Below are 42,194 nucleotides of genomic sequence, written 5' to 3'. Positions count from 1 at the left end.
GCGCGCGCCGCGGGCGCGCTCCGGGGGGTGGGGCGCGGCGCCGCGCACCCGCGCCGCGTCGCCCTGGACGACGCGCTCGTGCAGCAGGGGCACGGCGGCGTCGGTGGACAGGACGGCGGCCTCGGCCCGTATGACGGCCTGGCGCCGCGCGTCCCCGGTCGCGGTCGTCGTGGCCGTGGTCAGGGCGCGGTCGACGGCGGGGTCGGCGAGCTGGGAGATGTTGAAGGAGCCGTCGCCCGCGAAGTCGCTGTACAGGTAGGCGGCCGGATCGCCGGAGTCGAGGACGGTGGCCCGGGACAGGATGAAGGCGTCGAACTTCCCGGCCAGGGCGTCGGCCTCGATGTTGGCGTACTCGCGAACGTCGAGCGTGACCTGGAACCCGGCGGCCTGGAGCTGCTGTTGCAGGACCTGGGCGACCTCGGGCAGCTCGGCCCGGTCGGTGAACGTGCCGATGGTGATGCGGGCGCCCTTCGGGGCGACGGCCCGCTGGTGCGGGACGGTGCCGCGCAGCTGCGCGGCCCAGGGCAGGGCGGGACCGAGGAGGCCGTCGGCGACATCGGCCCGGCCCTCGTACACGCTCGTCACGATCTTCCGTGCGTCGATCGCCTCGCGCGCCGCCGCCCGCAGCCGGGCGTTCTTGAACGGGCCGGAGGCGGTGTTGAGGTACAGGGTGTTGGTGCGCGGCATCGGCACCTCGGTGATGAGTTTCCGGTCGAGCAGCCGGGCCTGTGAGACCGGCACGGCCTCGACGATGTCGGCCTCGCCGCTGCGCAGCGCCGCGGCGCGCGCGGTGCCGTCGGGGACGAAGGTCACGTCGATGCCGGAGGCCTTGGCGCGGCCGCCCCAGTAGCCGTCGTAACGGTTCAGCGCGGCCGACGCGGTGCCCCGTACGGTGACGAGCTCGAAGGGTCCGGTGCCCGTACCGACCGGGCTGACCGTCTTCCCCCGGTAGGCCTTGGCGGCCAGGATCGACAGCTGCGGCGAGCTGAGCCGCTGCGGTACGAGGGGGTCCGGCGCGGCCGTGGAGACGGCGACCGTGTGCGGGCCGGTGGCCCGGACGGTGAGGTCGACGCCGTCGAGGATGCGCGGCTTCGGCGCGGCGCCGGCGGCCACGGTCAGGGACTTCACGACGGAGGCGGCGGTGAGGGCCGTGCCGTCGTGGAAGGTGACGCCCTGGCGGAGGGTGAACGTCCAGGTCCGGCCGGTCTGCTTCCACGCGGTGGCGAGGGCGGGGGTGGCGTTGCCGTCCTTGTCGAGGGAGACGAGGGTCTCGGCGGTGGACCAGCGGGAGAGCTTGAAGGCGTCGTCGGAGAGCGGGGAGAGGCCGGAGCGCGGCGGCTGCATCATCGCCACGCGGACCCGTCCGTCGCCGGAGCCGCCGGACGCGGCCGATCCGGTCTGGCCGGCGAAGCAGCCGCTGAGCAGGGCGGACGCGGTGGTCAGCGCCAGGGCGGAGAGCAGTCCGCGGCGGCGTATGGGGGAAGACGAGGGCAGGGGCAAGGGAGGTCACCTGGGTGTGCGCATGAGTGGGTGGAGCACCGAACCCTAGCATTATGACAATCGTTTTCATCGGGGAGGTCGGGCTCGCCCTTCGGCGTGCGCGGGCGGCACGCAAGGCGGAGCATGAATCGTGAAAGGGAGCGGTAAGCGGCGGAGGTGACCCTGGAGGGTGCCATGCCCGTCCTTGTGAGCGACGACGCGCTCGTCGTGCTGCGGAACGTCGACAAGCACTTCGGCGCGCTCCATGTGCTCCAGTCCATCGACATGACGGTCGGACGCGGCGAGGTCGTCGTCGTCATCGGCCCCTCCGGCGGCGGGAAGTCGACGCTCTGCCGGGCCATCAACCGGCTGGAGACCATCGACTCCGGCGAGATCTTCATCGACGGCAAGCCCCTGCCCGACGAGGGCCGTGAGCTCGCCGCCCTGCGCGCCGACGTCGGCATGGTGTTCCAGTCGTTCAACCTCTTCGCCCACAAGACCGTTCTCGAGAACGTCACCCTGGGGCAGATCAAGGTCCGCAAGAAGGACAAGAAGGAGGCCGAACGACGGGCCCGGCAACTCCTGGACCGGGTGGGCGTCGGCTCGCAGGCCGACAAGTACCCCGCCCAGCTCTCCGGCGGCCAGCAGCAGCGCGTCGCGATCGCGCGGGCACTGGCCATGGAACCGAAGGTGATGCTCTTCGACGAGCCCACCTCGGCTCTCGACCCCGAGATGATCAACGAGGTGCTGGAGGTCATGCAGCAGCTCGCCCGTGACGGAATGACCATGGTCGTCGTCACCCACGAGATGGGATTCGCCCGCTCCGCCGCCAACCGCGTCGTGTTCATGGCCGACGGCCGGATCGTGGAGGAGACGACGCCGGACCAGTTCTTCAGCAACCCGCGCAGCGACCGTGCCAAGGACTTCCTGTCGAAGATCCTGCACCACTGAGCCACGACCGACGCGCGCACAGAAGTCCCCAGGGGTGAAGACATGAACCCGCGCAAGCTCACCAAGGCCGGCGTCGCCGCGGCCGCGGCGGTCGCCCTCTCCCTCACCGCGGCAGGCTGCGGCGGCGACGGAGGGAACGGCGGAGCCGGCGCCGACGGCAACAAGATCACGGTCGGCATCAAGTACGACCAGCCCGGCCTCGGGCTGAAGACCCCGGACGGCACCTTCACCGGCTTCGACGTCGACGTGGCCACCTATGTCGCCAAGGAACTCGGCCACGATCCCGGCGACATCGAGTGGAAGGAGGCCAAGAGCGCCGACCGCGAGACGCTGCTCCAGCGCGGCGACGTGGACTTCATCGCGGCCACGTACTCGATCAACGACGAGCGTGCCGAGAAGGTCGACTTCGCGGGACCGTACCTCCTGGCCCACCAGGACGTCCTGATCCGCGCGGACGACACCTCCATCACCAAGCCCTCGGACCTGAACAACAAGAAGCTCTGCTCGGTCACCGGCTCCACCTCCGCGCAGAACGTCAAGACGCGACTCGCCCCGCAGGCCCAACTCCAGGAGTACGGCGGTTACTCGGAGTGCCTGACCGGTCTCGAGAACGGCGTCGTCGACGCACTCACCACCGACGACTCGATCCTCGCCGGCTACGCCGCACAGGACGAGTTCAAGGGCAAGTTCAAGCTCGCCGGCTTCAAGCTGAGCAACGAGAACTACGGCATCGGCGTACAGAAGGGCAGCGAACTCAAGGCACGGATCAACACCGCCCTGGAGAAGATGGTCGCCGACGGTTCCTGGGACGCGGCCGTGAAGAAGAACTTCGGACCGGCCGACTACAAGAACGAGCCCGCGCCGAAGATCGGCACCATCGTCAAGTGAGCAGGCCGACGTGTTCGACTTCCTCGAAGGTTACGACCTGCTGGGCGCCTTCTGGGTGACGGTGCAGCTCACCGTCTACTCGGCGATCGGCTCCCTGGTCTGGGGGACGCTGCTGGCCGCCATGCGCGTCAGCCCCGTCCCCCTGATGCGGGGCTTCGGCGCCGCCTACGTCAACATCGTCCGCAACATCCCCCTCACGGTGATCATCGTCTTCACCTCGCTCGGCCTTTTCCAGACGCTCGGCGTCAGCATGGGCGCCAAGGACTTCACCACCATCAACTTCCGGCTCGCTGTGGTCGGACTGATCGGCTACACCGCCGCCTTCGTCTGCGAGGCGCTCCGGTCGGGCATCAACACCGTGCCCGTCGGGCAGGTCGAGGCGGCCCGCGCCATCGGACTCAACTTCCCGCAGGTGCTGCGGCTCATCGTGCTGCCCCAGGCCTTCCGCTCGGTGGTCGGCCCGCTCGCCAACGTGCTGATCGCCCTCACCAAGAACACCACCGTCGCCGCCGCCATCGGCGTCGCCGAAGCCGCCCTGCTGATGCGGGAGATGATCGAGAACGAGGCCCAGCTGATCCTCATCTCCGCGATCTTCGCCGTCGGCTTCATCTGCCTCACCCTCCCCACCGGCCTCTTCCTCGGCTGGCTGAGCAAGAAGGTGGCGGTGAAGCGATGAAAGAGCGGCCCACTGTTCTGTACGACGTCCCCGGCCCTCGCGCCCGCCGGCGCAACCTCCTGTACACCGTGCTCTTCCTGGTGGCTCTCGCCGCGCTGATCTGGTGGGTGGTGCTGAGCCTCGCCGAGAAGAACCAGCTCGACTGGTCGAAGTGGGCGCCGTTCTTCACGGACTCCCGCACCTGGACGACGTACCTCCTCCCGGGCCTGGAGAACACGCTGATCGCCGCGGCGCTCGCCATGGTCATCGCCCTGCCCCTGGGCGCGCTGTTCGGCATCGGACGGCTCTCCGACCACCGGTGGGTGCGCGCCTCGGCCGGTACGGTCGTGGAGTTCTTCCGCGCCATCCCGGTCCTGATCCTGATGCTCTTCGCCAACGCGGCCTACTCCGAGTTCACCGACATCAGCCCGGAGACGCGCCCGCTGTACGCGGTGGTCACCGGACTCGTCCTCTACAACGCCTCGGTCCTCGCCGAGGTCGTCCGGGCCGGCATCCTCGCCCTGCCCACCGGCCAGACCGACGCGGCCAAGGCGATCGGCATGCGCAAGGGCCAGACCATGACGTACGTCCTGCTGCCGCAGTCGGTCACCGCCATGCTCCCGGCGCTCGTCAGCCAGCTCGTCGTCATCGTCAAGGACACCGCGCTGGGCGGCGCGATGCTCGGCTTCGCCGAGCTCCTCGCCTCCGTCCGGCCGATGAGCGCGAACTACGGCGCCAACACCATCGCCAGCTTCACGGTCGTCGCCGTTCTCTTCGTCGCCCTCAACTTCGCGCTCACCACCTTCGCCGGGCGGCTCGAACGCAGGCTGCGGCGCGCCAAGAAGTCGACGGGTGCGGTGGTCGGCGCCGACGCGGTGGAGGATCTGGCCAGGCCCGGCGAGCACATCGGACCGGCCGACGACACGAAGTGATCGCGGACGGCGCGCGCACACTTCCCCGGCGCGCACCCCCTTCCCCGGACGGCACCCCCTTCCCCGGACGCTCGGCCTCATGGGTGAATCGGCCCATCCACGATGGCCCCGGTGCCGAAGGGAGGACCATGACGACTTCCCCGTCCCCGTCCTCGCGCGAGCCCACGCGCACCGATCGTCTCCTGGCGGCTCTCGGCGGACTCCTCGCCGCGTACGTCTCCCTCGCCGTCGCCGAACTCGTCACCGCCGCGGTCCGGCCCGAAGCGGGCCCCGTCACGGCGGTCGGCGGAGCCGTCGTCGACGTGGCCCCGGCGGCCGTCAAGAACTGGGCGATCCGCACCTTCGGCGCGAGCGACAAGATCGTTCTCGAGCTGGGCATCCTCGTCGTTCTCGCGGTCCTGGCCGTCGGCATCGGCCGCCTCGCGCTGCGCCATCGCCCGAGCGGTGCGGCCGGCGTCCTGGCCTTCGGGGTGGTCGGTGCCCTCGCGGCGATCAGCCGGCCCGATTCGGGCTCCGCCGAGGACGCGCTGCCCTCACTGGCCGGAGCCGTGGCCGGCGCCGTGCTGCTGTACGTCCTGATCGGCCGCCTGCTCGCTCCCCGGCCTTCGGCCGAGCCGCACCAGGCCGCCGGCGCGGGCCGCCGGAGCTTTCTCCTGGTCGCCGCCTCCACCGCCGTCGCCGCGACGGCCGCGGCGGCGCTCGGCAGGGCGCTCGGCGGCACCCGCGCCCAGGACGCCGTGGCCTCCCGCGGGGCCCTGCGGCTGCCGCGCCCCGCGTCGCCCGCGCCCGCCGTGCCCCCTGGAGCGCGGCTCCGGATCGCCGGGATCAGCCCCTTCTTCACCCCGAACAAGGACTTCTACCGCGTCGACACCGCGCTCGTCGTGCCCCGGATCGACGCCGACGGCTGGCGGCTGCGCGTGCACGGGCAGGGGGTGACCGGGGAACTGAACCTCTCCCTCGCCGACCTGCTGGCCCGGGAGGTGGTCGAGCGTGACCTCACCCTCGCGTGCGTCTCCAACGAGGTCGGCGGACCGTACGTCGGAAACGCCCGCTGGCTCGGCGTCCGGCTGGCCGATCTCCTGCGCGAGGCCGGAGTGCGGCCGCCCTCCGCCGGAGGCCCGGCCGACCAGCTCGTCGCCCGGTCCGTGGACGGAATGACGATCGGTACCCCGGTCGAGGAGGTGATGGACGGCCGCGACGCCCTCCTCGCCTTCGGCATGAACGGCGAACCGCTGCCCTTCGACCACGGCTTCCCGGTCCGTATGCTCGTGCCCGGCCTGTACGGCTACGTCTCCGCCTGCAAGTGGATCGAGGACATCGAGCTCACCACGTTCGACGCCTACGACGCCTACTGGGTGCCGCGCGGCTGGGCGGCGCGGGCGCCGGTAAAGACCCAGTCCCGGATCGACACACCACGGCCGGACACCCGCCCGAAGGCGGGCACCGTCATGATCGCCGGAGTTGCCTGGGCCCAGCACCGGGGCATCGCACGGGTCGAGGTGCGGATCGACGACGGCCCGTGGCGGGACGCCCGGCTCGCGGCCGAGGACAGCCGGGACACGTGGCGCCAGTGGGTGTACGCCTGGCAGGCCGTCCCCGGCCGCCACTCCCTGACGGTCCGCGCCACCGACGGCGCGGGAGCCGTCCAGACGGAGCGCCGCACGGACACCATGCCGGACGGCGCGAGCGGGTGGCATTCGGTGGTCGTGACGGTCGAATGAGCGGGCGGCGGGAACAGGACGGGCGCGTCAAGGCTTCGCGCGCTGAGCGTTGTCGGATGCGTGGCAGGCGCGTCCCGTGCCCCACGAGGCCGACCGCTGCGCGCGGTGCCCGAGGGCGGCGCGCCGCGGGCCGGGCGTGCCGCATAGAGTCGACCCCGGTCCGGGCTCCGCAGCCCGGGCTCCCCTCGTACCGCCGACCCACCCCGAGGAGCATCCCGTGACCGACCCGGCAGCCACCGCCGTGCAGCAGCAGATCGCCCGGGAACTGGAGGTTTCCGAGACGTTCGACCCGAGCGCCGAGATCGAGCGCCGGGTGGCCTTCCTCGCCGAGCGCCTCACCTCCACGGGACTGCGCGCGCTCGTTCTCGGGATCAGCGGCGGTGTGGACTCCACGACCGCGGGCCGGCTCTGCCAGCTGGCCGTGGAGCGGGCCAGGGCCGCCGGTCACGATGCGACCTTCTACGCCATGCGGCTGCCCTACGGCGTCCAGGCCGACGAGAAGGACGCGCAGCTCGCCCTCGGGTTCATCGCCGCCGACCGGGTCCTGACCGTGGACGTCAAGCCCGCGAGCGACGCCGCGCTGGCGGCCTGCCTCGCCGGGGGAGTGACCTTCCGGGACGCCCACCACCAGGACTTCGTGCAGGGCAACATCAAGGCCCGGCAGCGGATGATCGCGCAGTACGCCGTCGCCGGAGCCCATGACGGCCTGGTCGTCGGCACCGACCACGCCGCCGAGGCGGTCTCCGGGTTCTTCACCAAGTACGGCGACGGCGCCGCCGACGTCGTCCCGCTGACCGGGCTCACCAAGCGTCGCGTCCGGGCCGTCGCGGAGACCCTCGGCGCCCCGGCCGAGCTGGTGTGGAAGACCCCGACCGCCGACCTGGAGACCCTGGACCCGGGCAAGCCCGACGAGGACGCGCTCGGTGTGACCTACGACGACATCGACGACTTCCTGGAGGGCAAGCCGGTGACCGAGTCCGCCTTCGCGTCGATCGTCCGCCGCTACGAGCTCACCGACCACAAGCGCCGGCTGCCCATCGCCCCCTGAGGCGGCGACCGCCGACGAGCGCGTGGTCGGGTGACGTGAGTCGCGTGACGTGGTCGGGTGATGTGGTCGGGTGATGTGGCGCGACCATCCGGACGCCTCCGCGTGGCGGGGGCGCGGTTGGCGCGCCGCGTGGTGTGCCCTGGAGGACGTCCACCGTCACACGACCGGAAGGAAAGACCTCCATGCTCGGACAGTCGGCCGCGTTCAGCGGCTTCTCCGTGAACGACCTCGACGAGGCCCGGCGCTTCTACGCCGACACGCTCGGCCTCCCGGTCGAGGAGAGCGGCGAGGGGGACATGCGGATGCTCACCCTCACCCTCGGCACCGGGGCCAAGGTGCTCGTCTACCCCAAGGACTCGCACACCCCGGCGACCTTCACGATCCTCAACTTCCCCGTCGACGACATCGACACGGCGGTGGAGGAACTCGGCCGACGCGGGGTGACCTTCGAGCGCTACCCCGACTTCGACGCGGACGAGAAGGGCATCGTGCGGGGCGACGGCGGTCCCACCGTCGCCTGGTTCACCGACCCCGCCGGGAACGTCCTCTCCGTACTCCAGGAGCGGTGACGACACCTCAGAGAGATGACGACTGCTACCCTCATGCGCACCTAGTCAAATAGTTGCCTATGGGGGAGTCGCGCATGCATCCTTTCCGCAAGGCCGTCGAGGCCGACGACCACGCCGCCATCGAGGGCATGCTCGCGGAGGACGTCGTCTTCACCAGCCCCGTGGCCTTCAAGCCGTACGAGGGCAGGGCGATCACCGCGTCGATCATCCGCGGGGTCGCCCGGGTCTTCACGGACTTCCGCTACGTCCGCGAGATCGCCGGGGCCGACGGCCGCGATCACGCACTCGTCTTCACGGCGAAGGTCGGCGACAAGGAGATCAACGGCTGCGACTTCCTGCACATGGACGGAGAGGGAAAGATCGACGACTTCGTCGTCATGGTCCGGCCGCTCTCGGCGGCCGTGGCCCTGGCGGAAGCGATGGGCGCGCAGTTCGACCGGATCGCGGCGGAGGCGGCGGAGGCGGCCCGGGCGGGGTGACGGCCCGGTCGGCGAGCACCCCCGGGCGCGCCACGCGCCACGGGGGTGTCGGCCGTGTCGTCGGGGACGCGGACCTCAGAGCGCGGAGCGCAGCGCCGGGAGAAGCTCCCGCTTCGCCCACTCGAGGTAGGGCATCTGGTGCTCGCCGCCGATCTGGACCAGAGCGATCTCGGTGAATCCGGCGTCGGCGTACGGCCGGACCGCCTCGACGAAGGCATCCACGTCCGAGCCGCAGGGGATCGACTCGGCCACGTCCTCGGGACGTACGAAGCGGGTGGCGTCCGCGAAGCCCTCGGGGCCGGGCAGCTCGGAGTTCACCTTCCACCCGCCGCCGAACCACCGGAACTGGTCGTGGGCCCGTTTGACCGCCGCGTCCCGGTCCGTGTCGTAGCAGACCGGCAGCTGGCCGACCCGCGGCTTGCCCGCTCCGCCATGCCGGTCGAAGGCCTCGATGAGCTCGCTCTTCGGCTCCACGGCGATGACGAGGTCGGCGAGGCGCCCGGCGATCTCGCAGGAGCGCTCCCCGGAGACCGCGACCCCGATCGGCGGCGGCTCCTCGGGCAGGTCCCAGAGCCGGGCGTTCTCCACGTCGAAGTGGGTGCCGTGATGGTTCACGTTGCCGCCCTCGAACAGCGAGCGGATGATGTCGACGGCCTCCTCCAGCATCTCCAACCGGACGTGGGCGGCGGGCCAGCCCACGCCCACCACGTGCTCGTTGAGGTTCTCGCCCGAGCCCAGCCCCAGCCGGAACCGCCCCTCGCTCAGCAGCTGCATGGTGGCGGCCTTCTGTGCGACGACCGCCGGGTGGTAGCGGACGGTCGGACAGGTCACGTACGTCATGAGCGGGATCCGCGAGGTGGCCTGCGCGGCGGCGCCGAGCACACTCCAGGCGTACGGGGCGTGCCCCTGCGACTCCAGCCAGGGAAAGTAGTGGTCCGAGGTCACGGAGAAGTCGAAGCCCGCCTCCTCGGCCCGCACCACATGCTCCACCAGGTCACGGGGGCCGGCCTGCTCGGTCATCATTGTGTATCCGATGTTCACCATGCCCCGCGCGTTGCCGGTGCCGACGAGGCGAAACATCGCGGCGGCACGCGGTGGTTTCTCGGCGTACGGCAGGGGAAGCCGCCGGTCGAGGAGGCGCACCGTGCCCCGACCGCGGAGAACCGCTCCACCGGGCACGACGGAGCACCGACCCCTACCTCCGGCCAGGGAGTGTGGCGCGATGAGTGACACCGCTGTCGGCACCGGACAGGAGTACGACGCGGCTCCCTATCTGCCCGCGCGGGGCGGACTGGCGGCCTACCGCCGCGCCGCGGCCGGGTGCCGGGGCTGCCCGCTCTTCGAGAACGCCACCACGACCGTCTTCGGGCGCGGCGACTCCCATGCCCGCGTCCTGCTCGTCGGGGAACAGCCCGGCGACCAGGAGGACCGCAAGGGCGAGGCCTTCGTGGGTCCCGCGGGCCGCCTGCTCGCCAAGGCGCTGCGGGACGCGGGGATCGACGAGGAGAGTGCGTATCTCACCAACGCGGTCAAGCACTTCAAGTTCACCCAGTCCGGTCCGGGCAAGCGACGGATCCACAAGGCGCCGAGCCTGCGCGAGATGACCGCCTGCCGCCCCTGGCTGGAGGCCGAACTGCGGCTCGTCGACCCGAAGGTGGTGGTCGTGCTCGGTGCGACGGCGGGCAAGGCCGTCCTCGGGCGCTCCTTCCGCGTGGGCGCCGACCGCGGTGCGCTGCTTCCCCTGCCCGGTGTGGACGGCGGCCCCCAAGTGGTGGCGACGCTGCACCCCTCGGCCGTCCTGCGCGCCGACGACCGCGAGGCCGCGTACGCGGGGCTGGTCGCCGACCTGAGGGTGGCGGCCGGCGCGCTGTGAGGCCGGTCCGTCTCGTGGCGCTGTACCGCGCCTGCCGGTCGCCGCCCGGAGCGGGCCGCCGCCCGCGAACGGGTGAACGCGCCGCACGTGAACGGGTGAACGCCCGGTGGTCCGGCGCTCTGGCGGGCCGTGCCCGCCTGGCGTAGCTCCAGCGAGGCCGCCGCCCGCGAACGGGTGAAAGAGGGATGGCCCGCGGGTGGTCCGGCGCTCCGCACGACTGTTTCCCGGCGGAGAGGGCACCCGGCGGACATGGCCCCCATGACACTCGACAGCACCGCCGCCCTGCTCCTCAAGGGCTACGCCTGGCTGCCCGACCGGCGCCGTCGCACCGGCGGAGCCCCCGTGCGCACCCGGCTCCTGGGGCGGCCCGCCATCGCCCTCCACGGCCCCGAAGCCGTCCGCTTCTTCTACGACGAGCAACACGTCCGGCGCCACGACGCCCTGCCCGGGCCGGTCCTGGACACCCTCTTCGGACGCGGCGCCGTCCACACGCTCGACGGCGAGGACCACCGCGTGCGCAAAGCCCTGTTCATGACCGAGCTCACCGAGCCCGCGGCCGTCGCCGAACTGGTCGACATGGTCCGGGCGGAGTGGCAGCGGGCCTTCACCCCGCCGCACGGCCGGGAAGTCGTCCTCTTCGACGAGGCCGCGCTCGTCCTGGCCCGCGCCGTCTGCGCCTGGACCGGACTCCCGCTCACCGAGGAACAGACCCGCCGCATGGCCCAGGACTGCGTCGCCATGGTCGACGGCTTCGCCACCCCGGGTCCCCGCCATCTGAAGGCCCGGCGCGCCCGCGCCCGCCAGGAGGAGACCCTGGCGGGCCTTGTGGAGGAAGCCAGGGCCGGTGCGACGCGCGCCCCGGCGACCCCGTTCGACGCGGTCGTGCACCACCGCGACGCCGAAGGCGTGCTCCTGGATCCGCGGACGGCGGCAGTCGAGCTCCTCAACATCGTGCGGCCCACCGTCGCCATCGCCTGGTTCGTGACCTTCGCCGCCCATGCCATGGACCGCCGGCCCGAACAGCGGCACCTGTTGCGCGAGGACGACGGCTCGTACGCGGAGCCGTACACCGAGACGTATGCCGAACCCTTCGCCCACGAGGTCCGGCGCTTCTACCCCTTCGCGCCGTTCGTCGGCGGCCTCGCCACCACCGACCTCCGGTGGCGGGGGGAGCGCATTCCCGAGGACACCCTCGTGCTGCTCGACGTCTACGGTCAGAACCACGACCCGGAGCTGTGGCACGACCCGTACCGCTTCGACCCGGAACGCTTCCTGCGCCCGACACCGCACCGCGACGAGCTGATCCCGCAGGGCGGCGGCGACGCCAAGAGCGGCCATCGTTGCCCCGGCGAGGACATCACCGTCGCCGTCCTGGCCGCGCTCTCGATCGAACTGGCCCGGCTGGAGTACTCCGTTCCGGAGCAGGACCTCAGGATCCCCCTCCACCGCGTTCCCACCCGCCCCCGCAGCGGCTTCCGCCTCGTCCCCCACCCCGGGTGACGCCCCGGGCTCGACACCCCTGCTCCACGCACCCGCCCGAGGAGCACCACCCGACGCCGAGGCCCCCCCACCGTGCCCTGCCCGGCATCCCCGAACGGCCCGGTCCCGCGTGCGCGCACGCGGGGCGCGGCCTGGAATGAGGGAATGACCGCGCCCCCGACGACTGCCTCGCGCGCAACGAGTGGATCTGCGGCGCCCATCTGTCCTCGCGGAGCGAGATCCTCACCGACGCCGTGCTTCAGCACGTTCAGCTCACCTCGGTCTCGGTCGCGCTCGGCCTGCTGCTCGCCGTGCCCCTGGCCGTCGCAGGCGACCCGCGGGCAGGGGGCGTGAACACCCTCGCGGCCACCTGGGACTGGTTCACCAGCGCCGCCAACTGGTCGGGGGAGAACGACGTGTGGCACCGCCTCGGTGAACACCTCTTCCTGACGGTGGTCTGCCTCGCGCTCGGCTGCGCCGTCGCCCTCCCGGTCGCGCTGGTCCTCGGACACCTCGGCAAGGGCGGCGCTCTCGCCGTCAACCTCTCCAACATCGGCCGCGCGGTGCCCACTTTCGCCGTCCTGGTCCTGCTGCTGCTCAGTCCCATCGGTATGTACGGACAGCGGCCCACGATCATCGCCCTGGTGCTGTTCGCCGTACCTCCGCTGCTCACCAACGCGTACGTCGGGATGCGGGGCGTCGACGCCGATGTGGTCCGGGCCGCCCGGGGGATGGGGATGACCGGGAGCCAGATGCTGTTCCGGGTCGAACTGCCGCTCGCGCTGCCCCTGGTCCTCACCGGCGTGCGCGTCGCCGCCGTGCAGCTCGTGGCCACCGCGACCGTCGCCGCCCTCGCCGGCGGCGGCGGGCTCGGCCGGATCATCACGGCCGCCTCAACACGGTCCTCACCACGGCCGACCTCGCTCACCTGAACGAGCAGGTCGACAGCTGGCGCCGCCTCCCTGAGGACGTCGCGAGGAACTACCTCCGGGAGAAGAAGCTCCTCCCGGCCACCACCTGAACCTCCGTGCGTCGGTGAACGCGCGCCGCTCAGCGGTTCCGGATCGGGCGATCGTCAGGGCCGTCGGCGCCGTAATGCGATGGACAGCCCTCCGGTGCTGGGCGACCATCGCCGCGATGAACAACGAACTTCTCTCCATCCCCAAACGCGTCCGCTTCGTCGAGCTCAGCGCAAAGGCGCTGCGGGCGCTTGCCGATGGTGACCTCGCCGGCGGCAGCGCCGAGGCCGGGGTCGCCCTCGATGAACACTTCGTCGGCGACCGGGCCCGCTGGATCTTCGGCCATCGCGCCGACCAACTCGCCGCGGACCCGTCCGCCGCGCCCTGGACCACGCGGGCCGCGGTGTCCGAGCCGGACGGGGCCGTCGTCGGCGACGCCGGGTTCCACGGGCCGCCGGACGAGGCCGGCGTGGTCGAGGTCGGCTACACCGTCGTGCCCGCGTACCGCCGCCAGGGTTATGCCCGCGCCATGCTGACGGCGTTGCTCGTCAGAGCCGCCGATGAACCCCGCGTCAGGACCGTGAGGGCCACCATCAGATCCGACAATCAGGCCTCCCTGGCCACCATCGCGGGCTTCGGTTTCACGCGCGTGGGCGAGCGGGGGAACGAGCGCGACGGGCTGAGCATCGTCTTCGAGGTACCGGCGGACGTGATCAAGGCATCACCCACCAGCTGAACCGCCAGACCGGCACGCCCGCCAGGACGACCGTCGGCCTGGCGGGTCCGTCGGCGGTGCCGGGTGCGCCGTCAGCGGTGCCGCCGAGTGCGAACGCGCCGAACGCGCGCCCCGCCGTGACCATCGAGACCACGCCCGTCATCCGCCGCTTCCGTCCAGGTTCGCTTTCCAGCATCGGTGGGCCGAGATCATCGTCACCGCCCTGACGGGCAACACGCTCGTTCGTCACCAGTCAAGAAGGGGGGCGCCTGTCCCGCCTCGGGTGGCGCCACCTCGGCCGGACAGAGCTGCCCCCCCGAGGTTTGTCCGGCCGCTGCCGCCCAACTGCGGTTCGTCATCACGTGCTTGACCCTTCCGCTGTCGTGGCGCGGGAGAACGCCCACCGAGGATCGGCCTTCGGAGAAACGTGCTCCCTTCGTCGCGTCGACCCACTGTTCCATCCGGTGTCGCCGCAGCTCACCCCGGCGGGACCGGCGCCGCGTTCTCCCGCCGCCCCTTCCGGCTCCAGCCGCGGATCACGGCCCTGCCCCACCGTCGCCGGCCCCTCGCGGACGAGGTCATGGGCGAGCACAGCGGGCTGGGGCCCCCGCACACGTCGGCGGCTCAGACCGCGGGGGCTCCCGTCGCCTCGAGCGTTCCGTCGGCGAGCCGCAGCCAGCGGTTCACCCCGATGTCGGCGAGGAACCGCTCGTCGTGGCTGACCACCATGAACGCGCCCTGATAGGAGTTGAGCGCGCTCACCAGCTGGCCCGCGCCGACCAGATCGAGGTTGTTGGTCGGCTCGTCGAGCAGCAGCAGATGCGGGGCCGGTTCAGCGCACAGGACGCAGGCCAGGGTGGCGCGCAGCCGTTCGCCGCCGGAGAGCACGCCGACGGGCAAGTGCGCCCGGGGGCCGCGGAACAGGAAGCGCGCGAGCAGGTTCATCCGCTCCGCCTCGGGCCGCTCGGGCGCGAACGCGGCGAAGTTCTCCGCCACCGTGCGGTCCAGATCCAGCAGGTCGAGACGCTGTGAGAGATAGGCGACGCGGCCGTCGCCGCGCTTGATCTCCCCGCTGTCCAGGGTGAGTTCGCCGGTGATCAGCCGCATCAGGGTGGTCTTGCCGGCTCCGTTGGGCCCGGTCAGCGCGATGCGCTCGGGCCCCCGTACGGAGAGGTCGACGCCGCCCTCGGTGAACACGTCCTTTCCGTCGTGCCGCACCTGCATCGCCTCGCCGAGGAAGAGGTTGCGTCCGGCGGGCACCTGGGTGTCGGGCAGGTCCAGGGTGATGCGCTGCTCCTCACGCAGCGCGCGCTCGGCCTCGTCGAGGCGGGTCTTGGCCTCGCCGACCCGGGACGCGTGCGTCTGGCCGGCCCGGCCCGCGGACTCCTGCGCGCCACGCTTCATGTTGCCGGCGAAGATGCGCGGCAGCCCGGCGTTCTTGAGGTTGCGAGCGGCGTTGCTCGCACGGCGCTCGGCGCGTTCGCGGGCCTGCTGCAGCTCCCGCTTCTCCCGCTTCAGCTCCTGCTCGGCGTTGCGGACGTTCTTCTCGGCGACCTCCCGCTCGGCCCGCACGGCCTCCTCGTAGGTGGTGAAGTTGCCGCCATGGAAACGCAGTTGTGTGCTGCTGAGCTCGGCGATGCTGTCCATGCGGTCGAGCAGGGCGCGGTCGTGGGCGACCAGCAGCAACAGGCCGTTGAAGCCCTCCAGCGCGTCGAACAGCTTGCGCCTGGCATCCCGGTCGAGGTTGTTGGTCGGCTCGTCGAGCAGCAGGACGTCGGGGCGCTTGAGCAGTTGTGCGGCGAGGCCGAGCGAGACGACCTGGCCGCCGCTGAGCGTGCTCAGGCTGCGGTCGAGGGCGAGACCGGCCAGGCCGAGACGGTCGAGTTCGGCGCGGGTGCGCTCCTCGATGTCCCAGTCGTCGCCGATGGTGGTGAAGTGCTCCTCGCTCACGTCCCCGGACTCGACCGCGTCCAGGGCGCGGATCACCGCGGAGACGCCGAGCACCTCGGCGACGGTGAGGTCACCGGTCAGGGGGAGGGTCTGCGGCAGATAGCCGAGTGTGCCACTGACGGACACCGTGCCGGTGGCGGGCCGCAGTTCGCCGGCGATCAGCTTGAGCAGGGTGCTCTTGCCGGAGCCGTTGGGGGCGACCAGGCCCGTGCTGCCGGTGGTCATGGTGAAGGACAGATCGTGGAAGACCGGGGTGTCGTCGGGCCAGGCGAACGACAGGTTCGAGCAGACGATGGCGTAGGACATGGAGGTGACCTCGAGAGGGCTGGGGGCGCAGACAGCTCCGCCCCGGGCAGACGTGCTGGAAAGGGGTACGACGAACGGGCCACTTCGGCGGCGCTTTTTCAGCGCGTCCGGTGGCCGTCAGATCCGGATCTCACCCGGAGATGTCGTCGTCACCCACCACGTCTGCGACTCCTCGATACAAGGTCTACGTCCCTGGCAGCTTAGCAGCGCATCCCTCCTGCCCGGCCGGTCCCTTTGTCCCGTCGCCCCGTCCCGGCCGGCGTGCGCGTGCTCCGCGAGCCCGAGCCGACGGTCGTCCTGATCCGGCGTGCCGGCTGGCGATCGGAGGACTACTACGCCTGGTCCAAGCGCCTCCTCGCCGCCGGGCTCGCGTTCGTCCCGCCCGGCGTCTGGGAAGGGGAGACCGTCGCACGCCTGGCGTTCCTCCACCCGGGCATCACCGAGAAGACGGTCGCATCGATCGTCGACTCACTCGTCCGTGAGGCCTGACGGGCGCGCCCGCGCCGCCCACCGGCGGCGCGGCACAAGAGGACCCGTCGCCTCGGTGAGGGCGGCGGCGCGGAGGCGATGGCACCCGCCAGAGGGCGCACGGCTGCCGCAGGGCCGCCCTCGCGGTGAGCCGTTACCGGCGCGAGACCGACTCCCGCTGCCACCACTCGATTCGGCACCGCTCCAGGGTGTCTCCCTGTCACCGGTCACGCAGGCGGTCCGGCAGCCAGCGCAGTTGGGCCGCCTGTTGGAAGGTGCCGCCGCCCTCGTGGTCGTTGAAGTCGTACACCTCGATGCGCTTCTCGTCGTGGGCGTACGCGTGGAACGCCGCGAACACCGTCGACGGCGGGCACGTCAGGTCCTCCAGCGCCGTGGAGAAGAGAGCCGGGGCCGTGGCACGGGCGGCGAAGTGGACCCCGTCGAAGTAGGCGAGGGTGCGCCGGACCTGTTCCGTGCGGCCGCGGTGCGTCTTGAGGTAATCGCCGATCTCGCGGTACGGCGCGCGGTCGGTGAGCGTCGTCGCCCGCGGGAAGTCGCACAGGAACGGCACGTCCGGTGCGACGGCCACCAGGTCGCGCACCAGGCCGGCGACGGCCAGGGTGATGCCGCCGCCCTGGCTCACGCCCGTCACCGCCGTGCGGGCCGCGTCCACCAGCGGGTGCGAGCGGGCGGCCTCCACGGCGCGGACGGCGTCGGTGAACACCCGCCGGTAGTAGTACGCGTACGGGTCCTCCACGCCTCGCGTCATGAAGCCGGGGAACGAGGGCGCGCTGCCCACGGGGTCGGGGGTGTCGCCGTTCGCCCAGCCGCTTCCCTGGCCCCGGGTGTCCATCACGAAGTGCGCGAATCCGGCGGATGCCCAGAGCAGATGCGTGTGGGGCAGGCCGCGGCCGCCACCGTACCCGATGAACTCCACCACCAGCGGCAGCGGTTCGGACGCGCTCGCGGGGAGGACGAACCAGCCCTTGACCGGATGCCCGCCGAATCCGGCGAACGTCACGTCGTACACCCGCACCGTGGCGAGCCCGGTCTCGACCGGCTCGAAGCGCGCGTCGAGTTCGTGGCCCCGCGCCTCGTCGAGCGTCCCGTTCCAGAACGCGTCGAAGTCCTCCGGCTCCTCGGAAGCGCTGCGGTACGCGCGGAGTTGGTCGAGGGGCAGATCGAACCGGGCCATGCGCACCGCCTGTTCACGAGAGGCCGTTTCCAGCCCCTTGACCGGTCGCTCCGGCCATGGCCCTCACGGTACGTGTCCACATGCGGAGTTCATAGGTATGAACGAAAAGTGGATCGTCGGATTCTCACGCGTGCGCGACGGAGTCGAACTCGACCTCGTGGCGACGGACCCCCTGCGCGTCGGCGTCCACCGAGCGGCGCAGCGCCTCATGGAGTTCGGCCGGCGTCAGCACGCCGAGGAAACGCGTACCGTCGAGCACCGCCACCCAGCCGGCGTCGTGCTGGAGCATCTCGCTGAACGCCTGCTTCAGCGGCGCCCCGACCGGTACCCACGCCTCCATCCGGCGTGCCAGATCGCCGACCGTGCCCTCCTCGCCGGCCACGGCCAGGGCGTCGGCCGCGACCCAGCCGTGCAGGTCCCCGTCGCCGCCGAGGACCACCGCCCAGCGTGCCCCGTCGGGCCGCAGCCGGGCGGCCGCGGCGGAGGCCGTCTCGTCCAGGCGGGCCACCGGCGGCTGTTCCAGGTCCTCCGGTTCGATCGCGGTCACGGAGAGCCGCTTGAGGCCGCGGTCCGCGCCGACGAACTGGGCGACGTACGGCGTGGCGGGCGTGCCGAGGACGGCCGCGGGCGTGTCGAACTGCTCGATGCGCCCCTGGCCGTAGACGGCGATCCGGTCGCCCATCCGGACGGCCTCCTCGATGTCGTGGGTGACCAGGAGGACCGTCTTGCCCACGGTGGCCTGCAGGTTCAGGAACTCGTTCTGCAGCCGTTCGCGCACCACCGGGTCGACCGCTCCGAACGGTTCGTCCATCAGCAGCACCGGCGGGTCGGCGGCCAGCGCCCTGGCCACGCCGACGCGCTGGCGCTGACCGCCGGAGAGCTGGGCGGGGTAGCGCCGGCCGTAGGTCTTCGGGTCCAGGCCGACGAGATCGAGGAGTTCGGCCGCGCGCTCGCGGGCCCTCGCCTTCTTCCAGCCGATGAGCACCGGGACGGTCGCGGTGTTGTCGAGGACCGTACGGTGCGGGAAGAGCCCGACCTGCTGGATGACGTACCCGATCTTCCTGCGGAGCCTGACCGGGTCGAGGGTGGAGACGTCCTCGCCGTTCACCAGGATCCGGCCCGACGTCGGCTCGATGAGCCGGTTCACCATCATCATCGTGGTCGTCTTTCCGTAGCCGGACGGGCCGACCAGGGTGACCAGTTCGCCCTCCGCGACGTCGAAGGAGAGGCCGTCGACGGCCGTCGTGCCGTCCGCGTACACCTTGCTGACCTGCTCGAACCGGATCATGGATCCACGCTGGGAGCCGCGCGCCCGCCGCGCACGGGGGCCGGGACCGTCCGAGGACCGTCGGGGGGCGTGAGGGGCGTCCGACCGGGTCGCTCGAGCGGGTCGTCCGAGTGCGCCGTGCGAGCGGGTCGTCCGACGCCGTCGGCGGCCCGCTGGACGCCGTCTCTTGTCATGACCCTTGCGGGTCTCTCCGTCCGGCTGCTATCTCTTCGTTAGGAAACTTTCCTTCCAATCCATCGTTCCGTGGAGACCCCCATGACATCGGCACGATCGGCACGTCTCAGCATGCGCTCCCTGGCCGCCACCGGTACCGGCGTGGCCGCCCTGCTCCTCGGTCTCGCCGCCGCACCGCCCGCAGCGGTCGCCACCCCCGCCGCCCCCGCCGCCGCGGAGCCCAGGACCGCCGCCGCGCCGCCCGCCGGCACCCCGGCCGCGATCAACGGACAGCTCAAGGTCTGCGGTACCAAGCTCTGCAACCAGTACGGCAACCCCATCCAGCTGCGCGGCATGTCCAGCCACGGCACCCAGTGGTACGGCCAGTGCCTGACCGGCGGCTCGCTCGACGCCCTCGCCAAGGACTGGAAGGCCGACGTCCTGCGCGTCTCCACCTACGTCCAGGAGGGGGGATACGAGACCGACCCGCGCAAGTACACCGACCTCGCCCACTCGCTCATCGAACAGGCCACCGCGCGCGGGATGTACGTGATCGTCGACTGGCACATGCTCGACCCCGGCGACCCGCACCACAACCTCGCCCGCGCCAAGACCTTCTTCACCGAGATCGCCCAGCGCCACGGCTCCAAGACCAACCTGCTCTACGAGATCGCCAACGAACCCAGCGGCGTCTCCTGGTCCCGGATCAAGAGCTACGCCGAGCAGCTCATCCCCGTCATCCGCGCCAAGGACGCCGAGACCCCGGTCCTGGTCGGCACGCGCGCGTGGTCCTCGCTCGGCGTATCCGAGGGCGCCGACGAGTCCGAGATCGTCGCCAACCCGGTGAGGGCCTCCAACATCATGTACACCTTCCACTTCTACGCGTACTCGCACCGGGACGCGTACCTGAACACGCTCTCCCGCGCCGCCGGCAAGCTGCCCGTCTTCGTCACCGAGTTCGGCACCCAGAACTACGCCGGTGAGGGCGCCAACGACTTCGCCATGTCCCAGCGCTTCCTCGACCTGATGGCCGCCAAGAAGATCAGCTGGGTCAACTGGAACTTCTCCGACGACCACCGCAGCGGCGCCGTCTTCAAGTCCGGCACGTGCTCCGGCAACGGACCGTGGGCCGGTACGAGCTCCCTCAAGCCCGCCGGGGTCTGGATCCGCGACCGGATCAGGACGGCCGACAACTTCCCGACCTCCTGACCGCACTTCCCGACCGCACTTCTCCATCGCACTTCCCGACCGCGGTTCCCGCCGGCTTCCGCTGACCGCGCCTGCCGCGCGCATCTCCTCCTTCGGTACGCCCTCGCCCTGTGGTCCACTGTCCGGGCGGGGGCGTATCGAACAGGAGCAGCGTTGACCAGTTACCGCCAGCCCGGCCTCGTCCTCACCGACCACCGCTTCACCGTCCCGCTCGACCACGCCCGGCCCGAAGGCGAGCAGATCGAGGTCTACGGCCGCGAGGCCGTGGCGAGCGACAAGGCCGGAGCGGACCTGCCGTGGCTCGTGTACCTGGAGGGCGGGCCCGGCTTCGGGGCCCGCCGTTTCATCGGCCCGCGGGCCTGGCTCGGCCGGGCCGTCCAGGAGTTCCGCGTCCTCCTCCTCGACCAGCGCGGCACCGGGAACTCCACCCCCGCCAACCGCCAGACGCTTCCCCTGCGCGGCACACCGAGCCGGCAGGCCGACTACCTCACCCACTTCCGGGCCGACTCCATCGTCAAGGACTGCGAGCTGATCCGGCGGCGGCTCACCGGCGGCGCCCGCTGGACCGTCCTCGGCCAGAGCTTCGGCGGCTTCTGCGCCACCCACTACCTCTCCACCGCCCCCGAGGGGCTGAACACCGTCCTCGTCACCGGCGGCCTGCCCTCCCTGTACGCCACCGCCGACGAGGTCTACCGCACCGCCTTCCCCCGTATGCGGCGCAAGGCCGAGGCCCACTACGCCCGCTACCCGCAGGACGTCGAACGCGCCCGCCGGATCGCCGCCCACCTCATGGAGCACCCGGTCACCCTGCCGAACGGCGGACTGCTCACCCCGCGCTCCTTCCAGTCCCTCGGCAGCCTCCTCGGCACCGGCGAGGGCACCCACCAGCTCCACCACCTCCTGGAGGACGCCTTCGTCCCGACACTCGGCGGACCCGCCCTGTCGGACGCCTTCCTGGAGAACGCGCAGGCCCTCCTCTCGTACGCCGGACACCCGCTCTACGCCCTGCTCCACGAGGCGTGCTACGCCCAGGGACAGACCCCCACCGCCTGGGCCGCCGAACGCGTCCGCGCCGAGTTCCCCGCGTTCGATCCCGAGAAGACCCTGGCCGGCGACGACCCGCTCCTGTTCACCGGCGAGGCCGTCCACCCCTGGCACTTCGAGACAGACCCGGCCCTGCGCCCGCTGTGCGAGACCGCCCACCTCCTCGCCGAACGTGCCGACTGGACCCCGCTGTACGACCCCGCTCGGCTGGCCGCCAACGAGGTGCCCGTCGCCGCCGCCGTCTACCACGACGACCTGTACGTGGACACCGCGCACTCCCTGGAGACCGCCCGCGCCGTCCGGGGCCTGCGGACCTGGGTGACCGACGAGTTCGAGCACGACGGCGTACGGGCGGGCGGGCCGCGCGTCCTGGACCGGCTGCTCGCCCTCGCACGGGGCGAGATCTGATCGTCCGGGGATAGGATTCGCCGCGCAATCGGAGAGCAATCGAGGCGAGTCGGCGGGGGGCCCGGGTGGCACGCGACGAGATTCCGGCGTCCGGGCGGGAGCTGAAGTTCCGCGCCCTCATGGCCGAACTGCGGCGCGGGATCCTCGACGGCACCTGGCCCCCCGGCAGCAAACTCCCCACCGAGCGCGCCCTGGCCGCCGAGACCGGACTGTCGGTCACCACGGTCCGCCGGGCGTACGAGGACCTCGTCGCCCTCGGTCTGGTCGAACGCCGCCAAGGCGCGGGTACGTTCGCCGCGCACCGCCCCGAGGAGGAGCCGGGCGACCGCCGGATCGTCGGCGTCCTCGTCCCCGACACCGCCTTCTACTACCCCCGCGTCCTCCAGGGCATCGAGAGGGAACTCGCCGCGGCGGGCGCCCGGCTCGTCCTGGCCTGCTCGCACTACGACCCCGCCGAGGAGGACGCCGCCGTGCGCCGGCTGCTGTCCTCCGGCGTCCACGGGCTGCTGCTCGTGCCCACCCTGCACACCGCCGTCGATCCCGGCCGGCGCGCCGAGGAGCTCCTGGCCCTGCCCGTCCCCGCCGTCCTCGTCGAGCGCCGCCTCGCCGCGACGCACGGACCCGGCGACCCCACCGAGCACGTCTGCACCGACCACGAGGGCGGCGCCTACGACGCCGTGCGCCATCTGCGGGCGCTGGGACACGAGCGGCTCGCCCTCCTCGTACGCTCCGACGCGCCCACCACCGCGCCCATCGAGTCGGGCTTCGCCCGGGCGGTGGCCGACCTCCGTCTGCACACCCCGTTCCACGTGCGGGAGGACCGGCACGGCTGGGACCCGGGGCGCGCCGACCGGGTCGTCGCCGATGCCCGCGCGGCGGGGGTCACCGCCGGGCTCTGCTTCGGCGACCGCGAGGCCGCCCTCGTCCTGGCCGCCGCTCGCCGCGCCGGGTTGCGCGTCCCCGAGGACCTCGCGCTGATCAGCTACGACAACGAGTTCGCGGACGTCGCCGAGACCCCGCTGACCGCCGTCTCGCCGCCCAAGTACCAGGTCGGCAGACTCGCCGCGCAGATCCTGCTGCGCCGGCTCGCCGACGGGGACGCCTCCCCGCTGCACCAGGTGCGGCTGCGGCCCCGGCTGGTGATCAGGGCCTCCTGCGGGGCGGCGGCGCGCAAAAGTCCAAGCAGTGAGCACTGATTGCTCATTGTTCGCTCTTGACGTGTGCGGATAGAACTCGGTCCGGACCACCCGTCAGGAGAGGACCCGGACATGACCACCCACGTCATCGCGGAGATCGCCAGCCAGCCCGACTGCTGGCGGCGCGCAGCCGAGACGGCGGCGGGGCACGCCGCCCTGCTGCCGGGCCGCGGGGAGCGGATCGCGGTCGTCGGCTGCGGCACGTCCTACTTCATCGCCCGCGCCTACGCCGCCCTGCGCGAATCGCTCGGCGAGGGCGAGACCGACGCCTTCCCCGCCTCCGACGAGACCCCGCTGGGCCGCGGATACGACCGGATCCTCGCCCTCACCCGCTCCGGTACGACGACGGAGGTGGTGAACCTGCTGGCCCGGGCCGCCGGCCGCACCCCGACGCTCGTCCTGACCGGCGTCCCCGACAGCCGGGCCGCTCACCACGCCGACCGGGTGATCGGCCTCGGCTTCGCCGACGAACGCTCCGTCGTCCAGACCCGGTTCGCCACCACGGCCCTCCAACTGCTGCGCGCCGGCCTCGGCGTGGACCTGGGACCGTCGATCGCCGACGCCGAACTCGCCCTCTACGAACCGCTCCCGGGGGCCTGGGAGCGGCGCGGCCAGTTCACCTTCCTCGGCACGGGATGGACGGTCGGGCTCGCCGACGAGGCGGCGCTCAAGCTCCGCGAGGTGGCCCGCGCCTGGACGGAGTCGTACGCCGCGATGGAGTACCGGCACGGGCCGATCAGCATCAGCGACCGCTCCAGCCTGGTGTGGTGCCTCGGCCCGGCCCCGGCCGGACTCCGCGACGAAGTGGAGACCACCGGCGCGCTGTTCGCGGCCGACGCGATCGACCCGGTGGCGGCCCTGGTGCGCGCGCAGCGGCTCGCGGTCACCCTCGCGGCCCGCCGCGGCCTCAACCCGGACCGGCCCCGGCACGTGTCCCGCTCGGTGATCCTCTCCGGGCCGGTCGCCGTGTGAGCCCGTATCCTGCGCCCATGATCGACACGAACACCGCGCCACTCGAAGAGATGCCGGGCGACTGGCAGCGCGCCCTCGCGGTCGTCGCCCACCCCGACGACCTCGAGTACGGCTGCGCCGCCGCCGTCGCCGGCTGGACGGACGCCGGCAAGGAGGTCGCCTACGTGCTCGCCACGCGGGGCGAGGCCGGGATCGACTCCCTCGACCCCGCTGCCTGCGGTCCGCTGCGCGAACAGGAGCAGAGGGACAGCGCGGCCGTCGTCGGGGTGTCCACGGTGGAGTTCATGAACCACCGGGACGGGGTGATCGAGTACGGACTCGGCCTGCGCCGGGACATCGCCGCGGCGATCCGCCGCCACCGCCCGGAGCTGGTCGTCACCCTCAACCACCGGGACACCTGGGGCCCGGCGGTCGGCGGCGCCTGGAACACCCCGGACCATGTCGCGGTCGGGCGCGCCACGCTGGACGCGGCGGGCGACGCGGGCAACCGATGGATCTTCCCGGAGCTGGTCGAGCAGGGCCTGGAGCCGTGGAACGGGGTCCGCTGGGTCGCGGTCGCGGGCTCGACCACCCCGACCCACGCCGTCGACGCCACCCCCGGCTTCGAACGCTCCGTCCACTCCCTCCTCGCCCACCGCGCCTACATCGAGGCCCTCACGGACGAGGACCCGGAGGCCTACGTCCGCACCTTCCTCGCCGCCAACAACGACCGCTTCGCGCCCCGTTTCGGCGGCCGCCCGACGGTCGCGTTCGAGGTCTTTGCCCGCTGAGCCGCGCGGCCGGGGCGTTGTCAGTGCCGTGATCCGGCGTCGTGACGGCCCCCGCGGCGCGGGGGCCGTCACCGGGCGGTCCTACATCTGCGGGGCGGGCTTGAGGACGGCGAACGCGGCGTCGAAGGGGTCCGCCAGCCAGGCGATTCGGCCCACGTCGGGGACGTCCGCCGCGGGCATGAGGACCGAGCCGCCGTTGCCCTGGGTGCGGGCGACGATCTCGTCGGTGTCCGCGACGCCGAAGTAGGGGATCCAGCGCGCCTCTCCGCCGTCCAGGAGTTCGGCGATCCCGCCGAAGGAGGCGTCCTGCTGGTCGCCCTCGGCGGTGGACAGCACCCGGTAGGTCATGCCGGGTGCCTCCATGTCCTGGGACCGCCAGTCGAACAGCTTCTCGTAGAAGTCCAGCGCGGCCCGCGGGTCGGCGACATGGAGTTCGGCCCAGCACAGGGTGTTGTCCTCGGAGGCCTTCTCCAGACCCTTCACCGAGGCGGGCTGCCACACGGCGAACTCGGCGCCGCCCGGGTCCGTCAGCTGGGCCATCCGGCCGACGTCCATGACGTCGAAGGGCTCGGTGCGGACGGTGCCGCCGTTCTGCTCGGCGGCCTTCGCCGTGGCATCGACGTCGGGCGACTGGAAGTACACCGTCCAGGCGGAGTTCGCCCCCTCCTCGGTGAGCGGTCCGAGGGCCGCGACCGTCTTGCCGTCCAGCTTGAAGAAGCCGTAGCCGCCGGCGTCCGGGCCGGCCGACTCGAAGTCCCAGCCGAAGACGCCGGTGTAGAACGCGGCGGCGGCCGACGTGTCGGGGCTGCCCAGGTCGAGCCAGTTGGGGGAGCCCTTGGTGAAGTCCGTACCGAGCATGTGGTCTGTCCCGTCTTTCCGCTTCCGGAGGCTGTCCGGCCACCATCGCCGATCCTTGCCGGGGCGCCCCGGCCCCGCAGCCGCAGCGCCCCGGTTTCATCCGCACGGCCCAGCGCGCGTCGGGCGAGGACGAACCGATGGCGCGTCAGGTCATGGACGCCACCTTCCGGTCCAGATCGTTCATGATCAGCTCCGCGTTGATCGCCGCGCCCGCCCGGTACCCGCCGCTCGCCGCGTTGATCACCTGCTCCTGGGCGCCGATGGCGTTCCCCGCCGCCCACACCCCGGGCACGCTGGTCCTCCCCGTCTCGTCCACCGCCACGAACGGGCCGAGGGGAGTGTCCCGCGTGGCCGCGCCGAGCGCCGTCAGCAGCTCGTCCCGGGGCGCCACGCGGCCGCCGACGAAGACCACGGACCGCTCGAAGACCCGCCCGTCCGCCATCCGTACGCCCGTCAGCCGGTCCTCCTCCACGACCAGGCCGGCCACCTCGCCCGCCACCACCGTGATGCCGGCCGCCGCCACCCGCGCCCGGTCCGTCTCCGACAGGGGCGCCGCGGTGTGCTGGAAGAGGGTCACGTCGTCGGACCAGTGCGAGACCATCAGGGCCTGGTGCGCGCCCATGACCGGGTGGGCGATCACACCGAAGGGCTGGTCGCGGACCTCCCAGCCGTGGCAGTACGGGCAGTGCAGCACCTCCCGGCCCCACCGTTCGGCGACCCCGTCGATCTCCGGAAGCTCGTCCACCAGACCGGTGGTGACGATCAGCCGCCGCGCCCGTACCGTGCGCGCGCCGTCGACCGTGACCTCGAAGCCGTCCTCCCCGTCCGGGACCGCGCCCGAGACCCTTCCGGCCGTCCACTCCACGCCGTACGCGGCGATCTCCCGCCGTCCCACCTCCAGGAACTCCGCCGGGCTCATCCCGTCCCGGGAGAGGTAGCCCTGCATATGGGCGGCCGGGGCGTTGCGCGGTGCGCCCGCGTCCACCACCAGCGTCCTGCGCCGGGACCGGCCCAGGATCAGGGCGGCGCTGAGACCCGCCGCACCACCGCCGACCACCACCACGTCGTACTGCCGAGGCTGCTCGTGTTCGCTCATGCCCCGACCCTCGCGCCACCCTCACGGGCTTGACAAACTTTCTTGCTGTTTCTGCAATGAATCCATGACCGAGGACGAACGCATCGACGAGGTACTGAACGACGTCGGCCCGCGCCTGCGCCGCATCCGGCGCGAGCGCGGGGCCACCCTGGGCGATCTCTCCGCCTCCACCGGCATCTCCGTGAGCACGCTCTCCCGGCTGGAGTCGGGGCAGCGCAGGCCCAGCCTGGAGCTGCTGCTCCCCATCGCCCGCGCCCACCAGGTGCCGCTCGACGAGCTGGTCGGCGCGCCGCCGGTCGGCGACCCGCGCGTCCGCGCCAAGCCGATCGTGCGCCACGGCCGCACGATGTATCCGCTGACCCGCCAGCCCGGGGGGTTGCAGGCGTACAAGGTCGTGCAGGAGAAGTCCACCGAGGAGCCGGACCCCCGCGTCCACGAGGGGTACGAGTGGCTCTATGTGCTCTCCGGCAAGCTGCGCCTCGTGCTCGGCGAGCACGACGTCGTGCTGGCGGCGGGGGAGGCGGCCGAGTTCGACACGCACGTTCCGCACTGGTTCGGGCAGACCGGCGACGGGCCCGTGGAGTTCCTGAGCCTCTTCGGCCCCCAGGGCGAGCGGATGCATGTGCGCGCTCGGCCGAAGAAGTCCTGAGTCCGAGGTTCCACCAGGTGCAAGCGACCGCTTAGTATGCCAACCGACCGCGCAGTACGGACGACGGCTGGTGGAGGATCTCCATGCAGGCATGGCGAGTGCACGAAAACGGCGAGCCGGGCGAGGTGATGCAGCGCGACGAGGTGGAGGTGCCCACGCCCGGCGAGGGGCAGCTCCTCCTCAAGGTGCGCGCCGCGAACATCAACTTCCCCGACGCCCTGCTCTGCCGGGGGCAGTACCAGGTCCGGCCGCCGCTGCCGTTCACCCCCGGCGTGGAGATCTGCGGCGAGACCGAGGACGGGCGCCGGGTGATCGCCACCCCCTCCCTCCCGTACGGCGGCCTCGCCGAGTACGCCGTGGCGGATGCCGCGGCCGTGCTCCCGGCCCCCGACGCCCTGGACGACGCGGAGGCCGCCGCGCTCCACATCGGCTACCAGACCGGCTGGTTCGGACTGCACCGCCGCGCCGCCCTGAAGGAGGGCGAGACCCTCCTCGTGCATGCCGCCGCCGGCGGTGTCGGCAGCGCCGCCGTGCAGCTCGGCAAGGCGGCCGGTGCCACCGTCATCGGCGTGGTCGGCGGACCGGAGAAGGCCGCCGTCGCCCGGCGGCTCGGCTGTGACGTCGTCGTCGACCGACGTGCCGAGGACGTCGTCGCCGCCGTGAAGGAGGCCACGGGCGGCCGGGGCGCCGACGTGATCTACGACCCCGTCGGCGGCGAGGCCTACGCGCAGTCCGCCAAGGTCGTCGCCTTCGAGGGCCGGATCGTGATCGTCGGGTTCGCGAGCGGCGCCATCCCCTCGCCGGCCCTCAACCACGCCCTGGTGAAGAACTACTCGATCCTCGGCCTGCACTGGGGTCTGTACAACCTCAAGGACCCGGCCGCCATCCAGCGCTGCCACGACACGCTCACCGGCTACGCCGCCAAGGGGCTGATCAAGCCGCTGGTCACGGAACGGGTCCCGTTCGTCGGGGCGGCGGACGCCGTGCAGCGCGTCGCCGAGGGCGTCACCACCGGCCGCCTGGTCGTTCTCCCGGAAGGAGCCGGCGCATGACGGACGCCGCAGAACTGCTCGACCGGACGAGGCGGTTGCTCGCCGAGCACCCGCCCGCCACCACCGGGCGCACCGACTTCCTGCGCGCCCGCTTCGACGCCGGACTCGCCTGGGTCCACTACCCCGTCGGCCTCGGCGGACTCGACGCGCCCCGCTCGCTCCAGGCCGTCGTCGACGCCGAACTGACCGCGGCCGGGGCGCCCGACAACGACCCCCGCCGCATCGGCATCGGCCTCGGCATGGCCGCGCCGACCGTTCTCGCGTACGGCTCCGAGGAGGTGAAGCAGCGCTTCCTCAGGCCGCTCTGGGTCGGTGAGGAGGTGTGGTGCCAGCTCTTCAGCGAGCCCGGCGCCGGCTCCGACCTCGCCGCGCTCGGCACCCGGGCGGTCCGGGACGGTGACGAGTGGGTGGTCAACGGCCAGAAGGTCTGGACGTCCAGCGCGCACGTCGCCCGGTGGGCCATCCTGATCGCCCGCACCGACCCCGACCTGCCCAAGCACCGCGGCATCACCTACTTCATCTGCGACATGACGCACCCCGGGGTGGAGGTGCGCCCGCTGCGACAGATCACCGGCGAGGCGGAGTTCAACGAGGTCTTCCTCACCGACGTCCGCATCCCCGACGCCCACCGTCTGGGCGAGATCGGCGACGGCTGGCGAGTCGCCCAGACGACCCTGATGAACGAACGCGTCTCGATCGGCGGCGCCCGGATCCCCCGCGAGGGCGGCATGATCGGCCCCGTCGCCACGACCTGGCGCGAGCGTCCCGAACTGCGCACCCACGATCTCCACCGGCGCCTGCTCGACCTCTGGGTCGACGCCGAGGTGGCCAGGCTCACCGGCGAGCGGCTGCGTCAGCAGCTCGCCGCCGGACAGCCCGGTCCCGAGGGCAGCGCGATGAAGCTCGGCTTCGCCCGGCTCAACCAGGCCATCAGCGGTCTGGAGGTCGAATTCCTCGGCGAGGAAGGTCTGTTGTACGAGGACTGGACGATGCGCCGCCCCGAACTGGTCGACTTCACCGGGCGCGACGCCGGCTACCGCTATCTGCGCTCCAAGGGCAATTCCATCGAGGGCGGTACGACCGAGGTCCTCCTCAACATCGTCGCCGAACGTGTCCTCGGCCTGCCCGCCGAGCCCCGCAACGACAAGGACGTCGCCTGGAAGGACCTCGCCCGATGACGGATCTGCTCTACTCCGAGACCGAGGACGACCTGCGCGCGGCGGTCCGCTCACTGCTCGCCGACCGAGCCGACGCGCAGACGCTGCTCGGCCTGATCGAGGGCGGGAGCCCGTACGTCCCCGGGCTGTGGAAGTCCCTCGCGGGCGAGATCGGCGCCGCGGGACTTCTCGTACCCGAGAAGCTCGGCGGGCAGGGCGCGAGCCACCGCGAGGCGGCCGTGGTCCTGGAGGAGCTGGGCCGCGCGGTGACCCCGGCGCCGTACCTCACCAGCGCGGTGGTGGCCACCGAGACCCTGCTCGCGCTGGACACGGAGGAGGGCCCCGTCGCCGAGCTGCTCGGCGACCTCGCGGCCGGCCGTACGGTGGCGGTGCTCGCGCTGCCGCTCTCGGCGGGCCCCGGCGCCGCCCTGGGAACCCCCTCCGGAGGCCCCGCGCCCTCCGCCCGTACCGTGACCGGGGTCGCCGACGCCGTCCTCGCCGATGTGTTCCTCGTGCCGCGCGCGGACGGCCTCCACGCCGTTCCGGCCGCCTCCGCCACCGTCGAGCCGCAGACCTCGCTCGACCTCACCCGCCCCCTGGCGAAGGTCACCACGGCCGAAGCGACCGGCACGCGCCTCGCCGACGCGGACGCGGCCCGCGCGGCGATCCGGCGCGGCCTCCTCGCCGGCGCCGGGCTGCTGGCGTCGGAGCAGCTCGGGCTCGCCGCATGGTGCCTGGAGGAGACCGTCCGCCACACCCGCGAGCGGTACCAGTTCAACCGGCCCGTCGGCTCCTTCCAGGCGCTCAAGCATCGGATGGCGCAGCTCTGGCTGGAGATCGTGAACGCCCGCGCGGCGGGCCGAGCGGCCGCCGACGCCCTGGCGACCGGCAGCCCCGACGCGCCGCTGACGGTCGCCGTCGCCCAGGCGTACTGCGCGAAGGTGGCCGTCCACGCGGCCGAGGAGTGCGTGCAACTGCACGGCGGCATCGGCATGACCTGGGAGCACCCCGCGCATCTCGCGCTCAAGCGGGCCAAGGCCGATCAGATCGCGCTCGGTTCGGCGGGGCATCACCAGGACGCGATCGCGGCACTGGTGGGTCTGCCGGCACCGGCGTGAGGCCGGAGGAGCGGCGGGCCTTCCCGCCGAAGTAAGGGGCCCATGTGCCCGCCCCCCTTTACATGCTGTTTAATTGCGAGTTGTTCGCAACAACGGTTGATCTTCAAGAGGGGTGTGGGCACATGACCGCCCGATCCATACGCGGCGCCGCCGCCGTGACGCTGGCCGGAGCCCTGGCCATCACCGCGGCGGCCTGCTCGAACCCCGGCGGCTCCGCCGCGGGCTCCGGCGGCCCCAAGGATTCCGCGGTCGTCGGCATCGCCTACGAGCCCGACACCCTCAGCCCCCTCCTCGGCTACGGCAAGGACGGCAACTCCAAGATCTTCGACGGGCTCCTCGCCTTCGACGCGTCCATGGAGCTGCGGCCCGCCCTCGCCGTGGCGCTGCCCCAGGTGAGCGACGACGGACTCACGTACACCTACAAGCTGCGCCCGGGCGTGAAGTTCAGCGACGGACAGCCCTTCTCGGCCAAGGACGTCGTCTTCACGTACAAGACGGTCCTCGACCCGAAGACCAACAACCCCTCCAGGACCGAACTCGACGCGCTGAAGGACGTCAAGGCCGTCGGCGAGGACACCGTCGTCTTCACCCTGAAGTACCCCTACGCCCCCTTCGCCGAGCGGACCGTCCTCGCCATCGCCCCCGAACACGTCGCGGCGAAGCAGGACGTCAACTCCGGCCCCTTCACCACCAAGCCGATCGGCACCGGACCGTACGTCCTCACCGACTGGTCCAAGGGCGAGAAGCTCAGCTTCAAGGCGAACCCCGGCTACTGGGGCGGCGCCCCGCAGGTGAAGAAGTTCACCATGGCGATCATCAAGGACGACGACGTGCGCGCCACCCGCCTGCGCGCCGGAGACCTCGACGGCGCCATCCTGCCGCCCAACCTCGCCGCCGGCTTCAAGAACGACAAGGCGAAGAAGACCTACGCCGCCACCACGTACGACTACCGCACCGTCACCCTGCCGACCCACAACAAGGTCACCGGCGACCTCGCGGTCCGCCGCGCCCTCGACATCGCCGTCGACCGCCGGGCCATGGTCGACAAGATCCTCGAAGGCGCCGGAAAGCCCGCCTACGGGCCCGTCCCCACCGACAGCGAATGGTTCGCCAAGGGCACCGAGCGCCGCCACGACCTCGACGGCGCCAAGAAGATCCTCGACGCGGCCGGCTGGAAGCCGGGCGCCGACGGCATCCGCGTCAAGAACGGCGTACGGGCCGAGTTCCCGCTCTGGTACCTCTCCGGCGACAAGCTCCGCCAGGACCACGCCCTCGCCTACGCCTCCGACGCCAAGAAGGCCGGCATCGACATCAAGACCCAGGGCGGTACCTGGGAGGTCATCGAGCCGCGGATGAAGACCGACGCCGTCCTGGCCGGCGGCGGCTCGCCCGGCGACCCGGACTTCGACCAGTACCTGCTCCTGAAGTCCACCCTCGGCGGCGACGGCTTCAACAACATGGCCTGGTACGACAACAAGACCGTCGACCGGGCCCTGGAGGAGGGCCGCCGCACCGACGACCTCACCAAGCGCCGCGCCGCGTACGACACCGTCCAGCGGGAACTGGTGAAGAACCCCGGGTACACCTTCCTCACCCACATCGACCACCTGTACGTCGTCGACGACCGGTGGGAGGGCCTGACCACCCAGACCGAGCCGCACGACCACGGCCTCGCCGCCGGCCCCTGGTGGAACGTCGAGACCTGGAAGCCGAAGGACACCGCGAAGTGAGCCGCCGCCTCCCCTGGGGGGCCATGGCCAGGATGACGGGACGGCGGGCCCTGTTCGCCGTCCCCGTCCTCCTCGCCGTCACCTTCGCGGTCTTCGCCGTCGCCGCGGCCTCCCCCTTCGACCCCGTCAAGGCCTACGCCGGCACCGCCGGACTCACCGCCTCGCAGGAGAACCTCGACCAGCTGCGCGCCAACCTCGGCGTCGACCAGCCGCTCGTGACCCGGTGGTGGGACTGGCTCACCTCCGCCGTGCGCGGCGACCTCGGCGACTCCAGCGTCATGCGGCAGCCCGTCGCCGACGTCATCGCCGAGCGGATCGGCTGGTCCACGCTTCTGGCCGTCACCGCCTTCCTCGTCGCCATCCTGCTCGGCACCGCGCTCGGCGTCCTCGCCGGACGCCGCCGCGGCGGCTGGCTCGACCGGACCGTCAGCTCCGCCGCGTACACCCTGGAAGCCGCCCCCGCGTTCTGGCTCGGCCTGCTCGCCATCTGGTTCTTCGCGCTGAGGCTCGGCGCGCTGCCGGCCGGCGGGCTCACCGACACCGGCAGCGACACCGTCACCTTCGACCAGGTCGCCGGCCACCTCGTGCTGCCCGCGCTCGTCCTCGGCATCTCGCAGCTGCCCTGGTTCTTCCTGTACGTCAGGCAGGGCGTCGGCGACGCCCTGGAGGAGGACCCCGTCCGCGGGGCACGCGCGCGTGGGCTGCGGGAGCGCACCGTCCTGCTCGGCCACGCGCTGCGCTCCGGCATGCTGCCCATGCTCACCCTCGTCGGCTCCCGCGTCCCCGAACTCATCACCGGAGCCCTGCTCGTGGAGACCGTCTTCAGCTGGCCGGGCATCGCCGCGGCGACCGTCCAGGCCGCCACCTCCGTCGACTTCCCGCTGCTCGCCGCCCTCACCGTGCTCGCCACGGCCGCGGTGCTCCTCGGCAACCTCCTCTCCGACCTGTTGTACGGGCTCGCCGACCCGAGGGTGGGCTTCGATGGCTGACCCCCGCACCCGGCGCGTCCGCTTCTGGTCCTCCGCCGTGATCGTCGGCGCGGTCGTCCTCGCCGTCCTCGTCGTCCCCCCGCTCGCCCAGCTCGACGAACAGGCCGTCGACCTGTCGCTGAAGCTCCTCCCGCCGTCCTGGGAGCACCCCTTCGGCACCGACGACGTCGGCCGCGACCTGCTGCTGCGCAGCGTCTACGGGCTGCGGATCTCGCTCCTCGTGGGCCTCGTCGCCGCCCTCGTCGCCACGGTCATCGGCACCGCGGTCGGCGCGGCCGCCGGTGCGCTCGGCGGCTGGCCCGACCGGGTCGTCATGCGGATCGTCGACGCCTTCTCCTCCGTACCGCACCTGCTCCTCGGCATCTTCATCGTGGCGATGTTCCGGCCGGGCGTCTGGCCGGTCATCGTCTCCGTCGCCCTCACCCACTGGCTGTCGACCGCCCGGATCGTCCGCTCCGAGGTCCTCTCGCTGCGCTCGCGTCCCTACATCGACGCCGCGATCTCCGGCGGAGCCTCACGATGGCGGGTCACCGCCCGCCATCTGCTGCCCGCCGTGCTCCCGCAGGCCGGACTCGCCGCCGTGCTGATGGTGCCGCACGCCATGTGGCACGAGTCCGCGCTCTCCTTCCTCGGCCTCGGGCTCCCCAGCCACCAGGCCAGCCTCGGCAACCTGGTGCAGAGCGCCCGCTCCTCGCTGCTCGCCGGCGACTGGTGGCCGACGCTCTTCCCCGGCCTGTTCCTGATCGTGCCGACGCTCGCCGTCGCGGGACTCGCCGGCGTGTGGCGGGACCGGCTCAATCCGCGCCGTCGATCGGAGCTGATGCTGTGAACTCCCGAGTCGCACGCGCCCTGGAGGCGGTCACCGCCGAACGCGCCGACGACGCCGTCCTCAGCGTCCGGGGCCTGTCCGTGCGCTTCCGGATGCGCGGCGGACGCCATGTCGCCGCCGTCACCGACGCCGACTTCGACCTGGCGGCGGGGGAGTGCCTCGCCCTGGTCGGCGAGAGCGGCTGCGGCAAGTCCGTCCTCGCCGCCGCCCTCCTCGGCCTCCTGCCGGGCAACGCCGAGGCGTCCGGCACGGCACTCCTCGACGGCGTCGACCTGCTCACGGCCGACGAGCGGACACTGGCCCGTACGGTACGGGGACGGCGCGTCGGTCTCGTACCGCAGAGCCCGGCCGCCCACCTGACCCCGGTCCGGACCGTGCGGGCCCAACTGGAGGAGACCGTACGCGAACTGACCGGCGCGGCGCGGCGGGAACGGCGCGCGGCCGCCGAGGCGGCCGCCGAACGGGCCGCCTTCCCCGCGAACCACCTCGACCGCTACCCGCACGAGCTCTCCGGCGGCCTCGCGCAGCGCGCGGCGACCGCCCTCGCCCTCATCGGCGACGCCCCGCTGCTCCTCGCGGACGAGCCGACCACGGGCCTCGACCGCGACCTGGTCGAGCGGACCGTCGACGAACTGCGCCGTCACGCCGACGACGGCCGGGCCCTGCTGCTGATCACCCACGATCTGGCGGCGGCGCGGCGGATCGCCGACCGGGTGGCCGTGATGTACGCCGGCCGCATCGTCGAGACCACCCCGGCCCACCGCTTCTTCGGGGAACCCGGCCCCCGCCACCCGTACGCCCGCGGCCTCCTCGACGCCCTGCCGGAGCGCGCCTTCACCCCCATCCCGGGCATGCCGCCCGAACTGACCGACCTGCCGCCGGGCTGCGCCTTCGCCCCGCGCTGCGAGCGCGCGACCGCGGCGTGCGGCACCCTGCCGGAGCCGCTGGCTGGCGTGGCCTGTCACCACCCCGTCGGGAGTGGATCCGATGCGTGACGCCAGGGCCCCGCGTCCGGCGGGCGCTTGCGAGGTCGCCGGCCACGTCTCCGCTCCCGTCGCGCCCGGAGGATCCCGTGCTTGAACTCGACTCCGTCACCGCCGGGTACGACCGCCGCGCGCCCGTCTTCACCGGCGCGTCGCTGACCGTGGCGCCCGGTGAGTCCGTCGGCCTCCTCGGCCCCAGCGGCTGTGGCAAGTCCACGCTCGCCCGGGTCGCGGCCCTGCTCCACCGGCCCGAGGCGGGACGGGTCACGATCGACGGGACAGTGATACGGGGCTGGCGGCACCGCGCGCCGCGCGCACTGCGTACCTCCGTGGGCGTGGTCTTCCAGCAGCCCCGCATGTCCGCCGACCCCCGCCTCCGTCTCGCGGACCTGATCGCCGAGCCGCTGCGCGCCACCGGACGGAGGGCCGACGCCGAGAGCCGTCTCGCCGAACTCGCCCCGGCCGTCGGCCTCACCGCCGACCTGCTCGCCCGCCGCCCGCACGAGGTCAGTGACGGCCAGCTGCAACGCGCCTGCCTGGCCCGCGCGTTGGTGTTGCGCCCGCGCTGGCTGATCTGCGACGAGATGACGGCCATGCTCGACGCCTCGACCACGGCCGCTCTCGTCGCGGCGGTCGAGGCGTACCGCGCGGAGACCGGCGCCGGCCTGCTCGCGGTGGGCCACGACCGCGTCCTGCTGAGGCGCTGGTGCGACCGCACGGTGGAGTGGCAGGACTGCCTGCCGCCGAAGAGGGGCTGAGACCCGCCCCCCCCGGGCGCTGCCGAACGTCACCCGTTCGGCAGCCACGCCGTGCGGCCGGACGAAGCCCGTGCTGCGCCACACTGGCCGCCGAACGCCGCGATTCGGGTGCGGCGCAAGGAGGGTGTGGCGATGGCCGTTTCCATTTCCGTGGTGCTGCTTCTGCTGGTCCTTGCGGTGATCTTCCTGCGCGGCGGGGGACTCAAGGTCTCCCACGCGCTGGTCTGCGCGCTGCTCGGCTTCTTCCTCGCCGGTACGAGCATGGCGCCCACCATCCAGAACGGCGTCGCCGCCACCGCCAACGTGGTCAGCAGTCTCAAGCCCTGACGACCTCGCACGCCACCGGCGGTCGTACCGCGTCTCAGACCATCTCGGGCATCTCGCCCTCGGTGGTCGTCAGGTCGATGACGGCGAAGGCGGCGCCCTGCGGGTCGAGGATCGCCGCGAAGCGGCCGAACGGGCTGCCCATCGGGCCGAAGACCTTCTGGCCGCCCAGCTTCTCCGCCTTCTCGACCGCCTGGTCGCAGTTGTCGACGGCGAAGTAGATCTGGATGTACGGCCGGACCTCCTCGGGGAAGTCCTCGGGCGTCATGGTCATCCGGCCGAGGATCGGCTGCTCACCGCCCAGGTCGAAGACCTTGTAGTCGACGTGCTCGTCCAGCATCTTCTTGGCGCCGTAGCCGAAGACGGAGGTGAGGAAGGCGTCCGACGTGTCCGGCTCCCGGGTGAAGACCTCGGCCCACGCGAAGGAGCCGGCCTCGCCCTCCAGCTCGAAGCCCTCGTGGCTGCCGGGCTGCCAGACGCCGAACAGGATGCCCGTGGGGTCCTGGGCGAGGCACATCGAGCCGAAGTCCCCCACCCGCATCGGGTCCATGACCACGGTTCCGCCGCTGTTGCCGATCTTCTCCGCCGTGGCGGCCACGTCGGGTGAGGAGAAGTACAGACACCACGCCGACTGCGGGGTGTCCTGGCCGGGCATCGGCGGGACGACGGCCGCGACCGCCTTCCCGTTCTTGTAGGCGGTGGTGTAGTTGCCGAATTCCGAGGAGGACTCGCCGAAGGTCCAGCCCAGGACCTCGGCGTAGAACTTCTTGGCGCCCTCGACGTCGGTGAACATCGCGTCGGTCCAGATCGGCGTGCCTTCAGGTCGTGCGGCCATGACAGTGACTCTCTTCTGATCGATGGTGGCTCTGTGACGGTGCTCGATGGAGGTTCCCGAAGGCCACGCTAGCCATGCCCGACGGGGCCCGCTCGGTGACTCCGTGTGACCGTCCCGACGCGTTCGGCCCCAGGTGTCCGGAACGGGGCCGCCGCGGGATCGCGTACGTCGCGGCTCTATGAACTGACGGTCCGTCAGGCTACCCTCCGCGCATGATTCCGACAGTCGTCTGGGGCACCGGGAACGTCGGGCGCGCGGCCATCCGTGCCGTCGACGCCCACCCGGCGCTGAAACTCGACGCCGTTCTCGTGCACACACCCGCCAAGGTCGGTCGCGACGCGGGCGACCTCGCCGGTCTGGGCCGCGCGCTGGGGGTTCCGGCGACCGATGACGTCGAAGCCGTGCTCGCGGGCCGCCCCCAGGCGGTGGTCTACGCGGCGTCCGGCGACCTCCGCCCCGACGAGGCCCTCGCCGACGTCGTCGCGGCGATCCGGGCCGGAGCCGTGGTCGTCACTCCCGCGCTGTATCCGCTCTACGACGCGCTGGGCGCCCCGCCCGAGCTGAGGGAGCCGGTCCTCGCCGCCGTCACCGAGGGCGGCGGATCGCTCTTCGTCTCCGGCGTCGACCCGGGCTGGGGCAACGACGTGCTGCCCCTGCTCGTCAGCGGCCTGGGCAGTACCGTCGACGCGATCCGCTGCCAGGAGATCTTCGACTACTCCACGTACGAGCAGGAGGATTCGGTCCGGTACCTGATCGGCATGGGGCAGCCGATGGGGTACGAGCCGCCGATGCTCGCGCCCTCGGTCCCCACGCTGGTCTGGGGCGGCCAGATACGGCTCATGGCGCGCGCCCTCGGCGTGGAGCTCGACGGCATCCGCGAGACCCTGGAACGCCGCCCGCTCGACGCCACCGTGACCACCAGGACGATGGGTTCGTTCGAGGCGGGCACCCAGGGCGCCGTCCGGTTCGAGGTACGGGGGATCGTCGGGGGCGAGCCCCGCGTCGTCATCGAGCACATCACCCGGATCCATCCTTCGTGCGCCCCGGACTGGCCCACCCCGCCCGACGGCGGCTCCGGGGCGCACCGGGTGATCATCGAGGGCCGGCCGCACATCGAGGTCACCGTCGAGGCCACCGACGAGGGCGAGAACCGGTCGGCCGGAGGAAACGCCACCGCGGTCGGCCGGCTGGTGAACGCCGTCGACTGGCTGGTGGACGCGAAACCCGGCCTCTACGACGCGCTGGACGTGCCCCTGCGCCCCGCGGTGGGCAGGCTCGGAAGGAGACAACCGTGATCATCGACATCCCCGAAGGACAGGAACCGATCGGGTACGTCTGGGGTGAGATGGTCCCCGGCATCGGCATGGCCGCCGCCAACTTCTCGCTGGCCGTGTACGAGCACACCACGCTCGGACTGCGCGAGTTCGAGGCCGCGCGGCTGCGGATCGCGCAGATCAACGGCTGCGCCTTCTGCCTCGACTGGCGCACCGAACGCGACGGGCGGAAGGTCGAGGAGGGGTTCGCCGACGCCGTGACCCGGTGGCGCACCACCGACGCCTTCGACGACCGGACGCGTCTGGCGGCCGAGTACGCCGAGCGGTACGCCCTGGACCACCACGGTCTCGACGAGGAGTTCTGGTCGCGGATGACCGGCCACTACAGCCAGGCCGAGATCGTGGAGCTGAGCATGAGCATCGGCTCCTGGCTGGCGTTCGGCCGGCTCAACCATGTGCTCGGGCTCGACAGCGTGTGCGTCCTGCCCGGGGGCTGAGCCGGCCCGCGGCGCCCTCACAGGTCGGTGGCGATGATCTTCTCGATGTTCCGCTCGGCGAGCGCCGTGATGGTGACGAACGGGTTGACGCTGGTGTTGCCGGGGATCAGCGCGCCGTCGATGACGTACAGGCCGGGGTGGCCGTGGAGACGCCCGTAGTTGTCGGTGGCTCTGTTCAGCACGGCGCCACCGAGCGGGTGGTACGTCAGATGGTCGCCCCAGATCTTGGAGGAGCCGAAGAGGTCGGTGCGGTAGATCGTCCCCTCCTTCGCGTTGATCTTGTCGAAGATGGTCCTCGCCATGTCGATGGACGGCTGTTTCCAGGCGGTCTGCCAGTCCAGCTCGACCTGCCCGGTCGCGGGGTCGAAGGAGAACTGGGCACGGTGCGGGTTCTTGGTGATGGAGAGGTAGAACGAGGCGTAGGTCTCGATGCCGGTGGGCAGCGGTGCGACCTCGGCGAACGCGCCGCCCGCGGCCCAGTTGTCGATGCCGGCCGTCGGCATGGACGCCTGAAGCCTGCCGGTGGCGTCCCACATGTGATTGGCGCGGCCGCACATGACGTTGCCGTTGTCGCCCCAGCCCTTGCCGATCTCGCCGTTCAGGCCGGGCAGCGCACCGGTGGCCCTGAGCCTGGTCAGCAGCTTGCTGGTGCCGACGCTGCCGGCGGCGAAGAAGACCCGGTCCGCCGTGACGGTCCTGGTGGCCCTGGTGGCTCCCGTGGTGTCGAGCTCGTCGACGACGACCGTGTAGCCGCCGCCGCCCGCCGGGGCGACCGACGTGACCTTGTGGAGGGGTGAGACGGTGACCCGGCCGGTGGCCTCGGCCTGGGCGAGGTAGGTCTTGCGCAGGGTCTTCTTGCCGTGGTTGTTGCCGTAGAGGACCTCACCCTCCAGTGCCGAGCGGGGGACCGCTCCCGTGGCCTCCTGTTTCATGTACTCCCAGTCGTAGACGTTGGGCACGAAGACGAAGGGGAAGCCGGAGCGCTGGGCGTGCTTGCGGCCGACGCGCGCGTACTGGTAGCAGGCGGCGCTCTCCCACCAGGCCGGGTCCACCTGGTTGACGCCGAGCCCGGCGTTGGCGCGCGGGTAGTAGACGCCGTACATCTCGTCGGCGTTCACGGACGGGAGGATCGCCGCGAAGTTCTCGCGCCGCGGGGTGACCGCCATGCCGCCGTTGACGAGGGAACCGCCTCCCACGCCACGGCCCTGGTAGACGGTGATGCCGCCGAACTCCTCGGCATCCAGGATCCCGGTGTGCCGGGGGACGTCCTTGTCGAGCGGGAAGCCGAGGAAGTTGCTGAGGGGCTGCTTGGTCCTGGTCCGGAGCCAGAAGGAGCGGTAGTCCGGCCTGGTGGTGTTGGCGAAGACCTTTCCGTCCGGGCCGGGAGTGTTCCATTCCATGCCCATCTCGACCATGTGCACGGGGACGCCGGCCTGCGCGAGCCGCAACGCGGCGACGGAACCGCCGTACCCGGTGCCGATCACCAGGACGGGAAGACGGGCTCCGGCGGGGAGGCGGCCGGCGGCGAGCGCCGTGCCGGGGAGGGCCAGCGCCCCGAGAAGAGAACCTGTTCCAGCGATGAATCTTCGGCGTGATACCACGTCACGCTCCTCACTGTCGAGGGGGAGAGGAACGAGTTCTACTGCCGTACGCCTGGGAAGTCACGGTAAACCGATAGGTAACTTTTGGGTGGGTCACCCACCTTGTGGACCGCTCTGACTCAAGCGATATCAGCTCAAAGCCGACATTCTGATGAGTCAGAGGCCGATCGACCCAGGAGTGCGCCCGCCCATGCCGACCCTCGCCCCCGACCCCGCCCTCGACACCGTCGACCGCACCGCCGCCCTTCTCCACGACACCGAGGCATGGCAGGAGATCGTCCGCCGCTGGGACACCTCCGCCGTGCGCCACCCGGAGACGCCCGCCCCCGAGACGTGGCGCGGCCTGCTCTCGGTCCCCGTCGACCAGCTCGTCACCACCGCCCTGGAGGCCCTCCCCGAGCCCCCACCCACCGAACGGCCGCTCCCCGGCCGGCTCGGCGCGGTCCTGCCGGACCGGCTGCACGTCTGGCGCCGTATCGGCCAGCCAGACCTGCGCCCCTCCACCCACCTCGCCCACGCCCGCCGCGTCCTCGTGGAGTGGGGCTGGCAGAACCGGCCGTACCGGCTCCGCGACGCCCGCGGCGCCCGCTGCCTGTGCGGGGCCCTGCTCACCGCGCACCGCCTCGGCTACGGCAGCGCCGACACCATGAACCGCTCCGCCGCCTGGCTCGTCACGGAACTGCGCGCCCAGGGCTGGACCGGCCTGATCGGCCCCTGGAACCGCGTGCCCGGCCGCACCGCGCGGGAGGCGCTCGCACTCATCGACGCGACGATCCACCGGGCCGCGCACGCGGGAGAGTGACCGCCCCGCTCTCGTCCCAGTTGCGCGGCGGCGGAGCCAGGGCCCACCGGATCGACCCCGTCACCAGCCGCCCGCCCACCCGGGCCCCCGCCCACGCCGGCCCGGGAAGACGCGGCAGCCCCAGCGACTGCCGAGCCCAGGGCGGCAACTGCGCCACCGCGGCCGCCGCGAGCAGCGCGTAGGGCGGCCGGGCCTGCCAGGGGAGCGGCGGACTCAAGAGCAGGAACCTCGCCGTCTCCCGGCAGGCAGGTGTCGCCCGCAGCTCGGCGCGGTACGCGTCCATCCGCTCGGCCAGCTCGGCGAGGGTGCGCGGCGGGCTGTCCACGCCCAGCTCCCGCGCGATCCGGGCGGTGTCCGCCACGTACCCGTCGTAACCGGCCCGATCGAGCGGCCGCGCCCCGTAGGTGCGATGGGCGCGCAGGAAACTGTCGACCTCCGCCACATGGACCCAGAGCAGCAGATGCGGGTCGGAGGCGTGGTAGGGGATCCCCTCCGGCGTCCGCCCCCGGACCTGCTCGTGCACGGCCCGCACGCGCTCCACCGCGCGCCGGGCGTCGTCGGCCGTGCCGAACGTCGTCACGGCGAGGAACGTACTGGTCCGCTGGAGCCTGCCCCAGGGGTCGCCCCGGAATCCGGAATGGGCGGCCACCGCGGCCATCGCCACGGGATGAAGCGACTGCAGGAGCAGCGCCGTCAGGCCCCCGACGAACATGGAGGCGTCGCCGTGGACCGCGCGGATGGGCCGGTCGGGACCGAACCAGCGGGGACCGGGAGTGCCGTGGATACGGGCACGCGTCGCCTCACCCGACGGACCGGCCACGCGGCGGAAGAGTGTGGCACCGAGCCGTTCCCTCAGATCGTCGACGGTGGGATTCGGCCATCCCATGCGCCCATTATGCGTCCGCGCGAGCGGCGCCGGGCCGGGCGGCCGGGGC

General features: G+C 72.2%; 42 protein-coding genes and 1 pseudogene. 32 read left to right on the top strand and 11 right to left on the bottom strand.

Annotated elements, in window-relative coordinates; translation table 11 throughout:
- The coding region (locus ABZY12_RS31175; RefSeq protein WP_356896238.1) for an ABC transporter substrate-binding protein at positions 1–1,494 on the bottom strand (1,494 nt) is incomplete at its 3' end.
- A gap of 180 nt (positions 1,495–1,674) precedes the next feature.
- Between ABZY12_RS31175 and ABZY12_RS31170 the strand changes: the two genes are divergently transcribed.
- The 8 genes from ABZY12_RS31170 to ABZY12_RS31135 all read left to right on the top strand — a co-directional run bounded on the left by ABZY12_RS31170 (position 1,675) and on the right by ABZY12_RS31135 (position 8,722).
- A complete protein-coding gene (locus tag ABZY12_RS31170) occupies positions 1,675–2,430 on the top strand; it encodes an amino acid ABC transporter ATP-binding protein (protein ID WP_356896230.1) in 756 nt (251 codons plus the stop codon).
- A gap of 42 nt (positions 2,431–2,472) precedes the next feature.
- Complete coding sequence (locus tag ABZY12_RS31165; RefSeq protein ID WP_356896228.1) at positions 2,473–3,318, top strand: glutamate ABC transporter substrate-binding protein; 846 nt, start codon at positions 2,473–2,475, stop codon at positions 3,316–3,318.
- Between the two features lie 10 nt (positions 3,319–3,328).
- A complete protein-coding gene (locus ABZY12_RS31160) occupies positions 3,329–3,994 on the top strand; it encodes an amino acid ABC transporter permease (RefSeq protein WP_356896226.1) in 666 nt (221 codons plus the stop codon).
- Positions 3,991–4,905 (top strand): amino acid ABC transporter permease, encoded by a 915-nt coding sequence (locus ABZY12_RS31155; RefSeq protein ID WP_356896224.1) that lies wholly within the window; start codon positions 3,991–3,993, stop codon positions 4,903–4,905. Before ABZY12_RS31160 ends, ABZY12_RS31155 begins: the two co-directional genes overlap by 4 nt.
- A gap of 128 nt (positions 4,906–5,033) precedes the next feature.
- Positions 5,034–6,626, top strand: coding sequence for a molybdopterin-dependent oxidoreductase (locus ABZY12_RS31150; RefSeq protein ID WP_356896222.1), 1,593 nt, complete (start codon positions 5,034–5,036; stop codon positions 6,624–6,626).
- Positions 6,627–6,843: 217 nt separating this feature from the next.
- Entirely contained in the window at positions 6,844–7,674 is an 831-nt protein-coding gene (gene nadE, locus ABZY12_RS31145; protein WP_356896220.1) for an ammonia-dependent NAD(+) synthetase, read from the top strand.
- A gap of 182 nt (positions 7,675–7,856) precedes the next feature.
- A complete protein-coding gene (locus tag ABZY12_RS31140) occupies positions 7,857–8,243 on the top strand; it encodes a VOC family protein (RefSeq protein WP_356896218.1) in 387 nt (128 codons plus the stop codon).
- Positions 8,244–8,317: 74 nt separating this feature from the next.
- On the top strand, positions 8,318–8,722 hold the full coding sequence (locus ABZY12_RS31135) for a nuclear transport factor 2 family protein (RefSeq protein WP_356896216.1): 405 nt from the start codon (positions 8,318–8,320) through the stop codon (positions 8,720–8,722).
- Positions 8,723–8,797: 75 nt separating this feature from the next.
- On the opposite strand, the gene ABZY12_RS31130 is transcribed toward ABZY12_RS31135, so the two are convergent.
- Positions 8,798–9,766: an LLM class F420-dependent oxidoreductase gene (locus tag ABZY12_RS31130; protein WP_356896236.1), complete on the bottom strand. Its 969-nt coding sequence runs from the start codon at positions 9,764–9,766 to the stop codon at positions 8,798–8,800.
- Positions 9,767–9,944: 178 nt separating this feature from the next.
- Between ABZY12_RS31130 and ABZY12_RS31125 the strand changes: the two genes are divergently transcribed.
- The 5 genes and pseudogenes from ABZY12_RS31125 (at position 9,945) to ABZY12_RS31105 (ending at position 13,769) form a co-directional block, all read left to right on the top strand.
- Positions 9,945–10,595, top strand: a complete 651-nt coding sequence (locus tag ABZY12_RS31125) for a UdgX family uracil-DNA binding protein (protein WP_356896214.1) — start codon at positions 9,945–9,947, stop codon at positions 10,593–10,595.
- Between the two features lie 249 nt (positions 10,596–10,844).
- A complete protein-coding gene (locus ABZY12_RS31120) occupies positions 10,845–12,095 on the top strand; it encodes a cytochrome P450 (protein WP_356896212.1) in 1,251 nt (416 codons plus the stop codon).
- Between the two features lie 329 nt (positions 12,096–12,424).
- On the top strand, positions 12,425–13,006 hold the full coding sequence (locus ABZY12_RS31115; protein WP_356896234.1) for an ABC transporter permease subunit: 582 nt from the start codon (positions 12,425–12,427) through the stop codon (positions 13,004–13,006).
- Positions 12,961–13,095, top strand: a pseudogene (locus ABZY12_RS31110) (ABC transporter substrate-binding protein); the annotation flags it as partial. The gene ABZY12_RS31115 and the pseudogene ABZY12_RS31110, both read left to right, overlap by 46 nt.
- 116 nt (positions 13,096–13,211) lie before the next feature.
- The gene (locus ABZY12_RS31105) at positions 13,212–13,769 is read left to right on the top strand and encodes a GNAT family protein (RefSeq protein ID WP_356896210.1); all 558 of its coding nucleotides are present in this window, start codon (positions 13,212–13,214) and stop codon (positions 13,767–13,769) included.
- On the opposite strand, the gene ABZY12_RS31100 is transcribed toward ABZY12_RS31105, so the two are convergent.
- Positions 13,747–13,911 (bottom strand): hypothetical protein, encoded by a 165-nt coding sequence (locus ABZY12_RS31100; RefSeq protein ID WP_356896208.1) that lies wholly within the window; start codon positions 13,909–13,911, stop codon positions 13,747–13,749. The two genes, ABZY12_RS31105 and ABZY12_RS31100, sit on opposite strands and share 23 nt — an antisense overlap.
- 461 nt (positions 13,912–14,372) lie before the next feature.
- Complete coding sequence (locus tag ABZY12_RS31095) at positions 14,373–16,004, bottom strand: ABC-F family ATP-binding cassette domain-containing protein (protein WP_356896206.1); 1,632 nt, start codon at positions 16,002–16,004, stop codon at positions 14,373–14,375.
- Between the two features lie 261 nt (positions 16,005–16,265).
- On the opposite strand from ABZY12_RS31095, the gene ABZY12_RS31090 reads away from it, so the two are divergent.
- Positions 16,266–16,493 (top strand): hypothetical protein, encoded by a 228-nt coding sequence (locus ABZY12_RS31090; protein ID WP_356896204.1) that lies wholly within the window; start codon positions 16,266–16,268, stop codon positions 16,491–16,493.
- Between the two features lie 199 nt (positions 16,494–16,692).
- Here ABZY12_RS31090 and ABZY12_RS31085 read toward each other — a convergent pair whose 3' ends face one another.
- Complete coding sequence (locus tag ABZY12_RS31085; protein WP_356896202.1) at positions 16,693–17,667, bottom strand: acetylxylan esterase; 975 nt, start codon at positions 17,665–17,667, stop codon at positions 16,693–16,695.
- A 124-nt stretch (positions 17,668–17,791) separates the two neighbouring features.
- Entirely contained in the window at positions 17,792–18,955 is a 1,164-nt protein-coding gene (locus tag ABZY12_RS31080; RefSeq protein WP_356896200.1) for a betaine/proline/choline family ABC transporter ATP-binding protein, read from the bottom strand.
- Between the two features lie 255 nt (positions 18,956–19,210).
- Here ABZY12_RS31080 and ABZY12_RS31075 point away from each other — a divergent pair, with 255 nt between their 5' ends.
- The 5 genes from ABZY12_RS31075 (at position 19,211) to ABZY12_RS31055 (ending at position 24,707) form a co-directional block, all read left to right on the top strand.
- Positions 19,211–20,317, top strand: a complete 1,107-nt coding sequence (locus ABZY12_RS31075) for a glycoside hydrolase family 5 protein (RefSeq protein WP_356896198.1) — start codon at positions 19,211–19,213, stop codon at positions 20,315–20,317.
- Positions 20,318–20,470: 153 nt separating this feature from the next.
- The gene (locus tag ABZY12_RS31070) at positions 20,471–21,769 is read left to right on the top strand and encodes an alpha/beta fold hydrolase (RefSeq protein ID WP_356896196.1); all 1,299 of its coding nucleotides are present in this window, start codon (positions 20,471–20,473) and stop codon (positions 21,767–21,769) included.
- A gap of 65 nt (positions 21,770–21,834) precedes the next feature.
- Positions 21,835–22,965, top strand: a complete 1,131-nt coding sequence (locus ABZY12_RS31065) for a substrate-binding domain-containing protein (protein ID WP_356896194.1) — start codon at positions 21,835–21,837, stop codon at positions 22,963–22,965.
- 72 nt (positions 22,966–23,037) lie between these two features.
- Positions 23,038–23,937, top strand: coding sequence for an SIS domain-containing protein (locus tag ABZY12_RS31060; RefSeq protein ID WP_356896192.1), 900 nt, complete (start codon positions 23,038–23,040; stop codon positions 23,935–23,937).
- A 17-nt stretch (positions 23,938–23,954) separates the two neighbouring features.
- A complete protein-coding gene (locus tag ABZY12_RS31055) occupies positions 23,955–24,707 on the top strand; it encodes a PIG-L deacetylase family protein (protein WP_356896190.1) in 753 nt (250 codons plus the stop codon).
- Between the two features lie 81 nt (positions 24,708–24,788).
- Here the strand turns inward: ABZY12_RS31055 and ABZY12_RS31050 are convergent, their stop codons facing one another.
- Both ABZY12_RS31050 and ABZY12_RS31045 read right to left on the bottom strand, forming a co-directional pair.
- A complete protein-coding gene (locus ABZY12_RS31050; RefSeq protein ID WP_356896188.1) occupies positions 24,789–25,565 on the bottom strand; it encodes a VOC family protein in 777 nt (258 codons plus the stop codon).
- A gap of 145 nt (positions 25,566–25,710) precedes the next feature.
- Positions 25,711–26,661 carry an NAD(P)/FAD-dependent oxidoreductase gene (locus ABZY12_RS31045; RefSeq protein ID WP_356896186.1) on the bottom strand — a complete coding sequence of 317 codons (951 nt, stop codon included), beginning with the start codon at positions 26,659–26,661 and terminating at the stop codon, positions 25,711–25,713.
- Between the two features lie 64 nt (positions 26,662–26,725).
- Here ABZY12_RS31045 and ABZY12_RS31040 point away from each other — a divergent pair, with 64 nt between their 5' ends.
- The 10 genes from ABZY12_RS31040 to ABZY12_RS30995 all read left to right on the top strand — a co-directional run bounded on the left by ABZY12_RS31040 (position 26,726) and on the right by ABZY12_RS30995 (position 36,253).
- Positions 26,726–27,310: an XRE family transcriptional regulator gene (locus ABZY12_RS31040; RefSeq protein WP_356896184.1), complete on the top strand. Its 585-nt coding sequence runs from the start codon at positions 26,726–26,728 to the stop codon at positions 27,308–27,310.
- Between the two features lie 83 nt (positions 27,311–27,393).
- Positions 27,394–28,362, top strand: a complete 969-nt coding sequence (locus ABZY12_RS31035) for an NADPH:quinone oxidoreductase family protein (protein ID WP_356896182.1) — start codon at positions 27,394–27,396, stop codon at positions 28,360–28,362.
- Positions 28,359–29,540, top strand: a complete 1,182-nt coding sequence (locus ABZY12_RS31030; protein WP_356896180.1) for an acyl-CoA dehydrogenase family protein — start codon at positions 28,359–28,361, stop codon at positions 29,538–29,540. Before ABZY12_RS31035 ends, ABZY12_RS31030 begins: the two co-directional genes overlap by 4 nt.
- Positions 29,537–30,637 (top strand): acyl-CoA dehydrogenase family protein, encoded by a 1,101-nt coding sequence (locus ABZY12_RS31025; RefSeq protein ID WP_356896178.1) that lies wholly within the window; start codon positions 29,537–29,539, stop codon positions 30,635–30,637. Before ABZY12_RS31030 ends, ABZY12_RS31025 begins: the two co-directional genes overlap by 4 nt.
- Before the next feature lie 122 nt (positions 30,638–30,759).
- A complete protein-coding gene (locus tag ABZY12_RS31020; RefSeq protein ID WP_356896176.1) occupies positions 30,760–32,367 on the top strand; it encodes an ABC transporter substrate-binding protein in 1,608 nt (535 codons plus the stop codon).
- Between the two features lie 23 nt (positions 32,368–32,390).
- On the top strand, positions 32,391–33,356 hold the full coding sequence (locus tag ABZY12_RS31015) for an ABC transporter permease (protein ID WP_356896174.1): 966 nt from the start codon (positions 32,391–32,393) through the stop codon (positions 33,354–33,356).
- Positions 33,349–34,185, top strand: a complete 837-nt coding sequence (locus tag ABZY12_RS31010) for an ABC transporter permease (RefSeq protein WP_356896172.1) — start codon at positions 33,349–33,351, stop codon at positions 34,183–34,185. Before ABZY12_RS31015 ends, ABZY12_RS31010 begins: the two co-directional genes overlap by 8 nt.
- A gap of 92 nt (positions 34,186–34,277) precedes the next feature.
- Positions 34,278–35,180, top strand: a complete 903-nt coding sequence (locus ABZY12_RS31005) for an ABC transporter ATP-binding protein (protein WP_356896232.1) — start codon at positions 34,278–34,280, stop codon at positions 35,178–35,180.
- Between the two features lie 77 nt (positions 35,181–35,257).
- Positions 35,258–35,926 carry an ATP-binding cassette domain-containing protein gene (locus ABZY12_RS31000; protein WP_356896170.1) on the top strand — a complete coding sequence of 223 codons (669 nt, stop codon included), beginning with the start codon at positions 35,258–35,260 and terminating at the stop codon, positions 35,924–35,926.
- Between the two features lie 132 nt (positions 35,927–36,058).
- Positions 36,059–36,253 carry a hypothetical protein gene (locus ABZY12_RS30995; RefSeq protein WP_356896168.1) on the top strand — a complete coding sequence of 65 codons (195 nt, stop codon included), beginning with the start codon at positions 36,059–36,061 and terminating at the stop codon, positions 36,251–36,253.
- Positions 36,254–36,287: 34 nt separating this feature from the next.
- Here ABZY12_RS30995 and ABZY12_RS30990 read toward each other — a convergent pair whose 3' ends face one another.
- Positions 36,288–37,085: a VOC family protein gene (locus ABZY12_RS30990; RefSeq protein ID WP_356896166.1), complete on the bottom strand. Its 798-nt coding sequence runs from the start codon at positions 37,083–37,085 to the stop codon at positions 36,288–36,290.
- A 212-nt stretch (positions 37,086–37,297) separates the two neighbouring features.
- Between ABZY12_RS30990 and ABZY12_RS30985 the strand changes: the two genes are divergently transcribed.
- Together ABZY12_RS30985 and ABZY12_RS30980 are read left to right on the top strand one after the other, a co-directional pair.
- Positions 37,298–38,380: a dihydrodipicolinate reductase gene (locus ABZY12_RS30985; protein WP_356896164.1), complete on the top strand. Its 1,083-nt coding sequence runs from the start codon at positions 37,298–37,300 to the stop codon at positions 38,378–38,380.
- Positions 38,377–38,856, top strand: coding sequence for a carboxymuconolactone decarboxylase family protein (locus ABZY12_RS30980; RefSeq protein ID WP_356896162.1), 480 nt, complete (start codon positions 38,377–38,379; stop codon positions 38,854–38,856). The genes ABZY12_RS30985 and ABZY12_RS30980 overlap by 4 nt, the downstream gene beginning before the upstream one ends.
- A gap of 17 nt (positions 38,857–38,873) precedes the next feature.
- Here ABZY12_RS30980 and ABZY12_RS30975 read toward each other — a convergent pair whose 3' ends face one another.
- Positions 38,874–40,457, bottom strand: coding sequence for a GMC oxidoreductase (locus ABZY12_RS30975; RefSeq protein WP_356896160.1), 1,584 nt, complete (start codon positions 40,455–40,457; stop codon positions 38,874–38,876).
- A gap of 190 nt (positions 40,458–40,647) precedes the next feature.
- Between ABZY12_RS30975 and ABZY12_RS30970 the strand changes: the two genes are divergently transcribed.
- The gene (locus ABZY12_RS30970; protein WP_356896158.1) at positions 40,648–41,259 is read left to right on the top strand and encodes a hypothetical protein; all 612 of its coding nucleotides are present in this window, start codon (positions 40,648–40,650) and stop codon (positions 41,257–41,259) included.
- Here the strand turns inward: ABZY12_RS30970 and ABZY12_RS30965 are convergent.
- Positions 41,216–42,145, bottom strand: coding sequence for an oxygenase MpaB family protein (locus ABZY12_RS30965; RefSeq protein ID WP_356896156.1), 930 nt, complete (start codon positions 42,143–42,145; stop codon positions 41,216–41,218). The genes ABZY12_RS30970 and ABZY12_RS30965 overlap by 44 nt on opposite strands.
- Positions 42,146–42,194: the final 49 nt, after the last annotated feature.

Origin of the sequence: Streptomyces sp. NPDC006551 (assembly GCF_040611675.1) — a bacterium.
Classification (GTDB): Bacteria; Actinomycetota; Actinomycetes; order Streptomycetales; family Streptomycetaceae; genus Streptomyces.
This window is presented reverse-complemented; position numbering and strand designations above follow the sequence as displayed.

Bases quoted from the DNA above. Each gene is read 5' to 3' on its own strand.
- ABZY12_RS31170 (WP_356896230.1), top strand. From the start codon at position 1,675: ATGCCCGTCCTTGTGAGCGACGACGCGCTCGTCGTGCTGCGGAACGTC.
- ABZY12_RS31165 (WP_356896228.1), top strand. From the start codon at position 2,473: ATGAACCCGCGCAAGCTCACCAAGGCCGGCGTCGCCGCGGCCGCGGCG.
- ABZY12_RS31155 (WP_356896224.1), top strand. From the start codon at position 3,991: ATGAAAGAGCGGCCCACTGTTCTGTACGACGTCCCCGGCCCTCGCGCC.
- ABZY12_RS31150 (WP_356896222.1), top strand. From the start codon at position 5,034: ATGACGACTTCCCCGTCCCCGTCCTCGCGCGAGCCCACGCGCACCGAT.
- ABZY12_RS31140 (WP_356896218.1), top strand. From the start codon at position 7,857: ATGCTCGGACAGTCGGCCGCGTTCAGCGGCTTCTCCGTGAACGACCTC.
- ABZY12_RS31135 (WP_356896216.1), top strand. From the start codon at position 8,318: ATGCATCCTTTCCGCAAGGCCGTCGAGGCCGACGACCACGCCGCCATC.
- ABZY12_RS31130 (WP_356896236.1), bottom strand. From the start codon at position 9,766: ATGGTGAACATCGGATACACAATGATGACCGAGCAGGCCGGCCCCCGT.
- ABZY12_RS31125 (WP_356896214.1), top strand. From the start codon at position 9,945: ATGAGTGACACCGCTGTCGGCACCGGACAGGAGTACGACGCGGCTCCC.
- ABZY12_RS31120 (WP_356896212.1), top strand. From the start codon at position 10,845: ATGGCCCCCATGACACTCGACAGCACCGCCGCCCTGCTCCTCAAGGGC.
- ABZY12_RS31105 (WP_356896210.1), top strand. From the start codon at position 13,212: ATGAACAACGAACTTCTCTCCATCCCCAAACGCGTCCGCTTCGTCGAG.
- ABZY12_RS31100 (WP_356896208.1), bottom strand. From the start codon at position 13,911: ATGACGGGCGTGGTCTCGATGGTCACGGCGGGGCGCGCGTTCGGCGCG.
- ABZY12_RS31095 (WP_356896206.1), bottom strand. From the start codon at position 16,004: ATGTCCTACGCCATCGTCTGCTCGAACCTGTCGTTCGCCTGGCCCGAC.
- ABZY12_RS31085 (WP_356896202.1), bottom strand. From the start codon at position 17,667: ATGGCCCGGTTCGATCTGCCCCTCGACCAACTCCGCGCGTACCGCAGC.
- ABZY12_RS31080 (WP_356896200.1), bottom strand. From the start codon at position 18,955: ATGATCCGGTTCGAGCAGGTCAGCAAGGTGTACGCGGACGGCACGACG.
- ABZY12_RS31075 (WP_356896198.1), top strand. From the start codon at position 19,211: ATGACATCGGCACGATCGGCACGTCTCAGCATGCGCTCCCTGGCCGCC.
- ABZY12_RS31060 (WP_356896192.1), top strand. From the start codon at position 23,038: ATGACCACCCACGTCATCGCGGAGATCGCCAGCCAGCCCGACTGCTGG.
- ABZY12_RS31055 (WP_356896190.1), top strand. From the start codon at position 23,955: ATGATCGACACGAACACCGCGCCACTCGAAGAGATGCCGGGCGACTGG.
- ABZY12_RS31050 (WP_356896188.1), bottom strand. From the start codon at position 25,565: ATGCTCGGTACGGACTTCACCAAGGGCTCCCCCAACTGGCTCGACCTG.
- ABZY12_RS31045 (WP_356896186.1), bottom strand. From the start codon at position 26,661: ATGAGCGAACACGAGCAGCCTCGGCAGTACGACGTGGTGGTGGTCGGC.
- ABZY12_RS31040 (WP_356896184.1), top strand. From the start codon at position 26,726: ATGACCGAGGACGAACGCATCGACGAGGTACTGAACGACGTCGGCCCG.
- ABZY12_RS31035 (WP_356896182.1), top strand. From the start codon at position 27,394: ATGCAGGCATGGCGAGTGCACGAAAACGGCGAGCCGGGCGAGGTGATG.
- ABZY12_RS31030 (WP_356896180.1), top strand. From the start codon at position 28,359: ATGACGGACGCCGCAGAACTGCTCGACCGGACGAGGCGGTTGCTCGCC.
- ABZY12_RS31025 (WP_356896178.1), top strand. From the start codon at position 29,537: ATGACGGATCTGCTCTACTCCGAGACCGAGGACGACCTGCGCGCGGCG.
- ABZY12_RS31020 (WP_356896176.1), top strand. From the start codon at position 30,760: ATGACCGCCCGATCCATACGCGGCGCCGCCGCCGTGACGCTGGCCGGA.
- ABZY12_RS31015 (WP_356896174.1), top strand. From the start codon at position 32,391: ATGGCCAGGATGACGGGACGGCGGGCCCTGTTCGCCGTCCCCGTCCTC.
- ABZY12_RS31010 (WP_356896172.1), top strand. From the start codon at position 33,349: ATGGCTGACCCCCGCACCCGGCGCGTCCGCTTCTGGTCCTCCGCCGTG.
- ABZY12_RS31005 (WP_356896232.1), top strand. From the start codon at position 34,278: ATGCGCGGCGGACGCCATGTCGCCGCCGTCACCGACGCCGACTTCGAC.
- ABZY12_RS30995 (WP_356896168.1), top strand. From the start codon at position 36,059: ATGGCCGTTTCCATTTCCGTGGTGCTGCTTCTGCTGGTCCTTGCGGTG.
- ABZY12_RS30990 (WP_356896166.1), bottom strand. From the start codon at position 37,085: ATGGCCGCACGACCTGAAGGCACGCCGATCTGGACCGACGCGATGTTC.
- ABZY12_RS30985 (WP_356896164.1), top strand. From the start codon at position 37,298: ATGATTCCGACAGTCGTCTGGGGCACCGGGAACGTCGGGCGCGCGGCC.
- ABZY12_RS30970 (WP_356896158.1), top strand. From the start codon at position 40,648: ATGCCGACCCTCGCCCCCGACCCCGCCCTCGACACCGTCGACCGCACC.
- ABZY12_RS30965 (WP_356896156.1), bottom strand. From the start codon at position 42,145: ATGGGATGGCCGAATCCCACCGTCGACGATCTGAGGGAACGGCTCGGT.